General features: G+C 61.7%; 49 protein-coding genes and 1 tRNA gene (2 of these 50 only partly in view). 17 read left to right on the forward strand and 33 right to left on the reverse strand.

Going from position 1 to position 57,092, the window contains the following annotated elements; all coding sequences use genetic code 11:
* The 4 genes in view from rfaP to ACIQUS_RS07955 are tightly spaced (each overlapping or abutting the next) and all read left to right on the forward strand, a layout consistent with a single transcriptional unit that may run on beyond the window.
* Positions 1-27 carry the 3' portion of a lipopolysaccharide core heptose(I) kinase RfaP gene (gene rfaP / locus ACIQUS_RS07940; RefSeq protein ID WP_403045162.1) on the forward strand. The gene continues 780 nt to the left of window position 1, outside the view, so the window shows 27 of its 807 coding nt (coding positions 781-807); its start codon lies beyond the left edge, outside the window; its stop codon occupies positions 25-27.
* Positions 27-761: a lipopolysaccharide kinase InaA family protein gene (locus ACIQUS_RS07945; RefSeq protein WP_403045164.1), complete on the forward strand. Its 735-nt coding sequence runs from the start codon at positions 27-29 to the stop codon at positions 759-761. Before rfaP ends, ACIQUS_RS07945 begins: the two co-directional genes overlap by 1 nt.
* Positions 758-1,510, forward strand: a complete 753-nt coding sequence (locus ACIQUS_RS07950; protein ID WP_403045166.1) for a lipopolysaccharide kinase InaA family protein — start codon at positions 758-760, stop codon at positions 1,508-1,510. The genes ACIQUS_RS07945 and ACIQUS_RS07950 overlap by 4 nt, the downstream gene beginning before the upstream one ends.
* Positions 1,510-2,952, forward strand: coding sequence for a lipopolysaccharide kinase InaA family protein (locus ACIQUS_RS07955; protein ID WP_403045169.1), 1,443 nt, complete (start codon positions 1,510-1,512; stop codon positions 2,950-2,952). The genes ACIQUS_RS07950 and ACIQUS_RS07955 overlap by 1 nt, the downstream gene beginning before the upstream one ends.
* Positions 2,953-3,106: 154 nt before the next feature.
* Here the strand turns inward: ACIQUS_RS07955 and ACIQUS_RS07960 are convergent, their stop codons facing one another.
* The 7 genes from ACIQUS_RS07960 to ACIQUS_RS07990 form a co-directional block, all read right to left on the reverse strand.
* Entirely contained in the window at positions 3,107-3,280 is a 174-nt protein-coding gene (locus ACIQUS_RS07960; protein WP_403045171.1) for a hypothetical protein, read from the reverse strand.
* A complete protein-coding gene (locus ACIQUS_RS07965) occupies positions 3,277-4,410 on the reverse strand; it encodes a PepSY-associated TM helix domain-containing protein (RefSeq protein WP_403045174.1) in 1,134 nt (377 codons plus the stop codon). The genes ACIQUS_RS07960 and ACIQUS_RS07965 overlap by 4 nt, the downstream gene beginning before the upstream one ends.
* Before the next feature lie 83 nt (positions 4,411-4,493).
* Complete coding sequence (locus ACIQUS_RS07970; RefSeq protein ID WP_403045177.1) at positions 4,494-6,938, reverse strand: TonB-dependent siderophore receptor; 2,445 nt, start codon at positions 6,936-6,938, stop codon at positions 4,494-4,496.
* Between the two features lie 192 nt (positions 6,939-7,130).
* Complete coding sequence (locus ACIQUS_RS07975) at positions 7,131-8,096, reverse strand: FecR domain-containing protein (protein ID WP_403045180.1); 966 nt, start codon at positions 8,094-8,096, stop codon at positions 7,131-7,133.
* Entirely contained in the window at positions 8,093-8,611 is a 519-nt protein-coding gene (locus tag ACIQUS_RS07980) for an RNA polymerase sigma factor (RefSeq protein ID WP_403045183.1), read from the reverse strand. The genes ACIQUS_RS07975 and ACIQUS_RS07980 overlap by 4 nt, the downstream gene beginning before the upstream one ends.
* 95 nt (positions 8,612-8,706) lie before the next feature.
* Positions 8,707-9,411, reverse strand: coding sequence for a PolC-type DNA polymerase III (locus ACIQUS_RS07985; RefSeq protein ID WP_403045186.1), 705 nt, complete (start codon positions 9,409-9,411; stop codon positions 8,707-8,709).
* Positions 9,408-11,345, reverse strand: coding sequence for a DUF294 nucleotidyltransferase-like domain-containing protein (locus ACIQUS_RS07990; RefSeq protein WP_403045399.1), 1,938 nt, complete (start codon positions 11,343-11,345; stop codon positions 9,408-9,410). Before ACIQUS_RS07990 ends, ACIQUS_RS07985 begins: the two co-directional genes overlap by 4 nt.
* Positions 11,346-11,581: 236 nt before the next feature.
* On the opposite strand from ACIQUS_RS07990, the gene ACIQUS_RS07995 reads away from it, so the two are divergent.
* The gene (locus ACIQUS_RS07995; protein ID WP_403045188.1) at positions 11,582-12,025 is read left to right on the forward strand and encodes a response regulator; all 444 of its coding nucleotides are present in this window, start codon (positions 11,582-11,584) and stop codon (positions 12,023-12,025) included.
* A 22-nt stretch (positions 12,026-12,047) separates the two neighbouring features.
* Here ACIQUS_RS07995 and ACIQUS_RS08000 read toward each other — a convergent pair whose 3' ends face one another.
* The 3 genes from ACIQUS_RS08000 to ACIQUS_RS08010 all read right to left on the reverse strand — a co-directional run bounded on the left by ACIQUS_RS08000 (position 12,048) and on the right by ACIQUS_RS08010 (position 16,224).
* A complete protein-coding gene (locus tag ACIQUS_RS08000) occupies positions 12,048-12,644 on the reverse strand; it encodes a c-type cytochrome (RefSeq protein WP_403045191.1) in 597 nt (198 codons plus the stop codon).
* Positions 12,645-12,656: 12 nt separating this feature from the next.
* Positions 12,657-13,877, reverse strand: a complete 1,221-nt coding sequence (locus ACIQUS_RS08005; RefSeq protein WP_403045194.1) for a molybdopterin-dependent oxidoreductase — start codon at positions 13,875-13,877, stop codon at positions 12,657-12,659.
* 169 nt (positions 13,878-14,046) lie between these two features.
* Complete coding sequence (locus tag ACIQUS_RS08010) at positions 14,047-16,224, reverse strand: malate synthase G (protein WP_403045196.1); 2,178 nt, start codon at positions 16,222-16,224, stop codon at positions 14,047-14,049.
* Positions 16,225-16,659: 435 nt separating this feature from the next.
* On the opposite strand from ACIQUS_RS08010, the gene ACIQUS_RS08015 reads away from it, so the two are divergent.
* Positions 16,660-17,178, forward strand: coding sequence for a glycine cleavage system protein R (locus tag ACIQUS_RS08015; RefSeq protein ID WP_403045199.1), 519 nt, complete (start codon positions 16,660-16,662; stop codon positions 17,176-17,178).
* 211 nt (positions 17,179-17,389) lie between these two features.
* Here the strand turns inward: ACIQUS_RS08015 and rarD are convergent, their stop codons facing one another.
* The 5 genes from rarD to ACIQUS_RS08040 form a co-directional block, all read right to left on the reverse strand.
* Entirely contained in the window at positions 17,390-18,277 is an 888-nt protein-coding gene (gene rarD / locus ACIQUS_RS08020) for an EamA family transporter RarD (protein WP_403045202.1), read from the reverse strand.
* Positions 18,278-18,340: 63 nt separating this feature from the next.
* Positions 18,341-19,315, reverse strand: coding sequence for a serine/threonine protein kinase (locus ACIQUS_RS08025; protein WP_403045204.1), 975 nt, complete (start codon positions 19,313-19,315; stop codon positions 18,341-18,343).
* Between the two features lie 228 nt (positions 19,316-19,543).
* On the reverse strand, positions 19,544-21,445 hold the full coding sequence (locus ACIQUS_RS08030) for a PhoX family protein (protein ID WP_403045206.1): 1,902 nt from the start codon (positions 21,443-21,445) through the stop codon (positions 19,544-19,546).
* 64 nt (positions 21,446-21,509) lie between these two features.
* Complete coding sequence (locus tag ACIQUS_RS08035; RefSeq protein WP_403045208.1) at positions 21,510-22,274, reverse strand: TOBE domain-containing protein; 765 nt, start codon at positions 22,272-22,274, stop codon at positions 21,510-21,512.
* 59 nt (positions 22,275-22,333) lie between these two features.
* Positions 22,334-23,071 carry a ComF family protein gene (locus ACIQUS_RS08040; protein WP_403045211.1) on the reverse strand — a complete coding sequence of 246 codons (738 nt, stop codon included), beginning with the start codon at positions 23,069-23,071 and terminating at the stop codon, positions 22,334-22,336.
* 89 nt (positions 23,072-23,160) lie between these two features.
* Here ACIQUS_RS08040 and bioB point away from each other — a divergent pair, with 89 nt between their 5' ends.
* From bioB to ACIQUS_RS08085, 9 genes are all read left to right on the forward strand, one after another.
* Positions 23,161-24,219 carry a biotin synthase BioB gene (gene bioB / locus ACIQUS_RS08045; protein ID WP_403045214.1) on the forward strand — a complete coding sequence of 353 codons (1,059 nt, stop codon included), beginning with the start codon at positions 23,161-23,163 and terminating at the stop codon, positions 24,217-24,219.
* Between the two features lie 7 nt (positions 24,220-24,226).
* On the forward strand, positions 24,227-25,399 hold the full coding sequence (gene bioF, locus ACIQUS_RS08050) for an 8-amino-7-oxononanoate synthase (RefSeq protein WP_403045216.1): 1,173 nt from the start codon (positions 24,227-24,229) through the stop codon (positions 25,397-25,399).
* Complete coding sequence (locus ACIQUS_RS08055) at positions 25,392-26,123, forward strand: alpha/beta fold hydrolase (RefSeq protein ID WP_403045219.1); 732 nt, start codon at positions 25,392-25,394, stop codon at positions 26,121-26,123. The genes bioF and ACIQUS_RS08055 overlap by 8 nt, the downstream gene beginning before the upstream one ends.
* Entirely contained in the window at positions 26,116-26,937 is an 822-nt protein-coding gene (bioC, locus tag ACIQUS_RS08060) for a malonyl-ACP O-methyltransferase BioC (RefSeq protein ID WP_403045222.1), read from the forward strand. Before ACIQUS_RS08055 ends, bioC begins: the two co-directional genes overlap by 8 nt.
* Before the next feature lie 4 nt (positions 26,938-26,941).
* Positions 26,942-27,622, forward strand: coding sequence for a dethiobiotin synthase (gene bioD, locus ACIQUS_RS08065; protein WP_403045225.1), 681 nt, complete (start codon positions 26,942-26,944; stop codon positions 27,620-27,622).
* A gap of 108 nt (positions 27,623-27,730) precedes the next feature.
* Positions 27,731-28,027, forward strand: coding sequence for a pyrroloquinoline quinone biosynthesis protein PqqE (locus ACIQUS_RS08070; protein WP_403045228.1), 297 nt, complete (start codon positions 27,731-27,733; stop codon positions 28,025-28,027).
* A gap of 279 nt (positions 28,028-28,306) precedes the next feature.
* Complete coding sequence (locus ACIQUS_RS08075; RefSeq protein ID WP_403045231.1) at positions 28,307-30,112, forward strand: phenylacyl-CoA dehydrogenase; 1,806 nt, start codon at positions 28,307-28,309, stop codon at positions 30,110-30,112.
* 201 nt (positions 30,113-30,313) lie between these two features.
* Positions 30,314-31,597: a GGDEF domain-containing protein gene (locus ACIQUS_RS08080; protein ID WP_403045234.1), complete on the forward strand. Its 1,284-nt coding sequence runs from the start codon at positions 30,314-30,316 to the stop codon at positions 31,595-31,597.
* A gap of 125 nt (positions 31,598-31,722) precedes the next feature.
* Entirely contained in the window at positions 31,723-33,501 is a 1,779-nt protein-coding gene (locus ACIQUS_RS08085) for an acyl-CoA dehydrogenase C-terminal domain-containing protein (RefSeq protein ID WP_403045236.1), read from the forward strand.
* A 230-nt stretch (positions 33,502-33,731) separates the two neighbouring features.
* Here the strand turns inward: ACIQUS_RS08085 and ACIQUS_RS08090 are convergent, their stop codons facing one another.
* On the reverse strand, positions 33,732-34,655 hold the full coding sequence (locus ACIQUS_RS08090) for a LysR family transcriptional regulator (protein WP_403045238.1): 924 nt from the start codon (positions 34,653-34,655) through the stop codon (positions 33,732-33,734).
* Positions 34,656-34,813: 158 nt separating this feature from the next.
* Here ACIQUS_RS08090 and ACIQUS_RS08095 point away from each other — a divergent pair, with 158 nt between their 5' ends.
* Both ACIQUS_RS08095 and ACIQUS_RS08100 read left to right on the forward strand, forming a co-directional pair.
* On the forward strand, positions 34,814-36,094 hold the full coding sequence (locus ACIQUS_RS08095) for an aspartate aminotransferase family protein (RefSeq protein WP_403045241.1): 1,281 nt from the start codon (positions 34,814-34,816) through the stop codon (positions 36,092-36,094).
* A gap of 161 nt (positions 36,095-36,255) precedes the next feature.
* A complete protein-coding gene (locus ACIQUS_RS08100; protein ID WP_003177654.1) occupies positions 36,256-36,414 on the forward strand; it encodes a YqaE/Pmp3 family membrane protein in 159 nt (52 codons plus the stop codon).
* Between the two features lie 61 nt (positions 36,415-36,475).
* On the opposite strand, the gene ACIQUS_RS08105 is transcribed toward ACIQUS_RS08100, so the two are convergent.
* The 17 genes from ACIQUS_RS08105 to ACIQUS_RS08185 all read right to left on the reverse strand — a co-directional run.
* Positions 36,476-38,311 (reverse strand): S9 family peptidase, encoded by a 1,836-nt coding sequence (locus ACIQUS_RS08105; protein ID WP_403045244.1) that lies wholly within the window; start codon positions 38,309-38,311, stop codon positions 36,476-36,478.
* The gene (gene pqqE / locus ACIQUS_RS08110; protein WP_403045246.1) at positions 38,277-39,437 is read right to left on the reverse strand and encodes a pyrroloquinoline quinone biosynthesis protein PqqE; all 1,161 of its coding nucleotides are present in this window, start codon (positions 39,435-39,437) and stop codon (positions 38,277-38,279) included. Before pqqE ends, ACIQUS_RS08105 begins: the two co-directional genes overlap by 35 nt.
* Entirely contained in the window at positions 39,409-39,684 is a 276-nt protein-coding gene (gene pqqD, locus ACIQUS_RS08115; protein WP_403045248.1) for a pyrroloquinoline quinone biosynthesis peptide chaperone PqqD, read from the reverse strand. Before pqqD ends, pqqE begins: the two co-directional genes overlap by 29 nt.
* A complete protein-coding gene (gene pqqC, locus ACIQUS_RS08120; RefSeq protein ID WP_038605986.1) occupies positions 39,681-40,436 on the reverse strand; it encodes a pyrroloquinoline-quinone synthase PqqC in 756 nt (251 codons plus the stop codon). Before pqqC ends, pqqD begins: the two co-directional genes overlap by 4 nt.
* 8 nt (positions 40,437-40,444) lie before the next feature.
* Positions 40,445-41,356 carry a pyrroloquinoline quinone biosynthesis protein PqqB gene (pqqB, locus tag ACIQUS_RS08125; protein WP_403045252.1) on the reverse strand — a complete coding sequence of 304 codons (912 nt, stop codon included), beginning with the start codon at positions 41,354-41,356 and terminating at the stop codon, positions 40,445-40,447.
* Positions 41,357-41,423: 67 nt separating this feature from the next.
* Positions 41,424-41,495 carry a pyrroloquinoline quinone precursor peptide PqqA gene (gene pqqA / locus ACIQUS_RS08130; protein ID WP_008365141.1) on the reverse strand — a complete coding sequence of 24 codons (72 nt, stop codon included), beginning with the start codon at positions 41,493-41,495 and terminating at the stop codon, positions 41,424-41,426.
* Between the two features lie 159 nt (positions 41,496-41,654).
* Positions 41,655-43,997 carry a pyrroloquinoline quinone biosynthesis protein PqqF gene (gene pqqF, locus ACIQUS_RS08135; protein ID WP_403045255.1) on the reverse strand — a complete coding sequence of 781 codons (2,343 nt, stop codon included), beginning with the start codon at positions 43,995-43,997 and terminating at the stop codon, positions 41,655-41,657.
* A gap of 38 nt (positions 43,998-44,035) precedes the next feature.
* Positions 44,036-44,836, reverse strand: a complete 801-nt coding sequence (locus ACIQUS_RS08140) for a carbon-nitrogen hydrolase family protein (RefSeq protein WP_403045258.1) — start codon at positions 44,834-44,836, stop codon at positions 44,036-44,038.
* 13 nt (positions 44,837-44,849) lie between these two features.
* Entirely contained in the window at positions 44,850-46,532 is a 1,683-nt protein-coding gene (locus ACIQUS_RS08145) for a flavin monoamine oxidase family protein (protein ID WP_403045260.1), read from the reverse strand.
* A 165-nt stretch (positions 46,533-46,697) separates the two neighbouring features.
* Entirely contained in the window at positions 46,698-47,156 is a 459-nt protein-coding gene (locus ACIQUS_RS08150) for an Lrp/AsnC family transcriptional regulator (RefSeq protein WP_403045263.1), read from the reverse strand.
* Positions 47,157-47,247: 91 nt separating this feature from the next.
* Positions 47,248-48,039, reverse strand: a complete 792-nt coding sequence (locus ACIQUS_RS08155) for a lipopolysaccharide biosynthesis protein (protein ID WP_403045266.1) — start codon at positions 48,037-48,039, stop codon at positions 47,248-47,250.
* Positions 48,040-48,682: 643 nt separating this feature from the next.
* Positions 48,683-51,277: a S8 family peptidase gene (locus ACIQUS_RS08160; RefSeq protein ID WP_403045268.1), complete on the reverse strand. Its 2,595-nt coding sequence runs from the start codon at positions 51,275-51,277 to the stop codon at positions 48,683-48,685.
* 3 nt (positions 51,278-51,280) lie between these two features.
* Positions 51,281-52,282, reverse strand: a complete 1,002-nt coding sequence (locus ACIQUS_RS08165) for an AAA family ATPase (protein ID WP_403045270.1) — start codon at positions 52,280-52,282, stop codon at positions 51,281-51,283.
* A 642-nt stretch (positions 52,283-52,924) separates the two neighbouring features.
* Complete coding sequence (locus ACIQUS_RS08170) at positions 52,925-53,485, reverse strand: hypothetical protein (RefSeq protein ID WP_403045272.1); 561 nt, start codon at positions 53,483-53,485, stop codon at positions 52,925-52,927.
* A gap of 343 nt (positions 53,486-53,828) precedes the next feature.
* Positions 53,829-54,296 (reverse strand): hypothetical protein, encoded by a 468-nt coding sequence (locus ACIQUS_RS08175; RefSeq protein ID WP_403045275.1) that lies wholly within the window; start codon positions 54,294-54,296, stop codon positions 53,829-53,831.
* Between the two features lie 145 nt (positions 54,297-54,441).
* Positions 54,442-54,518: transfer RNA gene (locus tag ACIQUS_RS08180), tRNA-Ile, on the reverse strand.
* A gap of 13 nt (positions 54,519-54,531) precedes the next feature.
* Positions 54,532-57,092, reverse strand: the 3' portion of a protein-coding gene (locus tag ACIQUS_RS08185; protein WP_403045278.1) for an EAL domain-containing protein. Its footprint extends 1,183 nt past the window's final position; only the last 2,561 of its 3,744 coding nucleotides appear in the window; its start codon lies off the right edge, out of view; its stop codon occupies positions 54,532-54,534.

The raw sequence follows: 57,092 nt of genomic DNA on the forward strand, positions 1-57,092 counted from the left end.
AAACAACGATACGGGGACGCGCTCTGATGGCGGGGTGGACACTGGCGCCTGGTTACCAGGCACTGGCGGCGGACTTTGGCAGCCTCGAGGCGGTCTTCGCTCTCAAGGGCGAGCGCCTGACCCACGACCCGCTGAGTGAAGTGATCCGCGTCGAGCGCGACGGGGTCAACTATTACGTCAAACGCTACATCGGTGCCGGCAAGGGCCTGCGCCGTTACCTGGGACGCCCGCGGATCAAGGCCGAATGGCAGAACCTCAAGCAGTTCGCCAAGTGGGACATTCCCACCGCCGAGGTGGTGGCCTGGGGGCTTGAACGCCGGGGCCTGGCATTTGGCCGCGGGGCGATGATCACCCGCGAGCTGCCGCGTACCGAAGACCTCTCGGCCCTGGCCGAACGCAAGGACCCGCGCCTGGCCGATCGCGGCTGGGTCGACCACATCAGCCGCCAGCTCGCCCGGCATACCCGGATGATGCACGATCACCATTTCACCCATAACGACCTGAAGTGGCGCAACCTGCTGGTGGATGACCGGGCCATGTTGTTTTTCATCGATTGCCCGACCGGTGATTTCTGGCGCAGCTTCATGCTGCGCTACCGCATCACCAAGGACCTGGCGTGCCTGGACAAAGTGGCCAAATATCATTTGTCAGCCACCCAGCGGTTGCGCTTCTACCTGCAGTACCGCAGGCGCGAACGCCTGAATGCGTCGGACAAGCGCCGCATCCGGCATATCGTGACGTTTTTCGAGGGACGCGAATGACTGATTTTCTCGCCAGTGCCGACATGGCACTGCTTGAGCGCCATGGCCTGAATGGCTTCGACCAGCTCTGGGCGCTGCAACTCGATGCGGTGGACGAGCCCAACACCGGTCGTGGAGGCTGGAGCAGCGTCTATCGCCTGGAGCTCGAAGGCAAGGGGTACTACCTCAAGCGCCAGAGCGACTACCTGACGCGCACCTTGCACCGACCGTTCGGCGAGCCGACCTTCGCCCGCGAGTTCCGCAACATCAGTCGCTACCAGAAGCTCGGAATCCCTGCCTTGCAGGCGGTGTACTATGGCGAGCGCAAGGTCGATGGCGAACGTCGGGCCATCCTCATGACCCGTGCCCTGGATGACTGGAACGACCTGGACAGCCTGCTCGGGCAGTGGCCGGAACTCGACATCGGCCAGCGCCAGGGCATCCTGCGCGCCTGTGGCCTGCTGGCGCGTACGCTGCACCGCGCACGCCAGGTGCATGGCTGCTTTTATCCCAAGCATATTTTCCTGCGCGCGCGCAGCGATGGCTGGCAGGCGCAACTGATCGACCTGGAGAAGACCCGGCCCTTGTGGCTGGGCATGCGCGACCGGCTCAAGGACCTTGAGCCGCTGTTGCGTCGCGCACCGGTCTGGAGCGAAGCTGAAGTACGCGTGCTGCTGTCGTCCTACCTGGACCAGCCCGCCGACAGCCCGTTGGTCGATACCTGGCTGCAGCGCCTGACGCGCCGCCGCCGTGAGAAAGAGGCTCGCTGATGCGTTTGTCCGAACTCAAGGAAGCCGGGCGCAGCCCGGATCTGCCACTGAACATCAGCCTGGCCGACGCCGCCGGCAGTGCCGAGCTGCAGTTGCTCAGCCTGCTGCGGGTGCTGCCCGGGCAGCGTTATGTGGGCGCCGGGATCTGGCGCGGCAAGCCGGTGCTGGCCAAGTTGCTGGTGGGCAGCAGTGCCGCCCGGCATTTCCAGCGTGAGCTCGACGGTGCGCGGCTACTGGCGGCGCAAGGGCTGACCACGCCGTTGCTGCTGGCCGATGGCTTGCGCGAGGGCGAAGGTGGCTGGCTGCTGTTCGAGTTTCTCGAAGACGCCCAGAGCCTGGCCGACGCCTGGGCTGAGGTCGAAGCCTTGAAGCCACTGGCCGATGAACAGCAACGGGTGCTCGGCGAAGCCCTGGCGGCCGTGGCCGGGATGCACGCCAAGGGCCTGTGGCAGGAAGACCTGCACCTGGACAACCTGCTGCGTCATGGCGGCCAGCTGTACCTGATCGACGGCGCCGGCATCAAGGCCGAGACCCCGGGCAAGCCGTTGTCGCGTCCCCAGGTGCTGCAGAACCTCGGCGTGCTCTTCGCCCAGTTGCCCAAGCGCCTGGAACCCTTCATCGAGGAGCTGCTGGTGCATTACCTGCTGGCCAACGCCGAGCATGCCTTGCCGCTGGAAGCGTTGCAAAAGCAGATCGACAAGGTGCGCAGCTGGCGCCTGAAGGATTACCTGGAAAAGGCAGGACGCGAGTGCACGCTGTTCAGTGTCGAACGTGGCCCGTCCGGCCTGCGCTCGATCCGGCGCGCTGAGCTGGCGGCCATGCTGCCGGTGCTGGAGCAGGCCGATGTGCTGATCGACCAGGGCCACCTGTACAAGACCGGTGGCGCGGCCAGTGTCGCACGGGTCGAGGCGGACGGGCGGCCGCTGGTGCTCAAGCGTTACAACATCAAGAACACCGCCCACTGGTTCAAGCGCTTCTGGCGCCCGAGCCGCGCCTGGCATTCGTGGATCGAAGGGCATCGCCTGGAGTTCCTCGGCATTGCCACGCCCAGGCCGTTGGCGGTGCAGGAGCTGCGCTTCATGGGGCTGCGCAGCCGCGCCTACCTGGTCACCGAGTATGCCGACGGGCCGGACCTGCTGGAATGCTTTGCGCCCTATGTTGCGTCGGGTGAGGTGCCTGACGAACAACTGCAGGCGCTGCAGCATGTGTTGGAGCAGTTGATTCACGAGCGCATCAGCCATGGCGACATGAAGGGCCACAACCTGTTCTGGCAGGATGGCCAGTGGTCGCTGATCGACCTGGATGCGATGTGCCAGCACGCCACCCAGCTCAGTTTCGCGCCGGCCTTTGCCCGTGACCGGGCGCGCTTGCTGCGCAACTGGCCGAGTGACAGTGCGCTGCACAAGCGGCTGGATGAGTGTCTGCCGAAGCTGGCTGACTGATAGACCAAACCCGTGTAGCCGCTGCCGTGACGACTCGACTTGCCCCGCGATTGGACTCTGCGACGATTCGCGGGGCAAGTCGAGTCGTCGCACCGCCGCCCCTACAGGCAGTCGATCGCAGCCTCGTTCCTCGGCAGCGGCTACGTGGGCGGGGTTATCTGAAGAACCCCCGCAGCCCATACCAGGCCGACAGCCCCAGTCCGACCCAGGCCAGCGCATCCCAGCCACCATCGCCCAGCAACGCGGCAAACAGCCCCAGCGCTCCGAGCAGAGCGATGAGGCCGGGCATGGCGAACACCGTCCACAGGTTCGACGTCTGACGTTTCATCCCGCCACCTCCGCCCGCGCGGCCGAAACGGTCGCAACGGCGCGACGCCGTACCACCCACAGGTACACACCGCTGCCCAGCACGATGATGGTCAGCACATCCAGCACTGCCCAGAGGATCTGCATCGGCCGGCCGCCGTAGTCGCCAAAGTGCAGCGGTTGCGACAGGCCCATGGCGTCCATGTACCAGGGGCGCTCGCCGATGGCCGTGACCTTCAGGGTGCTGGCGTCGATCAGTACCGGCGTGAGCAGGTGGGCGGTCAGGTGGGTGCTGCCTTTCATGAACACTGCGTAGTGGTGCTCACTGGAGAAGCGCGTGCCGGGAAAGGCAATGAAGTCCGGTTGCATGCCCGGTGCGGCGTCGGCGGCGATCTCCAACACCCGGCTGACCGGCGCCAGCTGGGTCAAAGGCGGCGCATCACGGTAGGGCGCGACCATCGCGGCCAGGCTTTCATTACGCCACGCGGCGATCACCAGGTCCGACAGGGCGCTGATCACCCCGGTCACGCCCACCACCAGTGCCCAGGTCAGGGTGACGATGCCGATCAGGTTGTGCAGGTCGAGCCAGCGCAGTCGCGAGGACTTGTCATGGCGCACCGTCGCGAACTTGAGGCGGCGCATGAAGGGGGCATAGAGCACCACACCGGAGATGATCGCCACCACGAACAGCAAGCCCATGAACGCCAGCAGCAGCTTGCCCGGCAGGCCGGCGAACATGTCCACGTGCAGCCGCAGCATGGTCATCATGAACCCGCCGTTGGCCGAGGGCATTTCCACCACGTCACCGGTACGCGCGTCGAGCATGAAGGTGTGCGACGCGTTCGGTTCGGTGCCGGCGGTGGCCGCCATGATCGTCACCACGCCGTTACTGTCGTCCTCATCCCAGCCGAAATACTGCATCGCTTCGCCAGGACGGTGGGCCTGGGCCTTGAGTACCAGCTCCTGCAGGTCCAGCTTCGGGGTGTCGGCCGGCATATCCTTGAGCACAGGCGCATCGCCCAGCAAATGGTCGATCTCGTGGTGAAAGATCAGCGGCAAACCGGTCAGCGCCAGCATCAGCAGGAACAGGGTGCAGATCAGGCTGGTCCAGGTGTGGACCGAGGACCAGCGGCGTATGGTTGAGCTTTTCATTTCATTTTATTTCTCGGCTTTCAGAAAAACCAAAGCCGTCCCCGGTGGGACGGCCTGGTCATCACGCGTACACAGTCAGGCCATTACCACTTGTAGGTGGCGCTGGCGACAACGCTGCGCAGGTCGCCGTAGTAGCAGTAGAACCCGTCGCAGGTAGAGATGTAGTCCTTGTTGAACACGTTGTTGGCGTTGACGGCCAGCGATGCGCCTTTGAGGCTGTTGTCCAGGCGACCCAGGTCGTAGTGCACGGAGGCATCGAACACGGTGTAGGCATCGGCCTTGCCCAGTTCGGTGTTGGCCTGGTCGCCGTAGGTGTTGCCGGTGTAGCGTGCGCCAGCGCCGATACCGAAGCCGTCCAGCACACCGTCGTGCCAGGTGTAGTCAGCCCACAGCGAGGCTTGCTGGTTCGGCATCAGTTGCAGGCGGTTGCCTTTGAACTCGCCGTCCTGCACTTCGGATTTGGCCAGGGTGTAGGCGGCAATCACTTTGAGGTTCTTGGTGACGTCGGAAACGGCTTCAAGCTCAAGGCCGTGGACCTTCACTTCGCCGGTCTGGCTGGTGACGGTAACGTTGCCGACGTTGTTGGTGACCGAGACGTTTTTCTGGGTGAGGTCATACACCGCAGCCGTCAGCAGGGTGTTGGAGCCTGGCGGCTGGTACTTGATGCCCAGCTCCCATTGCTTGCCTTCGGTCGGCTTGAACGACTGCTCCGGGTCCGCGCTGGCGTTGCTGGTCGGCTGGAAGGACTCGGCGTACGACAGGTAAGGCACGAAGCCCGAGTCGAAGACATAGCTGATCGCAGCATTACCGCTGAAATTCGTGTCGCGCTCGGTGTTGGTAGCATCGCCCTTGTTGAAGAACTTGGTGCCGGTGTGCACCCAGTCTTCACGCCCGCCCAGGGTCAGGCGCCAGTTGTCGAGGGCCATCTGGTCCTGGACGTAGAGGCCGGTCTGACGGGTCTTCTGGTTGTAGTCGTAGAAGGCGTCGGAGCGTGGCGGGCGGGTGATCGGCAAGCCGTATTCAGGGTGATTGACGTTGATGTCCGGTGCAGTGCCGAAGATCGACAGGTAGTTGGTGTTGTTGCGCTGGTGGTCCAGGCCGATCAACAGGGTGTGGTTGATGTTGCCGGTGGCGAAGTCAGCCTGGAAGTTGTTGTCGACCGCGAACTGGCTGATGTCTTCGTCGACGTTGGTGGTCCCGCGGCCGGTGTTGCCCTCGTCGTCCACGACAAAGCCGAAGTCTGCAAACTCGGGAATGTAGCTGTTGACGGTAATGGTCTGGAAAGCCAGGTCCGACTTGGTGTAGCGCAGGTTCTGACGGAACTGCCAGACATCATTGATGCGATGTTCGAAGGCGTAGCCCAGCGCGTAGTAGGTACGGTCGTAGAACTCGTAGTTCGGGTCACCCAGGTTCTTGTGGTGGGAGATTTCGCCGAACGGCATGTCGATCTTGGTGCCCTGGATCGGGCGGAACTGACTGGTGACGCCGGTATCGTCGCGGGTGAACTGCGACAGGAAGGTCAGCGTGGTGTCTTCGTCGATGTTCCAGGTCAGGCTCGGGGCGATGTTGTAGCGCTTGTCGTCGACATGATCGATCTGGGTGCCGCCATCGCGCACCACGCCACTGAGGCTGTAGAGAAACTGGCCTTCATCATCGATCTTGCCGGTGCTGGCAAAGTTGATTTGCCGGTGGTTGTCGCTGCCGTACTGGAGCTGGACTTCATTACTGCTTTCGGCCTGCGGGCGACGGCTGACCATGTCCAGCAGGCCACCCGGTGGCGTCTGGCCGTAAACCGACGAAGCTGGGCCACGCAGCAGCGCGAGCCGGTCCAGGTTCCAGGTCTCGACTTTCGGGTTGGCGTACACGCCTTTGGGCAGGGGCAGGCCATCGAGGAACTGGGTCGGCTCGAAGCCGCGCACGCGCATCCAGTCAAAGCGCGTGTCGCTGCCGAAGCTGGCCGAGACGATACCCGGCATGTAGCGTACGGCGTCATCGAGACTGTGCACGCTGCGGTCGTCCATCTGCTCGCGGGTGGCGACGGAAATGGAGCGCGGTACTTCGACGAGCGCGGTATCGGTCTTGGTGCCCACCGCCGTGCGCTTGGCGACATAGCCTTCTACCGGGCCCCAGGCGCTTTCCAGGTCGCCTTCGGCACGAATATCCGTCACCGGCAATGACATCGCCCCTTCGGGTGCCGCGACCACGGTGAAGGTCCCTGCGCCACTTTGCTGCAATTGCAGGCCGGTGCCGCGCAGGGCGGCCTGCAGGGCGTCGACGCCGCTGTATTGTCCACTGACCGGTGCCGATGTGCGTCCGCTGGTTACGCTCGGGTCCAGGGCCAGGGCGATGCCGGCCTGGCTGGCAATCTGGTTCAGGGTGGTGGAAAGCGGTGCGGCGGGCAGGTTGTAGCTGCGCAGGCTGGCGGGCTGCTCGACAGCAAGCAGCGGGCTGCTCGCCAGCGGGACGGACAGGGCAATGGCCATGGCCAGCAGGCTGGGGCGCAGGAGGGTTTCAAAAGCGCGGGTCATGCAGCGGCTCCTCGACGGATAAGTGCTAACTAGCTTCCTTGCCGAGCGAGAGAGAAAAAGTGACAGGGGTTAGTGAAAATTATTTCGATTTTTATTGTAGGTAGGACTGCGTTGCAGCCATCGCCGGCTACGCCAGCTCCCACAAGGTGTGCGCTGGACCCGTGGGAGCTGGCGAAGCCTGCGATGAGGCCCTCAAGGCTTGTCGGACTTGGCCACCACCGATACCCACCAGGGCGTGTGTTGCTCGATCTGCACCGGCAATGTCGGCAGCAGCGAGGTCAGGGCCAGATCGGTGTTGTTGAGCGGGAAGCTGCCGGTAATGCGCAGGTCCGCCACTTCCGGCGCCACGCCCAGGTATCCGCTGCGGTAACGGCCAAGTTCACCGACCAGCTCGCTCAGGCGCACGTTGTCGACCACCAGCATGCCGCGGGTCCAGGCATCGATGCCCAGGGGCAGGCCGGCAATCGTGCCGAGCCGGTCGTGGTTCATCAGCACCTGCTGGCCTTCGTGAAGAATCTGCTCGTCGCCGCTGTCCTGGGGCCTGGCGGCCACGGCTGACTGCAGCACGCTCAGGCGGGTGCCTTGTTCTTCCACGCGCACCAGGAAGCGGGTGCCCAGGGCGCGCAAGCGGCCATCTTCGGTGGCGACAATGAACGGGCGATCGTCCTTGTGCCCGGTCTCGATGGAAATCTCGCCTTCGTGCAGCACGATCAGGCGTTCTTTCTCATCGAAGCGGATGTCCACCGCCGAATGGGTGTTGAGGCTGATCAGGGTGCCGTCGCTCAGGCGCAGGCTGCGTTGCTCGCCGGTGGCGGTGCGCTGGTCGGCGAGCCAGTAGCCAAGCGACTGGTAGGCACTGACCCAGCTGAGCAGGCCGGCCGCCAGCACCAGGCTGGCCAGGCCGCTGCCTACTCTGCGTACACGCTGGCGCATCTGCGCGCGCGATTGCAGCAAGGCCTGGCGCGCAGGGCCTGCGGCGGCGCTGAAGCGCTGGTCGAGCATGTGCAGTTGCATCCAGGCGCGCGCGTGTTCCTCATCGGCGGCGTGCCAGCGAGCGAATTCGGCGCGACTCTCGGCACTACCACTGCCCGAGTCCAGGCACAGTTGCCAGGCGATCGCGGCGTCCAGGACCCGGGCACTGACCGGCTTGCTGTTCATGTAGGCTCTCCGTACAGGGCGATGTAGCACTGACGCATGCCCTGGGCCAGGTACTGGCGTACCCGGGAAACGGAAACCCCCAGACGTTCGGCAATCTCGGCATGGTTCAGGCCATCGAGGCGATTGTACAGGAAGGCTGCACGGGCCTTGCTCGATAACTTGCCCAGCAGTTGGTCGATGGCCTTGAGGTCTTCGAGGATCAGGTGCTGTTCTTCAGGGGAGGGCTGTTCGGCTTCCGGGATCAGCATCAGCTCGGCCAGGTAGGCCTGCTCCAGCGCCGCGCGGCGAAAGTGGTCGAACAACAGGCCCCTGGCAATGGCCATGAGGAACGCGCGGGGTTCGCGTGGCGGCGGCAATTGGTCGCGACCGAGCAAGCGCACAAAGGTGTCCTGGCTCAGGTCTTCGGCGCGCTCGGCGCAGGCGATATTGCGCCGCAGCCAGGCAAGCAGCCAGCTGCGGTGATCGCGATAAAGGGTACCGACCAGCTCACTGTGTGGGCTTTGCACGGACGACAAGGCGTTCCCCGAAAAAGATGCGTTAACTAACGAGAATTATTCGCGATTGTTGCAGAATATACTCGCAGGACGCAATTGACGCTCATCGGATGACGCTAGAAACCGTGACTCTGTTGCCGTCGGCGCCGCCAGCGCTGCAGGTGCTGGTCGAGCAGCGCCGGGCTGTCCAGGTGCTGGCGCCGGGCATGGCTGAACAGGATCAGCGCAAGTTCGGCAGTGACCATGGCGTCGGCACTGGCGTTGTGACGCTCGATGGCCTCCAGGCCGAAACAGGCGGTCCAGTCGTCCAGCCCGGCTTCGCGCAAAGTGATCTGCGGGTTGAGCAGCGGGGCCAGTTCGGCAAGGTCGAAGAAAGGATGTTGCAGCAGGTAACCCAGGTGGTCCTTCAAGGCCCGGGCCAGCATCCGTTGATCGAAGGGGGCATGGAAGGCCAGCACCGGGCTGTCGCCAATGAAATCCATCAGGTCGAGCAAGGCCTCGACCGGATCACAGCCGGCGGCGATGGCGCTGGGGCTCAAGCCATGGAGCAGCACGCTGGAGGTGAGCTTGTGGTTGCGTTGATAGAGGGTGCGTTCGAACTGCTGGCTGAAGTCGATGGCTCCGTCTTCGATGACCACCGCGCCAATGGCCAGCACCTGGTCACGGTTGGTGTTCAGACCACTGGTTTCCAGGTCCAGCACGACCCAGCGCTGGTTGCGCAGGGTGTGTTCGCCGAGCGGCGCCGGCGGCGTCAGCCGGCTCACCCGTTGGCGCACCTGGTCGTTGATCTGCCGCGGGCGCAGCCAGGTGAACAGGCTCACAGCTGATACCTCAGGGCCAGGCTGCTCTGCAGGCGCTGGGCCTGGCGCAGGGACTCGCGCAGGATGCGGCGGTCCAGGTGGTTGAGGTTGTCCGGGTCGACGCGGTTGGAGTAGGGCAGGTTCTGTCGGCTTTGCAACTGGTGCTGCTGCATGCGGGTCTGCTGGATGAAGTGGTAGGCCTCTTCATACGCGGCGCCATCCAGAGGATCGATTACTTTACGGCTCACCAGCTCGCGCAGGCGCTCCAGGGTGTTGATGGCGCTGATGCCATTGGCCAGGGCCAACAGCCGTGCACCGTCGACGAAGGGGGTGAGGCCTTGCACCTTGAGGTCCAGGGTCGCCGCCTTGTCGTTACCCTGGCGGGTCAGCACGAATTCGCGGAAACGCCCCACCGGTGGCCGTTGGCGTAAGGCGTTCTCGGCCATCATGCGCTGGAACAGGCGATTGTCGGCCACCTGCTCGAGAATGCCCTGGCGCAGCTGCTCGCAAGCACGCTCGTCGCCCCAAACCAGCCGCAAATCGAAATAGATGCTCGAACCCAGCAGGTTTTCCGGCGTAGCCTCGCGGATGAAGGCGGCGAAGCGCCGCGCCCATTCGGCACGGGACAGGCACAGCTCGGGGTTGCCGGCCATGATGTTGCCCTTGCACAGGGTGAAGCCGCACTGGGCCAACCCCTGGTTGATGTACTGGGCCAGGGGCAGCAGGCGACCGCGGATCTCGGCGGCATGGGCGGCATCGCGGGCCTCGAAGAGGATGCCGTTGTCCTGGTCGGTGTGCAGGGTCTGCTCGCGACGGCCTTCACTGCCGAAGCATAGCCAGCTGAAAGGCACACCCGGGTCACCCTTGTCCTCTATGGCCAGCTCTATCACCCGGCATACGGTGTGGTCGTTGAGCAGGGTGATGATCTGGGTGATCTGGGTCGAGGATGCACCGTGGGCCAGCATGCGCTCGACCAGTTGGCCGATCTCGCCACGCAATGACACCAAGGTTTCGATCCGGGTGGCGTGGCGGATGGTCCGGGCCAGGTGCACCAGATCGACCCGCTGCAGGGAGAACAGGTCACGCTCGGAGACCACGCCGCACAGGCGTTTGTCTTCGACCAGGCAGACATGGGCGATGTGCCGTTCGGTCATGGCGATGGCGGCGTCGAAGGCGCTGGCCTGGGGGCTCAGGTAGAACGGCCCGGCGGTCATGTGGCCAGCGATGGAGTCGGTGAAATCGGCGCTGGCGTCGGCCACCACCTGGCGCAGGTCGCGCAGGGTGAAGATGCCGATGGGAAAGCGCTGTTCATCGACGATGACGATACTGCCGACCTGCTGCTCGTGCATCAGGCGCACGGCCTCGCGCAGGGGCGTTTGCGCTGCGCAGACCACCGGGTGACGCATGGCCAGCTCGCCCAGGCGGGTGTTCAGCGAATATTGATTGCCGAGGTTTTCCACGGCGCGACGCTGGACCTGCTGGTTGACCTGGTCGAGCAGGCTGCTCACCCCGCGCAGGGCGAAATCGCGAAAGGCCTCGCAGAGGGTGAACAGACGGATGAACGCCGCCTTGTTCAATTGCAGGCAGAAGGTGTCTTCAGCGGCCAGGTGTTCGGTGCGGGTCGCACGCTCTCCGAGCAAGGCGGCCAGGGGAAAGCATTCGCCGGTGGTGATTTCGAAGGTGGTTTCGGTGCCCGCGCCGGTGACGTGCTGGCGCTCGCCGACTACCCGGCCCTGCTTGACGATGTAGAAGTGCTCGACCGGGCCATCGGCGGGCTTGATGATGCTGTCGTTGGCAGCATAAAAGCGCAGTTGGCACTGTTCGACGAGAAACGCCAGGTGGGCGCTCTCCATCTGATTGAAGGGTGGGAAGCGTTGCAGGAATTGCAGGGTCCCCTGGATGTTCTGCATGACTGCAGTCTTTCCTGCCTGGGCGAAGGCGTCCATTTTGCTCATGAGCATTACCGCGTCTTTGTGTCGAGCTGTTTACATCGACCTTGTTGTTCTCGTCCCTCATGGTCGGTCGCCTGCCGGCCAGTGCCCATTGGACGTAAGTCTATAAATGGCGGCAGGCAGCATGAGCCAGGCGACAGGTGTCAAAGACACGACGAAAGGCAGGTTGCAAGTGGATCAAAAGCAGTCTGAACTTGATTCAAGGGACATTTTTACAAGTCATTGACGATGAGACAGCCATGTCCGAACCAGACGACTTACTGAGTGACGCCGAGCGTGAAGCGCTGGCCACGGTGACCGCACCTGCGGCTGAGCCGCAAAAAGTATTGATCGTCGATGACAACCTGGTAGCCCGTGAAGCGCTGGCCAGTTACCTGAAGGGCAAGGGTATCAAGTGCGTAACGGCGGAGAATGCCGAGCGGGCGCTGGCGTGCCTCAAAGGCGAGCGTAAAATCGGTGTGCTGATCACTGACTTGCGCATGGGGCCTGTCGATGGCCTGGAGCTGATTCGCCGGATTCGCGAATCGGAAAATGCTGCTCTGCCGATCATCATCGTTTCTGGCGATGCCGATGTACCGGACGCCATTGCGGCGATGCATTTGAGTGTCGTCGATTTTCTGCTCAAGCCGATCGATCTGGACAAGCTGGTGGGGTTGGTTCGCAAGGAACTGGGCCTCGGCTGAGTGCCGCCATGGCCCGTGTTCGTTACTGGGCAAGGATGTAGCGCGCCAGTTGTTCGCGCTCGGTTTCAGATAGCCCCGGGTAAGGTGGCATCGGTATCGCGCCCCAGCGTCCAGATCCGCCCTCGGCGATGTGTTTGGCCACGGTGGCAACCGCTTGTTTGTTTGTCTGGTAGTGTTTGGCGATGTCCTTGAATGCCGGCCCGACGATTTTCTGGTCGATACTGTGGCAGCCGATGCAGGTATTGCGGGCCAGCAGCTCATCGACATCGCTGGCTGTTTCCTTGGCGACTTGCGTGCCCGCGGGCCCGGCATAGGCAACGCTCAGGTAATGGCCGATGCTTTGTATTTCGCTGTCTTCCAGCGGCGCCTTGTAGGCATCACGCATCTTGCGCACCAGGCTGGTCCACTGTGACTGGTCCATGCCTGGGGGCTGGAACTCGACGTAGTCAGCGGAGTGGCAGATGCCGCATTTCTGAGTAGCCAGGGTGTAGCCTGGCATATCGGCGCTGCGCAGTGCGATGGTTTCGGCAGGAAGCTGGATGCTCACAGGGGAGGCGTTGGCCAGTGATGCGATGAGCAGACCGAAAAGAAGCGAGCAGGGGAATGCGGACGGCTTCATGTGTAACAGCTCCTATACAGCGATCAGGTCGAGGGCTTCAATGACATTGCGTGAGTAGCCGCTGGAGTTCCAGGTTGCCAGCGCCGGCTGTATCTCGCCGCGCTTGCTACTGGCGCGTACCAGCAGAGTGACCGGGCCGCTGGTACGGGCTCTCCAGGTAGTCTTCCACTCACGAAAGGCGAAGCGCCCCATGTCCTGCGACAGGGTGGTGGCTTGCCAGTTATTGCCGCCGTCGTCCGAGATATCGACCCTGGCAATGCCGCTGCCACCGTCAAAGGCAATGCCGCGCAGGGCGGTTGGCCCACCTGCCGAAACAGTGTCACCGGTTTTGAGGCTGGTGATGAAGGAGCGCACCTTCATTTCGCCGATAGGGCGGGTGTGCGTTGCACTTTTGCCGGGCGCAGTGCACTCGCATTCGTTGTCGGGGATGCGGTAGCGGGATTTCATGTACGCCCCGGTGAACACGTCATCGATTACTTCGATCTCGTTCAGGTGCTTGACCCAGTAAGTTGCAAAGTAGCCAGGCACGATGAGCTTGATTGGGTAGCCGTTGAGGAAGGGCAGTTCTTCTCCGTTCATGGCCCAGGCCAGCATTGGTTCCGGGCTGAGTGCCAGGTCGATGTCCAGTGCCTTGATATAGGGCGGGGTGTCGGGCAGTACCGGCCGGTCCATGCCCTGGAAGGTGACCTGACGCGCATTGGCCTTTACGCCGGCATGTTCGAGCAGTGTCCTGAGCGGCAAGCCGGTAAAGCGCGCGTTACCCATCGAGCCGTTGCCCAGTTGCGAACCAAACACCCGAGGCGAGGAGAATCCGCGACTGTTGCCGGAGCACTGCTGGACTGCAGTCAGCTCTACGGCTGGCCCCAACTGCTTGAGTTGCTCAAGGCTGATTGAAAGTGGACGTTCGACCAGGCCCTTGAGGCTCAGTCGATACTCAGAGGCATCGATGCTGGTCGGGATAGTAGCCAGGTTGTAGCGGACGAAAAAAGCATCGTTAGGGGTCAGCAGGCTTTCATTGAATACGCTGAAGGGGGTCTCCAGGTGAGGCGGACGCGTGGTGATCAGCATCATCGGACGCTTTTGCGCAAAGGTGACCAGCGGCCGCGTACCGTTGGCGAAAAGCTGTTCTTCCTGGTGTGCCAGGATTGTCCGGGGAGATAGGGCCAGGCCGGTCGAGGCCAGTCCAAGTCCCTGCAAGAACCGGCGTCGATTCAAGCTGGGCGCATCATTCATGCTTGTGTCCATCCTTGCGCGTAGAGGTGGACAGCAGCTTCAGCCATTGGCAGGGCAGATGAAATCCGATTGGGTTGAAAAACCCATGGCACATCTCGCCGTGTTATGTAGGGCAAAAAGAAAGCCTCACAACCCGAAGGGTGTGAGGCTCTTTTACTCGCGGATCGTGTTACAGGCCGTTACGTGCCTTGAACTCACGACGACGACGATGCAGCACCGGCTCGGTGTATCCATTTGGCTGCTTGGTGCCTTCTACCACCAGCTCGACCGCCGCCTGGAAGGCGATGTTGTTGTCGAAGTCCGGTGCCAGCGGGCGGTACAGCGGGTCGCTGGCGTTCTGCTTGTCCACCACCGGCGCCATGCGCTTGAGGCTTTCCAGCACCTGGGCCTCGGTGACGACACCGTGACGCAGCCAGTTGGCCAGCAGTTGGGCGGAGATACGCAGGGTTGCGCGGTCTTCCATCAGGCCGACATCGTTGATGTCCGGTACTTTCGAGCAGCCGACGCCCTGGTCGATCCAGCGCACGACATAGCCGAGGATGCCCTGGGCGTTGTTGTCCAGCTCGTTGCGAATCTCTTCGGCCGACCAGTTGGTGTCGGTCGCCAGCGGGATGGTCAGGATATCGTCCACCGAGGCAGGCGCGCGCTTGGCCAGCTCCGCCTGGCGAGCGAAGACATCGACCTTGTGGTAGTGCAGCGCGTGCAGCGCGGCGGCGGTCGGCGACGGCACCCAGGCGGTGTTGGCACCGGCCAGCGGGTGAGCGATCTTCTGCTCGAGCATGTCGGCCATCAGGTCCGGCATGGCCCACATGCCTTTGCCGATCTGGGCGCGGCCCTGAAGGCCGGTAGCCAGGCCGATGTCGACGTTGGAGTTCTCGTAGGCGCCGATCCACTTCTGGGTTTTCATGGTGCCCTTGCGCACCACGGCGCCGGCTTCCATGGAGGTGTGGATCTCGTCACCCGTACGGTCGAGGAAGCCGGTGTTGATGAACACCACGCGCTCGCTGGCGGCCTTGATGCAGGCCTTGAGGTTGACCGTGGTACGGCGCTCCTCGTCCATGATGCCGACCTTCAGGGTGTTGTGCGCCAGGCCCAGCACTTCTTCGATACGACCGAACAGCTCGTTGGTGAACGCTGCTTCTTCAGGACCGTGCATCTTCGGTTTGACGATGTACACGGAGCCGGTGCGGCTGTTCTTGCGGCTGGTGTTGCCGTTGAGGTTGTGGATCGCCGCCAGGTTGGTGACCAGGCCATCGAGGATGCCTTCGGGCACTTCGTTGCCGTCCTTGTCGAGGATGGCGTCGATGGTCATCAGGTGACCGACGTTACGCACGAACAGCAGCGAGCGACCGTGCAGGGTCACCGAGCCACCGTTGGGCGCGGTGTATTCGCGGTCCGGGTTCATGGTCCGGGTGAAGGTCTGGCCACCTTTGCTGACGCTTTCAGCCAGGTCGCCTTTCATCAGGCCGAGCCAGTTGCGGTAGACCACGACCTTGTCATCGGCGTCGACAGCGGCCACCGAGTCTTCGCAGTCCATGATGGTGGTCAGGGCGGCTTCCATCAGCACGTCCTTCAGGCCCGCAGCGTCGGTCTGGCCGACCGGGGTGCTGGCATCGACCTGGATTTCGAAGTGCAGGCCGTTGTGCTTGAGCAGGATCGCGGTCGGTGCCGAGGCATCGCCGCGATAACCGATCAGTTGAGCGTCGTCACGCAGGCCGCTATTGCTGCCACCCTTGAGGGCGACAACCAGCTTGCCGCCTTCGATGCGGTAGGCGGTGGAGTCGACATGGGAGCCGGCAGACAGAGGAGCCGATTCGTCGAGGAAGGCGCGGGCGAAGGCAATGACCTTGTCACCACGGACCTTGTTGTAGCCTTTGCCCTTTTCGGCGCCACCTTCTTCACTGATGGCGTCGGTGCCATAGAGGGCGTCGTACAGCGAACCCCAACGGGCGTTCGAAGCGTTCAGGGCAAAGCGCGCATTCATTACCGGCACGACCAGCTGCGGGCCGGCCATGCGGGCGATTTCGTCGTCGACGTTCTGGGTCGAGACCTGGAAGTCTGCAGCTTCTGGCAGCAGGTAGCCGATGTCCTGGAGGAAGGCTTTGTAAGCCACGGCATCGTGGGCCTGGCCTTTGCGCGCTTGGTGCCAGGCATCAATCTGAGCCTGGAGTGCGTCACGTTTGGCCAGCAGTGCTTTGTTCTTTGGAGCGAGGTCGTTGATGATCTTTTCCGCCCCGACCCAGAATTGCTCGACGCTTACGCCGGTTCCGGGAATGGCTTCGTTGTTCACGAAGTCGAACAGGACTTTGGCGACCTGAAGGCCACCGACTTGAACGTGTTCAGTCATTGCTTGCCTCACTCTGCTCAGCTATTCAGCTCTTCAATTTAAGCCTTGCGCGCTTCTCTAAACACGGCACCAGAACATGCCCGATGGGCGGCTGGGTGCGGCCTGCCAGGCAGGCTGGCGGGCATTGGCGTATTTTCACAGGCGCCTTGGCAGACATCGATTCGACGTTTTGTAGTCCGCGCTGCGGCATACTACATGATGCGCGGCGGTTGTGAAAATCAGACTAAATACGTCGTTCTGCGACCAATTGGTCGCAGAAGGTCACGCTGGGAGACAGTATGTTCTCAAAAAAGTGGCAGATTGTTCCAGATAAATCTTGAAACAGTACACGATTCGTTTCGCGAACCCTCTGCGGCAGGTTGCCGCGCCTTGCCTATACTTTCTGCGCGCCCTTTGATTTCAGGGGCCTAACCTTTAAAAGCAGAGGGTTACCGCGTGGATCATCTCGTACTGACAGTGATCGCTCCCGACAAGGCCGGCCAGGTCGAACGTATCGCTGAATGCATTGCCGAGCATAACGGTAACTGGTTGGAGAGCCGCATGTCGCGGATGGCTGGGCAGTTTGCCGGGATCCTCAAGGTGGCGGTGCCGGCTGAGTCCTACGATGAGCTGGTCGTAGCGCTGCAAGGCCTGGTCAAGCATGATATTCGTGTGCTGATTGCCAAGAGTGGCATCGAGCCATCCTGCACCTGGAAGCCGATCGCCATGGAGCTGGTGGGCAATGATCGCCCGGGTATCGTCCGTGAAATCACCAGCCTGTTGGCCAATCAGGGCGTCAATGTCGAGCGTCTGAATACCGATGTGAGGCCGGCCCCCATGAGCAGTGAACCGTTGTTTTATGCTGATGCCTTGCTGGCGATGCCACTGACCCTGTCCCTGGACGACTTGCAGCGCAAGCTTGAGGCGCTGGCCGACGACCTGATGGTGGAGCTGAAACTGCGTCCGGAAGACTAGTTATCCCATATTGCCGGGGACCGGCCTGTGGATAAGCTGGGGGAAGCCCTCGCCAGCCCAGGCAGGCCGCGGCTTTGCCGACTTTGAACAAAAAACCACCAATAATCAGTGGCTTGTGCACAAAGCGCGGGGATGAGGGTGTGGATAACCTTGGGAGAGCTTGCTGCAGGCCACGATATACGTGGCCTGTAGAGGTTTGTCTGTTTTTTGATCAGTCGCGTCGACGCAGACTCAGCCAGGCATCGACACTATAGATGGCAAGGCCGGCCCAGATGAACATGAAGGCGACCAGGGTACTGCTCGACAGGTGCTCGCCAAACAGCAACACGGCTTGCAGCAGCACCAGGGTTGGCGCCAGGTATTGCAGGAAGCCCAGGGTGGTGTAGGGCAGGTGCCGGGCTGCGGCGTTGAAACACACCAGCGGGATCAGCGTGACGGGCCCGGCAGCCACCAGCCAGAGTGCTTCAGTGCTGGTATAGAAGCTTGGTTGGGCACTGGCGGCCAGCGGGTTGAACAGCAGCCAGCCAACGGCCAGGGGCACCAGCATCCAGGTTTCCACCACCAGGCCGGGGAGCGCCGCCACCGGTGCCTGTTTGCGGATCAGGCCGTAGAAGCCGAAGCTCAAGGCCAGCACCAGCGACACCCAGGGCAGGCTGCCGACCTGCCACACCTGTTGCGCCACGCCCACGGTCGCCAGCCCTACCGCCAGCCATTGCAGCCGGCGCAGGCGCTCGCCGAGCAACAGCATGCCCAGCAACACGTTGATCAGCGGGTTGATGTAGTAACCCAGACTGGCTTCGAGCATGCGTCCGTTGTTCACCGACCAGACATAGGTCAGCCAGTTACCGGCAATCAACGATCCGCTCAAGGCCAGGATCGCCAGTCGTCGCGGGTTGTCGCGCAGCTCGCGCCACCAGCCCGGGTGTTTCCAGACCAGCAGCAGGAGCGAACCGAACAGCGCCGACCAGAGCACCCGGTGGACGATGATCTCCACGGCGGGCACGCTTTGCAGCGCTTTGAAGTAGAGCGGGAACAAGCCCCAGATGATGTAGGCGCTCAGGCCCAGGATGTACCCGCGGCGCGGGTTGGCGGCTTGCATGCAGAGTCCTTGCTTAGGCAGCTAACTAAAACGGTGATTATTGTAGACAGACTTGCCTGCACTTCAGAACAATTTCAGCGGTTCTTCATCCAGGGCCGCCCGCTGTTCGCGCAGGGCGAGAATCTGGTCGCCCCAATAACGCTCCTGGCCGAACCAGGGGAAACTGCGAGGGAACGCCGGGTCGTCCCAGCGCCGCGCCAGCCAGGCGCTGTAGTGCAATAGGCGCAGGCCGCGCAGCGGCTCGATCAGGGCCAGCTCGCGGGGATCGAAGTCATGGAACTCGTTGTAGCCATCCATCAGTTCGGCCAGTTGCCCCAGGCGCTCCTGGCGGCTGCCGGCGAGCATCATCCACAGGTCCTGGACCGCCGGACCCATGCGGCAGTCGTCGAGGTCGACGATATGGAACACCTCGTCGCGACACATCATGTTGCCCGGGTGGCAGTCGCCGTGCAGGCGGACGGTCTGGTGCGGAGTGTCGGCGTAGATGGCTTCGATCTGCTTGAGCAGGTCGCGGGCTACTGACTCGAATGCCGGTACCAGGCTTTTCGGTACGAAGTTGCCTTCGAGCAGGGTGTCGAGCGAGGCATGACCGAAGTTATCCACCGCCAGCGTTTCTCGGTGCTCGAAAGGGCGGGTGGCGCCGACCGCATGCAGACGACCGAGTAGCTGCCCCAGGCGATAGAGTTGGTCGAGGTTTCCAGGCTCCGGCGCCCGGCCACCACGACGGGGGAACAGGGTGAAGCGAAAGCCTTTGTGTTCGAACAGCGTTGCGTCGTTGTGGACAAGCGGCGCGACCACCGGCACTTCGCAGTCGGCAAGTTCGGCGGTGAAACGATGTTCTTCGAGAATCGCCGCATCGCTCCAGCGATCCGGGCGATAGAACTTGGCGATCAGTGGTTCGGCCCCTTCGATGCCTACCTGATAGACACGGTTCTCGTAGCTGTTGAGCGCCAGGACGCGGGCATCGCTGAGAAAGCCGATGCTTTCGACGGCGTCGAGCACCAGGTCGGGGGTGAGGGTATCGAAGGGGTGGGACATGTTCGCTCCTGCTGCGCGGCAGGTGGCCGCAAGGTTCCCTGCATGGTAACGCACATCAGGCCCCGCGACGGATATCCGCGCAACACGTAGCCGCTGCCGCCAGGCTGCGATCGACTGCAACGCAGTCGCAATCCGGTCACCTCGGTGGGTCAGGTTAATTTCTACGACCGCTTCGCGGCCGATCGCAGCCTGGCGGCAGCGGCTACAACGAGTCAGTCGCCCTACAAATCAGGTTCCGACGATGCCGCCATCCTCGCGACTGATCGCCATCACCGATGAGCGTGGTTTGCCATTGGGCAAATGCTCGGGGAAGGTCGAGCCGCCGGTTTCACCGGGATGCTGGATGCCCACGAACAGCGTGCGCTGGTCCGGAGCGAAGGCGATGCCGGTCACTTCGCAGGCCACCGGGCCGACCATGAAACGACGGATCTCACCACTGGCCGGGTCGGCACAGAGCATCTGGTTGTTACCCATGCCGGCAAAGTCGCCGCTGTTGCTGTAGTCGCCGTCGGTGAGGATCCACAGCCGGCCATCGGCATCGAAGCCCAGGCCATCGGGGCTGTTGAACATGTTCTGCGGGGTGATGTTGCTGGAGCCGCCCTTGGCGTCCCCGGCGTGCACGGCAGGGTTGCCGGCAACCACGAACAGGTCCCAGTCGAAGGTCATGGCACCATGGTCGTCACCGCCTTCACGCCAGCGCAGGATCTGCCCGTAGAGGTTCTTCTCGCGCGGGTTGGGACCGCCTGCCGGCTGGCCTTCTTCGCCACGTTTGACGTTGTTGGTCAGGGTGCAATAGACCTGGCCATCCTTGGGGCTGACCACGATCCACTCCGGGCGGTCCATGCGCGTGGCCTTGAGCTGGCTGGCGGCCAGGCGGGCATGGATCAGCACCTGGGCCTGGCTGGCAAATCCATTGGCGGCGATCAGGCCGTTCTTGCCATGGGTCAGCTCCAGCCACTGGCCTTTGCCGCGCGGATGGTCGGCGTTCTTGTCGCCATCGTCGAAGCGCGCCACGTACAGGGTGCCGTGGTCGAGCAGGTTGCGGTTGGCGCCGGGGTTCTTGTGGTCGATGCGGTCGCGGCTGATGAACTTGTAGATGAACTCGCCACGCTCGTCGTCGCCCATGTACACCACCGCGCGGCCATCACGGGTTTCGGCAAGGGCGGCGTTCTCGTGCTTGAAACGGCCCAGAGCGGTGCGTTTGACCGGTGTCGATTTCGGGTCGAACGGGTCGATCTCCACGACCCAGCCGTGGCGGTTCAGCTCGTTGGGGTTCTTCGCCAGGTCGAAGCGCGGGTCATGCTGGTGCCAGCCGACTTCCTTGCCACTGACCGAGGCGCCGTAGCGCTTTTGTCCTGCGTCGAAGGCCTGGGCCGGGTCGCTGCTGCCGAAGCAGTCGGTGAAGTTTTCTTCGCACGTCAGGTAGGTGCCCCAGGGCGTCTTGCCGTTGGCACAATTCTGGAAGGTGCCGAGTACCTTGCGGCCGCTGTTGTCTGCCGCGGTCTTGAGCAGGGCGTCGCCCGCTGCCGGGCCGCTGACACGGATGGGCGTGTTGCCATGGATGCGTCGGTTGTACGGCGAGCCCTGGACGAACTGCCACTGGCCATCCTTGCGTTTCACCTCGATCACCGAAACGCCTTCGGCGGCCTGGGCCTTGTGCACTTCCTCGGCCGAAGCGGGTTGTCCGCCATGGGCAAACAGGTAGCGGTAGTTGGTGTACTCGTTGTTGATGGCCATCAACGCCCGGTTGTCGTCGCCGGGGAAGGGGAACAGGCTCATGCCATCGTTGTTGTCGCCGAACTGCAGTTCCTGGGCCTTGGCGCTGCCATTGCCGGACGTATCGAAGGCGGGCGAATCGGTGTGCAGTGGCTGGCCCCAACTGATCAGTACCGAGGCCTTGTAGCCAGGCGGGAGGCTGATGCTGTCTGCGGTTGCGCTCGGAATGCTGGTGAAGCCGAGCAGGTTGCTGTTGGCGGCGCCGATACTGGCGGCCATGACGCTGCGGCTGAGCAGATTGCCGCCCAGGAACAGGGCGGCGCCGCACAGGGCGCCAGCGCCGATGAAGCGACGACGGCTCAGGCTGACCAAGTCTTCAAGGTCGGTGTTCTGGTGTTCTTCGAGTAGGTGCATGACAGGCTTCCTGCGAGTTTGGCAGTCACCTTAGTCAGGGCTTGTGACGGTTTTGTGTCCGTTTTTATAACGGCGTTCCGATAAGCACGTAGGACGGCTGAAATTGAACACGTAGGTCACTTCCGGCTGTGACGGCGTGAGCGCTAAGCCACACGGGGTCTGCGAAGGTGCACAGGGTTTGTCCGTTGCCCAAGGTCAGGCGCACTTCGGTTGGCCCCTGGGGATCCTCGAGCAAGGCCTCGACCCTGGCTTGCAGGCAGTTGCAGTCTGTCTGCGGCTGTTCCTGTGGCGAGAGCAAGGTCAACCAGCCGGCCTTGATCAGGGCACAGACGGCGGTACCCGGGGTCAGTTCCAGGCGCTGGGTGCTGTCGCGGGTGATCAGGGCGTCGATGTTCAAGTCCCCGGCCAGGGCCAGGCGGATGCGGTCGTAATGCCCCTCGGCCTGGATGGTGCTGACCCGGCCGTGCAACTGGTTGCGGGCACTGGTGCGCAGCATCAGGCGTCCGAGCAGGTCCAGGTCGCTAGCGTCTTCGGCAGCTTCCAGGATCTGCGCCTGCAACGCCTGCAGGCGCTGGTACAGGCGCAGCACCCGCTGGCCTTCCTGCGACAGCTTGGCGCCACCGCCGCCACGGCCCCCGACACTGCGCTCGACCAAGGGACTTGCGGCCAGGTTGTTGAGTTCATCGATGGCGTCCCAGGCGGCCTTGTAGCTCATGCCGGCGCTTTTCGCCGCGCGGGTGATCGAGCCTTGTTCGGCGATATGCTGCAACAACGCGATGCGCTGCGGACGGCGAACGATGTGTTGGGTGAGCAAGGCGGGCAAGGACATGAGCGGCACGGGGACGAGGAAAGATTCAGTCACGAAAGTGCCCGCACCCCGACGGCAAGTCAAGCGCTGCCGGGCTTGGCCGTGCGCGCCAGGCAGTAGACATCGACCCGTAGGGCGCCGGCCTTGAGTAATTGGCTGGCCAGGGCCTGGGCCGTGGCACCGGTGGTCAGTACATCGTCGATCAGGGCCAGGTGGCGGCCTTCGATAGCCTCGGCGTGTTCCACGATGAAGGCCTGGCGCAGGTTGCGCTTGCGTGCCCGTGCTGTGAGGCCTTGTTGTGCCGGGGTATCGACCAGACGTCTGAGTACCCGCTCGTTGCAGGGGATGTTGATCTGGCCGGCCAGCCAGCGTGCCAGCATGGCCGCCTGGTTGTAGCCGCGCTGGCGCAAGCGCCGGCGAGCCAGGGGTACGGGCAGCAGCGCGGCCGGCCGAGCCAGGCCTTCGTCAAAGCGGTGCATGAGCCAGCGCCCGAGCAACTGCGCCAGCAAGCGCCCCAGCGGCCATTGGCGCTGGTATTTGAAGCGGCTGATCAACGCATCCAGGGGAAAGCCGTAGTGCCAGGGCGCCTCGACCCTGTGGAAGGCCGGTGCCCGGCGACTGCACTGGCCGCAGGTCAGGCCGTTCATCGGCAAGGGCAGGGCGCATACCTGGCAGCCATCCTCAAGCCAGGGCAACTCCGCCTCGCAGGCCACGCACAGGGGGTAGCACTGTTCGGCGGGTTCACTGCAGAGCAGGCATGCATGGTTATTATTTAACCAGTTGTAAACCATGGTTTTGAGTTGTGGTTGACAGTGCATCGGGCTTCCTTAACTATGCGAGCTATCCGTGATGCGCTGGCGGGCATTCCTGTACCGGCGCCAGTCAAAGCCTAAACAAGGAACCGCCGATGAGCGCCAGCACAACTGCAACAACACGTCACGACTGGACCCTGGCCGAGGTAAAGGCGCTGTTCCAGCAACCGTTCAATGACTTGCTGTTCCAGGCGCAGACCGTGCACCGCGCGCACTTCGACGCCAACCGTGTACAGGTCTCGACCCTGCTGTCGATCAAGACCGGCGCCTGCCCGGAAGATTGCAAATATTGTCCGCAGTCCGGCCACTACAACACCGGGCTGGAAAAGCAGAAGTTGATGGAAGTGCAGAAGGTCCTCGAAGAGGCGGCCCGGGCCAAGGCCATCGGCTCGACCCGTTTCTGCATGGGTGCGGCCTGGAAGCACCCGTCGGCCAAAGACATGCCTTACGTGTTGCAGATGGTCAAAGGGGTCAAGGCCATGGGCCTGGAAACCTGCATGACCCTGGGCAAGCTCGATCAGGACCAGACCCTGGCCCTGGCCGAGGCCGGGCTGGACTACTACAACCACAACCTCGACACCTCGCCTGAGTTCTACGGCAGCATCATCACCACCCGCACCTACAGTGAGCGCCTGCAGACCCTGGCCTATGTGCGCGACGCCGGGATGAAGATCTGCTCGGGCGGCATCCTCGGCATGGGCGAGTCGCTGGACGACCGCGCCGGTCTGCTGATCCAGCTGGCCAACCTGCCGGAGCACCCTGAGTCGGTACCGATCAACATGCTGGTGAAAGTGGCCGGAACGCCGCTGGAGAACGCCGAGGAAGTCGATCCGTTCGACTTCATCCGCATGCTCGCCGTGGCCCGGATCCTCATGCCCAAATCCCATGTACGCCTGTCGGCCGGTCGTGAAGCCATGAACGAGCAGATGCAGGCCCTGGCCTTCTTCGCCGGTGCCAACTCGATCTTCTACGGCGAGAAACTGCTGACCACCGCCAACCCGCAGGCCGACAAGGACATGCAGCTGTTCGCCCGCTTAGGCATCCAGCCCGAAGCCCGCGAAGAGCACGCTGACGAAGTCCACCAGGCCGCCATCGAACAGGCACTGGTGGAACAGAAGAGCAGCGAACTGTTCTACAACGCCGCCTCGGCCTGAGGCGGTCATGGCCTTTGATCTTCGCGCGCGCCTGGAGCAACGCCGCGCCGCCGACCTGTATCGCCAGCGGCCCTTGCTGCAAAGCCCGCAAGGCCCGCAAGTGGTGGTCGACGGCCAGCCGTTGCTGGCGTTTTGCAGTAACGACTACCTGGGCCTGGCCAATCACCCCGAAGTGATTGCCGCCTGGCGTGCCGGGGCCGAGCGCTGGGGCGTTGGCGGTGGTGCTTCGCATTTGGTGATCGGCCACAGCACACCGCATCACGAGGTCGAGGAAACCCTCGCCGAACTGACCGGGCGACCGCGCGCGCTGCTGTTTTCCACTGGCTACATGGCCAACCTGGGTGCCTTGACCGCCCTGGTTGGCCAGGGCGACACGGTGCTGCAGGACCGCCTCAACCACGCCTCGCTGCTCGATGCCGGGCTGCTCAGCGGCGCACGTTTCAACCGCTACCTGCACAACGACGCAGCCAGCCTGGCCAGCCGCCTGGACAAGGCGGTAGGCAACACCCTGGTGGTCACCGACGGTGTATTCAGCATGGATGGCGACATTGCCGACCTGCCGGCCCTGGTGACGGCCGCCAAGGCCCGCGATGCCTGGCTGATGGTCGATGATGCCCACGGCCTGGGCACCCTGGGGCGCAACGGTGGCGGGATCGTCGAGCATTTCGGCTTGAGCCATGAGCAGGTGCCGGTGCTGATCGGCACCTTGGGCAAGGCCTGTGGTACCGCTGGCGCTTTTGTTGCCGGCAGCGAAGAGTTGATCGAGTGCCTGATCCAGTTCGCCCGCCCCTACATCTATACCACCAGCCAGCCACCGGCCCTGGCCTGCGCCACCTTGCGCAGCCTGCAACTGCTGCGCAGCGAGCATTGGCGCCGCGAGCACCTGGCGGCGCTGATCCAGCAGTTTCGCAGCGGCGCCGAACAGATCGGCCTGCAGTTGATGGACAGCTTCACCCCGATCCAGCCGATCCTGATCGGTGACAGCGCCCGTGCCTTGCGGCTCTCGCAGATGCTGCGCGAACGCGGCTTGCTGGTCACGGCGATTCGTCCGCCGACGGTGCCAACCGGCAGCGCGCGCCTGCGGGTGACCTTGAGCGCGGCGCACAGCGCGGCGCAGGTGCAGCTATTGTTGGATGCATTGGCCGACTGTTACCCGTTGCTGGAGCCTGCTGATGCGTAACCGACTCATTCTGCTGCCAGGCTGGGGCCTGGGCATTGCGTCACTGCAACCGCTGGCGGCAAGCCTGCGAGCCCAGGATGCCAAGCTGCAGGTTGAACTGGCACCGCTGCCGGAGCTTGCCGAAGGCAGCCTGGAGCACTGGCTGGACTACCTCGACCGGCGTTTGCCTACCGATGCCTGGCTGGGTGGCTGGTCCCTGGGCGGCATGCTCGCTGCCGAGCTGGCGGCGCGCCGGGGCGATCATTGCTGTGGCCTGCTGACCCTGGCCAGCAACCCGAGTTTCGTCGCCCGCAAGGACTGGCCCCATGCGATGCCTGCCGATACCTTCGAGACCTTTCTCGACGGTTGTCGCAGCCACACTCAGGTCACCCTCAAGCGCTTCAGGTCACTGTGCAGCGAAGGTGCTGCCGAGCCACGCAGCCTGCTCCGCCAGTTGGGCGTTGGCATCCCCGATACCGATCCGGTGTTTCTGGCCAAGGGCCTGGAAGTGCTGGCCGAACTGGACACCCGCGAGGCACTGCAAGGCTATACCGGGCCGCAGTTGCATCTGTTCGCTGGTCGCGATGCGCTGGTGCCTGCCGAGGCCGCGCAAGGCCTTATCGAGTTGCTACCCGACGTGGAGGTGGGCCTGGTGGAAGACTGTTCCCATGCCTTCCTCCTCGAGTATCCCCAGGAGCTGGCTGCCAGCATCAAGAGTTTCCTGCATGAGAGCGGCGATGACTGATCTTTCCCAACCGGGCCTGCCCGGCGCGTTGCCCGACAAGCGTCAGGTGGCGGCTTCGTTTTCCCGTGCAGCGGCCAGCTACGACAGCGTCGCCGAGTTGCAGCGCGCCGTCGGCACGGCCTTGATCGAACAACTGCCTGCAGACCTGCAACCGCAGCGCTGGCTGGATCTTGGCAGCGGTACCGGCTATTTCAGCCGGGCACTGGCCGCCCGCTTCGCCGAAGCGCCCGGTATTGCCGTGGATATCGCCCAGGGCATGCTCGAACACGCTCGCCAGCAGGGTGGTGCCCGTGACTATGTCGCCGGGGATGCCGAGCGTTTGCCGCTGCGCGAAGCCAGCGTGGGTCTGGTGTTCAGCAGCCTGGCGGTGCAGTGGTGCGGCAATTTTGCCGCCGTGCTGGAGGAAGCCCGGCGGGTCTTGCAGCCAGGCGGCGTGCTGGCGTTCTCCAGTCTGTGCGTTGGCACCCTGCATGAGCTGCGCGAGAGCTGGCAGGCGGTCGACGGGCTGGTACACGTCAACCGCTTCCGGCGCCTGGAGGACTACCAGCGCCTGTGTGGCGCCAGCGAGATGCAGGTGCTGAGCCTGCAGACGCGCCCCCATGTGCTGCATTACCCCGACGTGCGCAGCCTGACCCACGAGCTCAAGGCCCTGGGCGCACACAATCTCAACCCCGGCCGCCCCTCAGGCCTTACCGGACGGGCGCGGATGCAGGGTTTGTTGCAGGCCTACGAACAGTTCCGGGACGCCCAGGGACTGCCGGCGACCTATCAAGTGGTCTACGGTGTATTGCGAAAGCCGCTGCCAGGAGGTTAATCAGATGAGCCCGGCCTATTTCATCGCGGGAACCGACACCGACGTCGGCAAGACCACTATCGCTGCCGGACTCCTGCATGCGGCGCATCAGGCTGGCTTGAGCACCCTGGGCGCAAAGCCGGTGGCTTCCGGCTGCGTGGCCAGCCCCAGAGGGTTGCGCAATGACGACGCCTTGGCACTGATGGCGCAGAGCTCGCTCAAGCTGCCCTACGAGCAGGTCAACCCGTTCGCTTTCGAACCCGCCATCGCCCCGCACCTGGCCGCCCGCGAGGCGGGGGTGACGCTGAGCGTGCCGGCGCTGCTGGCGCCCATGCGTCATGTTCTTGCCCAAGGCGCCGACTTCACCCTGATCGAAGGGGCCGGCGGCTGGCGCGTGCCGCTGTCCGACCAGGCCAACCTGTCGGACCTGGCCATGGCCCTGCAACTACCGGTCATCCTGGTGGTGGGTGTGCGCCTGGGTTGTATCAGCCATGCGTTATTGAGTGCCGAAGCCATCGCCGGCGATGGCCTGCCCCTGGCGGGCTGGGTGGCCAACATCATCGATCCGCGCACCTCGCGCCTGGAAGAGAACCTCGCGACCCTCGCCGAGCGCTTGCCGGCCCCTTGCCTGGGGCGGGTACCCAAGCTCAAGCAGGCTTCGGCGCAGCAGGTTGCCGAATACTTGCAGCTGGATTTGCTGGACTAGCCCGTTTCTATCGAATGGCAACATGCCATTACTGATTTCAACGGGCATATTACCTTCAGGTCTGCTTCAATAGAGGCTGTTCGCCTTCAGCGTCAGGGAGTTTTTGACATGGAAATCTCGGGCAACTCGGTATTTTATGCAGGCCTGGGCGCCATCCAGGCCGGCCAGCAGCGCGTCGATCAGGCTGCCAGCCAGATCGCCACTACCAGCGTCGAGCGCAGCGCCACCAGCCAGTCCAGTGACTTCCAGGTCGAACGCCTGCGCGCGGTCGATCGCAGCCAGCAGATGGACCTGGCCACCAGCACGGTGGAAATGGCCCTGGGCAAGCACCAGGTCGAGCTCGGTGTCAAAGTGGCCAAAGCATCGGACGAAATGCTCGGCACCCTCATCGACACTTACGCCTGAAACGTCCTGCCGTGCCTTTAGCGCGGCTTCAACTAATCTTTAAGTATCAGCAACCTGGCCTTGCCGGTCGGCGTTCGGCTGCGCGTTCGTGCGCGTTCGTGCAAGTTTTTGTGCAGATCTTCGCGCAGTGTGCCATGGCGGAACTGCCCTCTGGTTGATGCTTGACAAGCTTTCGGCGTAAACGTATGTTTCAAACAACTGTTTGACCGAAAGCCGCCAAGAGCTGGTCGGTCTGTCGCGGTCTCCCTATCCAGGATTCATCAGCAGAGGTTCATCGCTATGCCTGATTACAAAGCCCCCTTGCGTGATATTCGCTTCGTTCGTGACGAGCTGCTCGGCTACGAAGCGCATTATCAGAGCCTGCCGGCTTGCCAGGACGCTACTCCAGACATGGTTAACGCCATCCTCGAAGAAGGCGCCAAGTTTTGTGAACAGGTACTGGCCCCGCTGAACCGTGTGGGTGACCTGGAAGGCTGCACCTGGAGCGAGTCGGGCGTGAAGACGCCGACCGGTTTCAAGGAAGCCTACAACCAGTTCGTCGAAGGCGGCTGGCCGAGCCTGGCCCATGACGTCGACCACGGTGGCCAGGGCCTGCCCGAGTCGCTGGGTCTGGCGATCAGCGAGATGGTCGGCGAGTCCAACTGGTCCTGGGGCATGTACCCGGGCCTGTCCCATGGCGCGATGAACACCATCTCCGAGCACGGCACCGCCGAGCAGCAGGAGACCTACCTGACCAAGCTGGTGTCCGGCGAATGGACCGGCACCATGTGCCTGACCGAGCCTCATTGCGGTACCGACCTGGGCATGCTGCGCACCAAGGCCGAGCCTCAGGCTGATGGTTCCTACAAAGTCTCCGGCACCAAGATCTTCATCTCGGCCGGTGAACACGACATGGCCGACAACATCGTTCATATCGTTCTGGCTCGCCTGCCCGATGCACCGGCCGGCACCAAAGGCATTTCCCTGTTCATCGTTCCGAAGTTCCTGCCGACCGCCGAAGGCACCGTCGGTGAGCGCAACAAGGTCAGCTGTGGTTCCATCGAGCACAAGATGGGCATCCACGGCAACGCCACCTGCGTGATGAACTTCGATGAGGCCACCGGCTACCTGATCGGCCCGGCCAACAAAGGCCTGAACTGCATGTTCACCTTCATGAACACCGCTCGCCTGGGTACCGCGCTGCAAGGCCTGGCCCACGCCGAAGTGGCGTTCCAGGGTGGCCTGAAATACGCGCGCGACCGCCTGCAAATGCGTTCGCTGACCGGCCCGAAAGCACCGGACAAGGCGGCTGACCCGATCATCGTCCACCCGGACGTGCGTCGCATGCTGCTGACCATGAAAGCCTTCGCCGAAGGCAACCGTGCGATGGTGTACTTCACCGCCAAGCAGGTCGACATCGTCAAGTACAGCCAGGACGAAGAAGAGCGCAAGAAAGCCGACGCACTGCTGGCCTTCATGACGCCGATCGCCAAGGCCTTCATGACCGAAGTCGGCTTCGAAGCGGCCAACCACGGCGTTCAGATCTATGGCGGCCACGGCTTCATCGCCGAGTGGGGCATGGAGCAGAACGTGCGCGACAGCCGTATCTCCATGCTGTACGAAGGCACCACTGGCATCCAGGCGCTGGACCTGCTCGGCCGCAAGGTACTGATGACCCAGGGCGAAGCGCTCAAGGGCTTCACCAAGATCGTGCACAAGTTCTGCCAGTCCCAGGAAGGCAACGACGCCGTCAAGGAATTCGTCGAGCCACTGGCCCAGCTGAACAAGGAGTGGGGCGAGCTGACCATGAAGGTCGGTATGGCCGCGATGAAAGACCGCGAGGAAGTCGGCGCGGCGTCGGTGGACTACCTGATGTACTCCGGCTATGCCTGCCTGGCCTACTTCTGGGCCGACATGGCACGCCTGGCTGCCGAGAAACTGGCTGCCGGCACCAGCGAAGAGGCGTTCTACACCGCCAAGCTGCAGACTGCGCGCTTCTACTTCCAGCGCATCCTGCCGCGTACCCGCACCCACGTTGCGACCATGCTGTCGGGCGCCAACAACCTGATGGACATGAACGAAGAGCACTTCGGCCTTTCGTACTGAGTCCTGCGCTGTAACCAGAACGCCTGCCCTCACCGGCAGGCGTTTTTGTTTGTTCTGTAGAAGCTGCGGGGCGACGACTCCTGCAGGTCATTTCGTCGGCTGCCAGTAAAAGAGACCGACCTCGGGTTCATCTATTCATGTGCGTTGCCGATACATTGACGGCACAATGCCATTATTGATCTGCCGGGTCGGAGATTACCCTTGTTTCGTTTATCCGCTGTACGCCTGAGCCACTTTCTGCCATCAGCCTGCCTGCTGGTGTCAGGGCTCGCGGCTGCCTATGTCAGGGACCTCAGCGTCTTCTTCACGTCGCTGTTCAATGTCCTGCCTACCCTGGTGCTGTTGTTGGGCGGTGCCTACTGTGCTGTTTATCGCCGACAGCGCGAACTGTTTCTGATGGTCACGGTGTACATCGCCTACTTCCTGCTCGACACCCAGACCGATTTCTACCGTGACAACGGTCGCGTTCGCGAGGATGCGGCGGTGGTCTTTCATCTGGTCTGCCTGTTATTGCCGTTGATGTTCGCGTTGTACGGTGCCTGGCAGGAACGCACCCACCTGTTCCAGGACATGGTGGCGCGCTTCGCCGTATTGCTGGCGGTGGGCAGTGTTGCCCTGGGGTTGGAACAAAGTTTTCCCCAGGCGTTGCTGGGCTGGCTGGCGGAGATTCGCTGGCCATCGCTGCACGGCCAGTGGATGAGCCTGATCCAGCTGGCCTATCCGGTGTTCCTCATTGCCTTCGTCCTGCTGGTGGTGCAGTACCTGCGCCAGCCACGCCCCTTGCATGCCGCGCAGATCATCGGTCTGATCGGTATCTTCTGGATGTTGCCCAAGACGTTCATCCTGCCCTTCACCCTGAACATCATGTGCAGCCAGGTGATGCTGATGATTGCCGCGGCGGTCTCACACGAGGCCTACCAGATGGCCTTTCGCGATGAACTGACCGGGCTGCCGGGACGCCGCGCCCTCAACGAGCGCATGCAGCGCCTGGGGCGCAACTATGTGCTGGCGATGACCGACGTCGATCACTTCAAGAAATTCAACGACACCCATGGCCATGACGTCGGCGACCAGGTGCTGCGGCTGGTGGCGAGCAAACTGTCCAGGGTGACCGGCGGTGGCCGGGCCTACCGCTATGGTGGCGAGGAGTTCGCCCTGGTGTTCGCCGGCAAGACGGTCGAGGAATGTCTGCCGCACCTGGAAGCGGTGCGTGAGGTGATCGCCAACTACAACATCCAGTTGCGCAACCAGGACAGCCGGCCCCAGGACGATCAGCAAGGTCGCCAGCGGCGCGGAGTGTCAGGCGCTTCCAGTGTGTCGGTGACCATCAGCATCGGTGTGAGCGAGCGCCTGGTCGATCACCGATCGCCCGATGAGGTGCTCAAATCGGCGGACCAGGCCTTGTACAGTGCCAAGGGCGCGGGGCGTAACTGCGTCATGGCCTATGGGGTTCAAGCCAGGCGTGGAGCGGTGCGCATGGCGTGACCGGATGTGACTATATGGTCGCTAGATGACCCTATGTCTCGCAAAAGTTGTTCGGTTACACTGCCGGCATAACAGTGAAACGGTCCTTCGGGGGCCGTCCCCCGACTCAAGTGTGAGAGGTTGCCATGGCTGACTATAAAGCGCCCCTGCGCGATATGCGCTTCGTCCTCAATGAAGTCTTCGAAGTGGCCAAGCTCTGGGCGCAACTGCCCGGGCTGGCCGAAGCCGTCGACGAAGAGACCGCCCTGGCGGTGCTGGAGGAGGCCGGCAAGGTCACTGGCAAGAGCATCGCCCCGCTCAGCCGCAGTGGCGACGAAGAAGGTTGCCACTGGGACAACGGTGCAGTGCGCACTCCGGCGGGCTTCATCGACGCTTACAAGACCTACGCCGAAGGCGGCTGGGTAGGCGTGGGTGGTGATCCGGCCTATGGCGGCATGGGCATGCCCAAGGTGATCTCGGCCCAGGTCGAGGAAATGGTCAACGCTTCGAGCCTGGCCTTCGGCCTGTACCCGATGCTGACCGCCGGCGCCTGCCTGTCGATCAACGCCCATGCCAGCGACGAGCTCAAGGACAAATACCTGCCGAACATGTATGCCGGCACCTGGGCCGGTTCCATGTGCCTGACCGAGCCGCACGCCGGTACCGACCTGGGCATCATCCGCACCCGCGCCGAGCCCCAGGCCGACGGCAGCTACAAAGTCAGCGGCACCAAGATCTTCATCACCGGTGGCGAACACGACCTGACCGAAAACATCATCCACCTGGTGCTGGCCAAGCTGCCGGACGCACCGGCCGGGCCGAAGGGCATTTCCCTGTTCCTGGTGCCCAAGTTCCTGGTCAACGCCGATGGCAGCCTGGGTGCGCGCAACCCGGCCAACTGCGGCTCGATCGAGCACAAGATGGGTATCCAGGCATCGGCCACCTGCGTGATGAACTTCGACGGCGCCGTGGGCTACCTGGTCGGCGAACCGAACAAGGGTCTGGCGGCGATGTTCACCATGATGAACTACGAGCGTCTGGGCGTCGGCATCCAGGGCCTGGCGACTGCTGAACGCTCCTACCAGAACGCCGTCGAATACGCCCGTGACCGCCTGCAAAGCCGTGCGCCAACGGGTCCGCAGGCCAAGGACAAGGTGGCCGACCCGATCATCGTCCACCCTGACGTGCGCCGCATGCTGCTGACCATGAAGGCGCTGAACGAGGGTGGCCGGGCCTTCTCCACCTACGTGGCGATGCAACTGGACACTGCCAAGTTCAGCGAGGACGCTGGCACCCGCAAACGTGCCGAAGACCTGGTGGCGCTGCTGACGCCGGTGTCGAAGGCGTTCCTCACCGACCTGGGCCTTGAGTCGGCGGTCCATGGCCAGCAAGTGTTCGGCGGCCATGGCTACATTCGCGAGTGGGGCCAGGAGCAACTGGTGCGTGATGTGCGCATCACCCAGATCTACGAAGGTACCAACGGCATCCAGGCACTGGACCTGATGGGACGCAAGGTGGTGGGCAGCGGTGGCGCACTGTACAAACTGTTCGCCGACGAGATCCGCCAGTTCACCGCCAGTGCCGGCACTGAGTTGGACGAGTTCGCCAAACCGCTGAATGCCGCCCTGGACAACCTCGACGAGCTGACCGCCTGGGTCCTGGACCGGACCAGGAGCAACCCGAACGAAATCGGCGCCGCGTCGGTGGAATACCTGCAGGTATTCGGCTATACCGCATATGCCTACATGTGGGCGCTGATGGCACGCACGGCACTGGCCAAGCAGGGCGAAGACGATTTCTACGCCGCCAAGCTGGGCACTGCGCGCTTCTATTTCGCTCGCCTGTTGCCACGTATCCATTCGCTCAGCGCTTCGGTCAAGGCCGGTAGTGAGTCGCTGTACCTGCTCGATGCAGCTCAATTTTGACGGTATGGCGTGCTTGTAAGCATTCTCTTACGTGACGTGGTGACTTTTCGCCTCTATCGGAAGATTGGATCCACAGCTAATCTTCTCACATGGACGTAGCGCAGGAAGCGCAAAGTACAGAACACGGACACGAAGGATTCCTGCCAGGATGGTGGGGCGAAATGGATGTCAGGGAAACAGTCTGCAAAGCCCCGCCTAGGCGGGGTTTTCTTTTGCCTGAAGAAAAGTCTTCAGCCCAGCACATCCAGCGGTGAGACACCCATCTGCCGTGGATCGGCTTCCTCCTCCAGCAGCGTGTGCAGCAACTCGACCGAGGCTTGCTGGCGCTGTGCGTCGCGAAACACCAGGCCTATCTTCAGCGGCACCCGTGGCTCGCTCAGTGGCTTCCACAGCAGTTCCTGGTCGTCTTCGACCACTTCCTTGGCACGGCCGGGCAGCACCGTTGCCAGCGAGGTATGCGCCAGGCTGTCGAGAATCCCGCCCATGTTGTTCATTTCGGCCTGCACCTGCGGACGTCGACCGAGGTTCGCCAGTTGCGTCTGCCAGATCTGCCGCACCTGAAACTCTTCGCCCAGCAGCAGCATGGGCAGTTCCGCGGCCTGCTTGAGCGAGACCTTCTTGAATTCGCGCAATGGGTGCGTGTTGGGGATGACCAGCTGTAGTTCATCTTCGTACAGCATCAGGCCATGCAACCCCGGCTGACGCGGCGGCAGGTAGCTGATGCCGATGTCGAGGCTGCCATTAAGCAGGCGCCGTTCGATCTCAAGCCCCGACAGCTCATAGATCTGCACCACCAGGTGGGGTTGGGCCTTGCGTACCCGGTCGAGTAATTGCGGCACCAGGCTCGGGCGCACGGTCTGCAGCACACCGATGGCCAGGGTGCGCAGTGCCTGGCCCTTGAAGTTGCGCAGGGCCTCGCGGGCCCGTTGTAAACCGTCGAGCAGGGGCAGGGCATGGTTGTACAGGGTATGCGCCGCCAGGGTCGGCAACAGGCGCTTGTTGCCCCGTTCGAACAGGCTGACGTCGAGGCTGTGTTCGAGCTGGCGGATCTGTTGCGACAGTGCCGGTTGCGACAAAGACAGGCGCTCGGCGGCCCGGCCCACATGGCCTTCTTCATAGACCGCGACGAAATAACGCAGTTGGCGAAAATCCATAAGAATTACTTATCAAAAATGCTCGAAAAACCAAATGGCCGTTGACCGCCAATACGCCTAGTCTATCCCGTATTCACAAGGCTTGCAGGGCCACAAGGCGCGATGAACACCGTGTATCAAGATGTTGTTTGCATAGGCATGGCAAAAGGTTTGAAAACATGAATCTATTCAGTTTTCGACGTCCTGCGCCCGTCGTGACCGAGCGCAAGCCTGTGCCGGTTGTCGCGACCTCCACTGATGCACTGTCACGCGATTGCCTGATGCCAGCTATCGAACGTGCGCCGCAGGTGTTCGTCCGCGGTCAGGGGTCCTGGCTGTGGGACAGCGAAGGCCACGCCTATCTCGATTTCACCCAGGGCTGTGCGGTCAATAGCCTCGGTCATAGCCCCAGCGTGCTGGTCAAGGCCTTGGGCAGCCAGGCCCAGGCGCTGATCAATCCGGGTGCCGGTTTTCATAGCCGTGGCTTGCTGGCGCTGGTCAACCTGCTCTGCCAGAGCACCGAAAGCGATCAGGCCTACTTGCTCAACAGTGGCGCCGAGGCCTGCGAAGGGGCGATCAAGCTGGCGCGCAAATGGGGCCAGCTGCATCGCAATGGCGCCTATCACATCATCACCGCCAGCCAGAGTTGCCACGGGCGCAGCCTGGGCGCGCTGTCGGCCTCCGATCCGTCGCCGTGCAACCGTTGCGAACCGGGCCTGCCAGGTTTCAGCAAGGTGCCGTTCAACGACCTGGAGGCGCTGCATGCCGCGGTCGATTCGCGCACCGTGGCCATCATGCTCGAACCGATCCAGGGTGAGGCCGGGGTGATTCCGGCCACGGCTGAATACCTCAAGGGCGTCGAGCGCCTGTGTCGCGAGCTGGGCATCCTGCTGATCCTCGACGAGGTGCAGACCGGCGTAGGTCGCTGTGGCGCCTTGCTGGCCGAGCAGACCTACGGCGTACGTGCCGACATCATCACCCTGGGCAAAGGCCTGGGCGGCGGCGTGCCGCTGGCGGCCTTGCTGGCCCGTGGCAGTGCCTGCTGCGCCGAGGCGGGTGAGCTTGAAGGCAGCCACCATGGCAATGCGCTGATGAGCGCAGCCGGGCTTGCGGTGCTGGAAACCGTGCTGGAACCGGGCTTTTTCGAGCAGGTCGAAGAGGCCGGTCGGCACATGCGTGATGGCCTGAGCCGCCTGGCCGGCCGTTATGGCCAGCGCGAGGTTCGCGGCCAGGGGTTGCTCTGGGCGCTGCAATTGGGTGAGGACATTGCCGCCGAGCTGGTGGCGGCGGCCCTGCACGAAGGGTTGCTGCTCAACGCCCCGCAGCCCGATGTGCTGCGTTTCTCGCCGGCCCTGACAGTGAGCAAGGGCAATATCGACGAAATGCTCCTGCGTCTGGCCCGGGCCTTTGCCCGCGTGCATTCGGCACAACAGCACCAGCGGCGCGAAGCCACGGCCTGATTGCCAGGCGCTTAAGAATCCTACGAACCGTCTCGCGTTCCTGCGCATCGCCCCGGGCCTGCAGTTTTTGGCTTGGGGCGTTTTTTTGTCTGCAGTTTGCCGGTTGAACCCTGATGCAGCGCTAGAGTCAGTTCTAGAACATCACTGAAGGGAGCTGCGCCATGGACTTTATCCGCATCATCATCGCCATTCTCCTGCCGCCGCTGGGCGTGTTCCTGCAGGTCGGCTTCGGCGGCGCCTTCTGGCTGAATATCCTGTTGACCTTGCTTGGGTACATTCCGGGGATCGTGCATGCGGTGTACATCATCGCCAAGCGCTAAGGCCTGTCCCTGATTCCGGGTCTTGGTCCCGCCTTGTTCCTTGGTAGCGGCTACAGGGGCATCAATCTCCTAGCACCTGGCGGTAGAACCTCCACTCTTCCTCCAGCGCATGGGCCAGGTTGGCCGCAGTCCGAAACCCGTGGCGCTCGGAAGGGTAGAAATAGCCTTCTGCCCTGATGCCATTGGCCTTGAGCGCGGCGAGCATCGAGCGGGTCTGTTCGGGGACCACCACGGCGTCCAGTTCACCCTGGAAGAAAATCACCGGCACCTCGATCTGCGCGGCATGCAGCAACGGGGTGCGCTGACGGTAGCGTTCGGCATCGGCCACGGGATCGCCGATCAGCCAGTCCAGGTAGTCACCTTCGAACTTGTGCGTGGCGCGGGCCAGAGCCTGGGGATCGCTGACGCCATACAGGCTGGCACCGGCGCGAAACACATTGCGGAAGGCGAGTGCGCACAGTGTGGTGTAGCCGCCGGCACTGCCGCCGCGGATAAAGGCCTGGTCCGGATCGATCAACCCGCGCCCGGCCAGGTGCCCGACTACTGCGCAGGCATCCTCCACATCGAGCTCACCCCAACGCAGGTGCAGGGCCTGGCGATAGGCGCGGCCATAGCCACTGCTGCCGCGGTAGTTGAGGTCGGCCACGGCAAAGCCGCGCTGGGTCCAGTACTGGATACGCGGATCGAGCGCCGGGTAGCAGGCCGAGGTCGGGCCGCCGTGGATGAAGACGATCAAGGGAGGGCGTCTGGCCCCGTTCATGGCCGGGTAGAAGAAACCATGCGCGGTGCCTTCGCCGCTGGGGTAGCGCAAGGGCTGTGGTCGGCTGATACGTTCGGCCGGCAAGGGCGGTACGCCACCGGCCAGTACCCTGACCGCGTGATCGCGGCGGTTGATGGCGATCACTGCAGGAGGCTGTGTCGCCGAAGCAGCGATGGCATAGAGGTGGTCCTGATCCAGGTCCAGGCAACGCAGGCGGCTGTAGTCGGTATCGACCTGTTCCACCGTGCCATCGGCATCGCATAGCCCCAGGCGGCTGAAGCCGTTTTCGAACCAGGTGGCCAGGTACTGTTGTTCACCCAGCGGCAGCCAGGTACTGGCGCCCAGTTGCCAGGGGGCTGCGGCATGATCGGCGAGGGCGGCGGGCAGCGCAGCCCAGCCACGGTCCGTTTCACCCCAGGGTTGCCAGAAGCCATTGCAGTCGGACAGGCAGTACAGGCGGCCAGCGGCATCGAAGCGTGGCTGCTGCAGGGATTGCACCGGACCTTCGTCACCGGCAATGCAGTGCGGCTCACCGAAGTGACCGTCTGCCAGGCGCTCGCGACAGATCAGGCGGGTGGCGGTCCAGGGCTGCTCGGGGCGGCTCCATTCGATCCAGGCCAGGCGTGAGCCATCGCAGCTCAGGGTCGGCGAAGCGTAGAAATCGGCGCCCTCGGCCAGCACCTCTCGTCGCTGCGCACTGATCGCTACCAGACGATGCTCGACCTGCTCGGCGCCGTGGGTTTCTTCCACCGCCAGCACCTGTCCGTCGGCCCAGCGCAGGTCACCGTGGCGACGTTCGCCCTCGGTCAGCGCCTGGGGGGCGCTGCCGGCCAGGTCCTGGGTATAGAGCTGCTGGTCGGCCTCGTTGACGAACACCAGGCCATCGTCACTCAGGCAAAAGCTGCCGCCGCCGTACTCATAGACCCGGCTGCGCACGCTGAAGCCATCGGGCGTCAGGCAGCGGGCCTGGCCATCACGCCAGTGCCAGATCCGGCAGGCGCCGTCGCGTGGGCGGAATTCGTTCCAGAACAGGCCCCGGGGGCCAACCCGCAGTTCGGCGAAGTCAGTGCCGGCGGCTACCGCCTGCTCGGCACTGAAGCGCTCAGCCACGGGCGATGACACGGGAGTTTCGCTCATTGCGGAAGGTCAGCTGGTCGATGTTCAAGTGGGCGTGCTCGGCTTCTTCGCGGGCCTTGAGAATGATGCCGTGCTCGGCGGACTTGGCGCACACCGGGTCGGCGTTGCTGGCGTCGCCCGTGAGCATGAAGGCCTGGCAGCGGCAGCCGCCGAAGTCCTTCTCCTTTTCGTCGCAGGAGCGGCACGGCTCTGGCATCCAGTCATAGCCGCGAAAGCGGTTGAAGCCGAACGAGTCGTACCAGATGTGCTGCATGCTGTGGTCGCGTACGTTGGGGAACTGCACCGGCAACTGACGCGCGCCATGGCACGGCAGCGCGGTGCCATCCGGGGTGACGGTGAGGAACACGCTGCCCCAGCCGTTCATGCAGGCCTTGGGGCGCTCTTCATAGTAGTCGGGGGTGACGAAGATCAGCTTGCACGGGTTGCCGGCTGCCGCCAGTTTTTCCCGGTACTGGTTGGTGATGCGCTCGGCGCGTTCCAGCTGTGCGCGAGTCGGCAGCAGGCCGACCCGGTTCAAGTGCGCCCAGCCGTAGAACTGACAGGTGGCCAGCTCGACGAAGTCCGCTTCCAGGGCAATGCACAGCTCGATGATGCGGTCGATCTTGTCGATGTTGTGCCGGTGGGTGACGAAGTTCAGCACCATGGGATAGCCGTGGGCCTTGACTGCCCGGGCCATCTCCAGCTTCTGCGCGAAGGCCTTTTTCGAACCGGCCAGCAGGTTGTTCACCTGCTCGTCGCTGGCCTGGAAGCTGATCTGGATGTGGTCCAGGCCAGCCTCCTTGAACGCGGCGATCTTCTGTTCGGTCAGGCCGATGCCCGAGGTGATCAGGTTGGTGTAGTAGCCCAGGCGCCGACCTTCACCGATCAGTTCTGCAAGGTCCTGGCGCACCAGCGGCTCGCCACCGGAAAAGCCCAGTTGTGCGGCGCCCATCTCCCGCGCCTCGGCCATCACCCGGAACCATTGCTCGGTGCTCAGCTCCTGGCCCTGGGCGGCGAAGTCCAGGGGGTTGGAGCAGTAGGGGCACTGCAGCGGGCAGCGGTAGGTCAGCTCGGCGAGCAGCCACAGCGGCAGGCCGACCGGCGGCGTTGCCGGCACCTTACTTGAGTGCGATCCAGTGTTCGGCACGGGCCACCTCCATGAACTGCTCGATGTCGTCAGCGAGCTCGGGTACACCGGGGAACTGCTTGTCCAGCGCGGCAATGATCGCCGCGACGTCGCGCTTGCCATCGATCAGCCCGCCGATCAGCGCCGCGCTCTCGTTGAGCTTTATCATGCCCTCGGGGTAGAGCAGCACATGTGCCTTTTGTGCTGGCTCGTACTGGAAACGGTAGCCCGGGCGCCATGCCGGGACCTGTGCGCGATCGAAACTCATAGGGCGATTCCTTTGTGCCAGACCCGTTCGCTGGTGACGCTGTGATAGGGCGGGCGGTTCAGTTCGTAGGCCATGCTCATGGCGTCGAGCATGCTCCAGAGAATGTCCAGCTTGAACTGCAGGATCTCCAGCATGCGCTGCTGGCCCTCAACTGTAGTGTAGTGCTGCAGGGTGATTGCCAGCCCATGCTCGACATCGCGGCGGGCCTGGCCCAGGCGGGTACGGAAGTATTCGTAGCCGGCCGGGTCGATCCAGGGGTAGTGCTGCGGCCAGCTGTCCAGGCGCGACTGGTGGATCTGCGGGGCGAACAGTTCGGTCAGCGAGCTGCTGGCCGCTTCCTGCCAGCTGGCGCGGCGGGCGAAGTTGACGTAGGCATCGACGGCAAAGCGCACCCCGGGCAGCACCAGCTCCTGGGAACGCAGTTGGTCAGGGTCCAGGCCGACCGCCTGGCCCAGGCGCAGCCAGGCCTCGATGCCGCCGTCTTCGCCGGGGGCACCGTCATGGTCGAGCAGACGTTGAATCCACTCGCGGCGAATCTCGCGGTCAGGGCAGTTGGCCAGGATCGCGGCATCCTTGAGCGGGATGTTCACCTGGTAGTAGAAGCGGTTGGCGACCCAGCCCTGGATCTGCTCGCGGCTGGCGCGGCCTTCATACATCGCCACGTGGTAGGGGTGATGGATGTGGTAGTAGGCACCCTTGGCGCGCAGGGCCTGTTCGAATTCGGCGGGGGACAGTGCTTTGGCGTCGCTCATGTCGGCTCCTAGAGGGTGATGCTCATGCCGTCGAAGGCCACTTCGACGCCGCGCCGATCCAGTTCTGCGCGTTCGGCCGAGTCTTCATCGAGGATCGGGTTGGTGTTGTTGATGTGGATAAGTACCTTGCGTTGCGCGGGGAAACCTTCGAGCACCTCGAGCATGCCGCCCGGGCCGTTCTGCGCCAGGTGGCCCATCTCCCGCCCGGTGCGCGTGCCGACGCCACGGCGCTGCATTTCATCATCCTCCCACAAGGTGCCGTCGACCAGCAGGCAGTCGGCCTCACCCATCATGCGCAGCAGCTTGTCGTCGACCTGGCCCAGGCCCGGGGCATAGAAGAGTTTGCCGCCGCTGCGCAGGTCTTCGACCATCAGCCCGAGGTTGTCGCCCGGGTGCGGGTCGAAACGGTGGGGTGAGTAGGGTGGCGCGGCGCTGCGCAGCGGGAAGGGGGTGAAGCGCAGGTTCGGGCAGGCTTCGATCACAAAACTGCCTTCCAGCTCGATCCGGTTCCACTGCAAGCCGCCGTTCCAGTGGCTGAGCATGGTGAACAACGGGAAGCCGGTGCTCAGGTCCTGGTGGACCATTTCGGTGCACCAGACCTGGTGCGGGCAGCCTTCGCGCAGGCTCAACAGGCCCGTGGTGTGGTCGATCTGGCTGTCGAGCAGGACGATGGCGTCGATGCCGGTGTCGCGCAGGGCGCGTGCCGGCTGCAGGGGCGCGAAGGATTGCAGTTGCGCCCGGATGTCCGGCGAGGCATTGCACAGCACCCAGTGCACGCCGTCGTCAGACAGCGCGATCGACGACTGGGTGCGCGCCGTGGCCCGCAAGGTGCCGTCGCGAAAGCCCTTGCAGTTCTCGCAGTTGCAGTTCCACTGTGGAAACCCGCCACCGGCGGCGGAACCTAGGATCTGGATGTACATGGCGTCTCCTGCCGCGTCTTGAAATAAAAACGCCCCGGCGGACCGAGGCGTTGTACCGCAAGCAGGTTCAGCGGCTTGCGAAATACATGGTCACTTCAAAGCCGATACGCAGGTCAGTGTAAGCAGGTTTGGTCCACATGGGTTTACTCCTTCCGGATAGGTCCTGGGGTTGGCAGCTACTTATTTAGTCCACCCTCCGGTCGAGGGGTTCCAATAGCCGAGATTGCGCTATCTTACTAAAAAACTACCTGCTGAATGGTTAAATCTAAGATAAATGCCGTTACATTCCCGGTAAGAATCAGGTAGTGGCCTGCCAGTCGTCGGAAGGGGCGGGGCCGTTGGCCAGGCATAGCCAACCCTGCCTGGCCTGCAGCAGGTCTTCGGCGCACTGTCGCAGGCGGGCTTGATCGACAGTGAGGACAGTGGCCTGCAACCTCTCCAGGCTGGCTTGCGGCCGCCCCGACAGTTGCGCCTGCCAGGCCCATTCGGCGACTTCGGCGTTGCTCATGCTGGCTTCGTCCAGTTGCTCGGCCAGGGCTTGGCGGATATCAGCGTTACCGTCCAGGGTGTGAGGCAACGCAGCCAGGAACTCGCGGATGTGAGTGAGGATCTGTGCAGGGGTGGCACTCGGCGACTGCACGCCGAACAGCAAGCCACTGCAGCCCTGAAGCTGACGAAAGGCACTGAAGACGGCGTAACCCAGTTGCAGCTCGACGCGCAGGCGCTGGTAGAACGGTCCCTGGATGTGGTGTGCCAGCAAGCGGGCACAGGCCTCATCGGCAAGCGGGCAGAACAACAGCACGGCGTGTTCGCTGGCCGGTGGCAGCAGCGTTTGCCAGCGTCGTACCGGCTCGACCGCTACCGGGCGCTGCGCTTGCGGGTGTCCGGGCACGGCCTGCAGGGCACGGTTGAGTGCCTGTTGGGTGGGTTCATCGAAACCTGTGGCCAAGCCCTGCCAATGGGCATGTGCCCACAGGGCATCCACATCGCTCTGGTTCAGGGTACCGGTGGGCAAGGTTGGCTTGCTCTGGCCGACCAGCTGTTCAGGCAATTGCCCGAGCAAGGCGCGGATCGGCATCGGCTCCGGCTCGCTTGCGGTCTTCGGCGTCCAGCTGGCTGGAGACGGACGGCGCAACGTTTCCAGCGCCTCCATCACCACCATGACCACGGCTGACGGTATGCCGCTGCAGCGCAGTTGCCAGAAGGGGCCGGTGGCTTCGAACCGCAGCTCGATGGCAGCCCTGCCTGCACGCTCACGCAAGGGTCGCAAGGCCTGGTCGAGTACCTGCCAGAGCGGGTTACGCAAGGCTGAGGCCAGTTGCCAGCGCAGGTAGACGACACCGTGCTGGCGCTGCGCGGGGAGCAGGGGACTCACCACCAGTCCGGCAGGGGCAGGCGTGAACGTCAGCTCGCTGCGTGGCACATCGAGCAGCGGCTGCGCAGGCGGCAGGCACCAGGGGTGCTCGTGGGCAGGCGGGCTGTGTTCCAGCACGTCGTCGAGCAAGGTACGCAGCGCTGCCTCGGCTTCTGCGCCCAGGGCCAGGTACGGCTGAGCGCTACTGTCGCGGCGGGCCAGGTCCAGGGCGGTGGCAGTCTGTTCGCGGCGTTGCTGCACGCGTGCGTATTCCTGGTTCAGGAGGCGCCAGTCGGCATCGCGGAAGAACCTCAACCAGTCGAACAGCAAGGCCTGGACCTGACCGGCGTTGCTGGCATCGCTGAGGGTTGCCCGCACATGCAGCAGTGCCTGCCCGGCAAAGCTGTACAGCGGCGAGCATTCGAATGCCTCCAGCCATCCGCGCTGACGCAGGGCTGCCTGCAGTCCGCCGGCATGTGTGTCGGTCAGCCAGGTAACGAGGAACTCGATGGCCTGGTCCAGACCGGCAGGCTGCCGCTCGACGGCCAGCAGCAGGTCAAGTTGCTGGCCGTTCAACGTCGGCGCCAGCGGCTGGTCGACAAGCGCCGGTGGTGTTGCCTGGGCAATGCTTGTACCGCTGGCGATGCTGCTCCCGGCGTGTTGCGCCAGTGCTTGCAGGTCATCGAGGCTTTGCGGGCCGCTCAGGCTCAAGCGCATCTGCCCGCCCTGGTAGTAGCGCTGGTGGAAGTGCTGCAAGGCCGTCTGAAAGTCGTGGCTATGCACCGGCAGGCTGAAGCGGTTGCCCGCCTGGAAGGCACTCAGCGGATGTCGAACTGACGCCTGCTGCAACAAGGCGAAGTGCGCCTGGGCCTGGGCATTGCGGGACCAGGCGATGAACTCGGCGTGAATCACCTCCCGCTCGCGCAACTGGCGCGGGATATCGAACGAGGGCCGGGCGAGCAGTTCGCACAGGCGTTCAAGCGCACCGGCACATGCTGCCTGCGGCACTTCGAAGAAGTACTCGGTGGTGCGCTCGCGGGTGCTGGCATTGACCTGCCCGCCATGGCGTTGCACATAGCGCATCAGGGCATCGTCGAGAGGGAAGCGCTCATTGCCGAGGAACAGCAGGTGTTCGAGGAAGTGGGCAAGCCCGGCATAGCGGCGCGGGGTGTCGTGGCTGCCGGCCATGACCCGCACCGCTGCCGCACAGCGTTTGAGCTGCGGGGCGTGGCGCAGGGTGACCTGCAGGCCATTGTCGAGGGTGAGGTGTCGCAGGGTGGAGGGCATGACGGTTCCCGTGCAGCGCGAACCGTCATGCTAGCGGATTATTGCTGACGCGGCGCGCCGTAGAGCTCCGGACGCAGGTCGTGCAGGTAAGGCGTGTTGGCCCGTCCTTCGTGGACCCGGTGCAGTTCGAGGTCGGCCTGCAACAGCAGGCTGTCGCGGCCGGCCATGGCCAGGATGCTGCCGTCCGGTCCGACAATGCTGCTTTGTCCGCAGTAATGGATTTCATCCTCGGCGCCGCAGTAGTTGGCGTAGGCCAGGTAGCACTGGTTCTCGTAGGCACGGGCGCGCACGGTGACCTGGGCAACGAAATCGTAGGGCACCATGTTCGCCGTTGGCACCAGGATCAGTTCGGCCCCGGCCAGGGCCAGGCGCCGGGCGTTTTCCGGGAACTCGATGTCGTAGCAGATCAAGACGCCCAGACGCCAGCCGTTCAACTCAACCACCGGGAAGTGGTCGGGCCCCGGGCTGAACATCGCCCGGTCCAGGCCACCGAACAGGTGGGTCTTGCGGTAGTTGCACAGGCTGCTGCCATGGGCGTCGATCAACTGCACGGCGTTGTACACCTGGCCATCGTCGGCCAGCTCCGGATAACCGTAGGCAATGGCAATGCGGTTGCTCTGGGCGATCTCCACCACGGCCATGGCCGACGGGCCATCCTCGGCTTCGGCCAGGCGCATCACCGCGTCGCTGCCGATGTTGTAGCCGGTCAGGAACATCTCCGGGCATACCAGCAGATCGACGCCGCGGGCGGCGGCCAGTTGCGCCTGCTGGTGCAGGCGCTCGAGGTTGCCGGGCACATCCAGTGGCTGTGGAACACCTTGATACAGCGCGATGCGCATGGCGAATCTCCCGTCAGTCGGCCAGGGCGATCGGTCCGATCTCGTGGAACACATCGCCTGGGCCTGGGTTTTCCGGATGGGTATGGCCCCCGAAGTGATTCATGATACCCCACACCGCGTTGAGCGAGGTCTGCACCGCGCCTTCGACCCAGGCCGGAGTCCAGGACACGTCGTCACCGGCGATGAAAATGCCGCGTTGTTCGGCTGGCATGTCCTGCTGCATGAAGTGCGCGTACATGCGCTGGTTGTAGCGGTAGTGGCCGGGCAGGGCACCTTTGAAGGCCCCGAGGAAGTGCGGGTCGGCTTCCCAGGACACCGTGATCGGATCGCCGATGATGTGCGAGGCGATGTCCACTTTCGGGTAGATCTTCTTCAGCGCATCGAGGGCCAGCTTCACGCGCTTTTCCACCGGATGCGGGAGCATCTTCAGGGCGTCGCTCATCCACGAGTACGACAGGCAGATCACCCCTGGCTTGTCGTCGCCGTTGTCGAACAGGTAGGTGCCGCGGGTCAGGCGGTCGGTCAGGGTCATGCTCATCAGGTCGCGGCCGGTTTCCGGATCCTTGTCCTTCCAGAACGGCCGGTCGACCATCACGAAGGTCTTCGACGACTGCATGTAGCGGGTGCGGTCCAGGGCCATCCACATCTTCTGCGAGAACAGCGATTCTTCACATTCGATCTGAGTGGTCAGCAGCCAGCTCTGGCAGGTGGTGAGCACGGCGGCGTAATGGCGGGTGTCGCCCCAGTTGTCGGTCACGGCCAGGCGTCCGTCGGCATCGCGGCTGATGCTCTTGACCCCCGGGCGCGCCGCGCCACGGTGCAGCGAGCTCAGGCTGGTGCCCGCCGGCCAGTGGGCGCAGCGTTCCGGCACATGGCGCCAGATGCCCAGTGGTACCTGTTCGACGCCGCCGACCACCAGGTGCTGGTGATCGTCGCAGTTGGTCATGACCACGCGGAAGATTTCCAGCATCGAGTTGGGGAAGTCCGAATCCCAGCCGCCTGTGCCGAAACCGACCTGGCCGAACACTTCCCGGTGCAGGAAGCTGAGCTTGGCAAAGGCCTTGGAGGTGGCGACGAAGTCGTAGAAGGTGCGGTCGTCCCACAGCGGCACCAGGGTGTTCCACAGCTCCTTGAGGCGCGGCACGTCGCGGTCGCGGATGGCCTGCTGGATATCGCCGAAGCGGGCGCCATCCTCCAGGGCATCGGCCCAGGCGTCGGCGACTTCCTGGAACAGCTTGGGCAGGTCGGAGAGCTTCTCGGCGTAGTGCGTCTGGCCTTCCAGATCGATCACCGTGCTGCCCGACGCCGGGGTCAGCGGGTTGGGGAAGGGTTTGGTCTCAAGCCCGAGCTTGTCCACATAGTGGTAGAAGGCCGTCGAAGATACCGGAAAGCGCATGCCACCGAGCTCGGCGATGATGCCGTCGGTGCCTTCGAAGGCTTGCGAGCGCAGACGGCCGCCCATTTTCGAGGCTTCGTACACCACAGGCTTGAGGCCCAGCTTCATCAACTCGTAGGCCGCTACCAGGCCTGCGATACCGGCACCGACAATCGCCACTTCTTCACCGTGACGCTCGGCCGGGATGCTGCCCAGGCCCGCCGGATGCTCGATCCAGTCGTCGAAGGCGAACGGGAAGTCCGGGCCGAAGATGGTGATGGGTTTCTTGCCGTCGGCGGGGTGGCGATTGTTCTTGTTCATGGTCTGACCTGGCCAGGGCTGCGCGGAATGCGGAGCTTGAGTATAGGAAAAGCTGGCGGTCAGTTTAGGGGCAGTGGGTTACGTAATTAAGATGCAGAGTGTCGTCTATTTGCATGTCGAATGATCATTATGACCAGGCTTCAATGCATTTCGACTGAAGGCCAATCAAGCCGGTCCACGGTCCACCTTGCTGCTGAGGATGATCGAGGTGGTGGTCTTCTCCACCCCTTCGACACTGCCGATCTGGTCAAGCAACTGGTCCAGCTGCTCCGGCGACTCGCTGCGCAGCCAGGCCACGTAGTCGAACTCGCCGCTCACGGCGCACAGTTGCTGGACCTGGCCCATGGCGCTCAGACGGCGCACCACGTCCTTGCCCGAACGCGGCTGCACGGTGATGCCCACGTAGGCTTGCAGTCCGCCATCGACCAGGCGCTGGCCCAGGCGCACGCCATAACCGCTGATGACCTTGGTCTTCTCCAGGCGTGCCAGGCGCGAAGTGACCGTGGTGCGGGCGATGCCCAGTTGCCGGGCGAGGGTGGCGACACTTTCACGGGCGTTGATCTGTAGAAGGGCAATCAGTTGGCGGTCGATTTCGTCGAGGGCGACGGAGCGGCTGTCGGACATGAGGACTCTCTGTAGACGCCGTACTGCGCGGCGCAGGGAATGAACGCACTAGCCTATCCATTCCACTTGCCGCCCAGCAAGTTCCCGGCACTCAGCTTCGAACCAGCGCCTGCACTTCGTCGAGGCTCCTGTAGGGGACGACCGTACGTGGAAGGCGAGAGGTGGGCGACAGGTTGTAGACGGCGAAGTCGTCGCCGATGACCGATTCGGCCATCAGCTGGAAGGAAGGCAGGATTCGCTCTTCGTAATGTTGATCCAGGCCGCAGGGTGAAAGCCTGGAATGCTCGTGCTCATAGAATCTGCCGATGTTCTGGTCCAGGTCCAGGCCCACCAGGAATACCTTGTTGAACCCTGCATGGTAGGCGATCTGCAAGGCCACATAAGCCACGGTGCGGGCGTCGAAAAAACCGCGTTGCAGGTTCTTGCTAAAGCCCAGCGGCTTCTTGCGGCTGCAGGGGTACACGCGGTTGCGCACGAGTTCAGGATCGTTGCGCAGCAGGTCCGCCAGTGAGGCCTTGGGCGCCTTGCGCAAGAAGTACAGCTCGCCTGTGGGCGAAGCCTGGCTGGACTGGTAGTGGTCTTCCCACAGCGCAACGCGTTCACTGCGGCGCATGGCTTCGGCAAACAATTCCGGTTGCTGGTTGGAAAAGTCGCGGTCGGTGCAGACGTGGAAGAACGGTTTAACCGGGGTATCGATGAACATGGAGATCGAACCATTCATCGTGATCATCGGAATGTCGGCGAATGCCTGAAACGGGAAGTCCTTTGCCGAACGCCCTGATGCGATCAGGAAAACCGCACCTGATGCAATCTGCCGGCAGTGCTCGAAACCGTTTGCGCGAATCGGGGCCTCAGCGATCGATCGTGCATTGGTGATGTCCATTTCAATTCCCCTTGCGACTGGCAGGTGGAAGCACGCACCTGAAAAACTTGATAGCTAGCCAGCTATTAAAGTCGAATTGTAAATAACTGTAAATAATTTTGACCGGATGTAATGGCTTGAGTTCAACCGCCAATAACGATCGATAGGGAATGAGAAGCGTTAAGCTCGGGGCTTGGGAGGAGTGACGTCAGGCGCCGGGAAAGCGGCCTTCGAGGATGGGGTGTAAAGTTTATTGGGGCGGGACGCTGAAAACGAAAAAGCCGCGCATTGCGCGGCTTTCTGTTTGGTGGGCCCACACGGACTTGAACCGTGGACCAAAGGATTATGAGTTCGCCAATGACACCGCTGCGTTAGGTTTCATTGGGTTACGCGAGAAAACGGTACAGTACGTGAAAGTACAAGGCAATCAGTACGTTAGCGAACGGTACGTTACAGGCGAGAACCTTCGTGCTGTACCGATAGTGTACTTGGGGAAGTGGCCTGGTAGCCACCGCGGATCCGGAGTTCTTGCCGGCGCTGGAGTCCATGCTGCGGGTAAGTACCGCCCAAGATCTGGCTCGGCGTCCATGCCAAACCAGCTCGACCTATCACAAGCCACTCTGTAGGAGCAGCGCCGAAATTAGAGACTCGATTTCGATGCCAGTCACTGCCTAACTTGTACAGCAGGTTGGATACGAATCTTTTCGCTAATCTCTTGATAGATTGGTAACTGAACTCCTTCTCGAACTTCGAATGAAACAATTATTCCATAGGGAATAGGAGCGTCTATAGCAGAGGCGTCCTTTCGGCAATTGATCTTTAATGACAAATTGTCACCGTCGACGAATGGCTGGGCCCAGTCGCCTTCGAATATTTCATGCTGAAGGGTACCTCTCCTCACAGCCTGCCATCCGGAGTTTCCGCTAGCGGCTTCTCGCCGCTGATTTGCAATAGGATTACTTGCTTCAAACCACATGCTGGCACTCCTGTACTTCTGATTGCTTGGCTGCACTGGAGAGAACCAAGCAAGAGTTACAGTAAGTCTGCGCCACTGCTGAATCGAACTAAGTGATGGCGGTAATGGCATTTTGAAAACGTGAGCCTGCTCGTCGGAGAGTTCTCCATAACCCAAGATGGTTGCACGTTGGTCAGTGCATTCAAGTACCCGATTTATGTCGGGGACGCCATATCCTATCCACCGGCTTGCAAAGTTTACAGGGTTTTTGATATGTTGTTGCTGGCTGATGATATCTACTAAGCGTTGTCCCATACTGCCCCAGTTACAGCCGTGCGTAATCATGGCTTTGATCAGCGGAGCAGTATATTTGTCCTCATAACCGTCAGTTGTGAAGCGCTCAGTTATTTGGGAAAGTGTTTCATAGCAGTATACGGCGGCACGACTAATTAACGCTGTAGCATTGCTTGTGCCGCGCGTATAGCCTGTAGAGTCGGTGGATGCGGCTTGTCCTGGGATAGCAACCTTATGCCCTGGCGGAGCCATCGATCCACTAACATTCAAATCGACTGTGTGACGACCAATATACGGCTTTGCATACCACTGTCTTCCACCATGGAAAACGATATCTGGTTTTATCGCACGCCTGTACCCACTTCCGAATGGAGAGATCGGGCTAGGGAGAGTGTTATGGAATGGGTCGAATCGATTGGCTAGCGCTGCGTTGTTCGCAGCGTCAAAATGTATAGCTCCCACAGTTATGCCATTGATACTCTCAGATGGCGAAAGTATGGAGCGTGACCTTGCATTCATTAAGATGGCAGTGATTGCAGCTTGTTCAATCGCATCTGGAGCGAGCTGTTCAAACTCATCTAGAGTAATTCCAAGTGGGATGGATTCTAACTGGTTTCCTGCGCTAATTATGAATAAAACGTTGTACTTGGAACTTAGCCAGTCTAAAAGCCTTGCCAGTGGGCTCATGCTCTGCATGAATGCTCGGCTGTAATCTCCGACAGACAAGTTAATGATTTTTACCGAAGGGGCGGACGCTGGGTGCTCGCCTTCACCTTCAAACATGCGCTTTACAGCGCGGTGTATGAGGTCAACGGGAAGTGCATCTGTTGGTATTACTTCTAGACGAGGGCGGCGGAAATCTCTGGCGTCCGGACGCATTATTGGGCGCATATAGATTGGGCGCGAGAGTGATTCAGCTCCTTCACTCAAATCGCCATGTATTGCTAGAGATGCCATGGTGGTTCCGTGCATTCGCTCGGATGCAGAGTAGTCTTCTGCCCAACCATCGGGATCCTCAACAATTATCCTGCCTTCCAGGCATTGATGGTTTGCATAGGGCAAACCATCAAGTATAGCTAATACAGGGGGGCCCATAGGGAGCTCATTGTTTTCGATGGCTACGGTTTCGGCGTAATCGTTTGATGGGGTTTCGCCGGATGTCATCTGTCCCACTGGACGGAAGAACATGATGTTGTCACATTTAACCAGCTCAGTTTCGGGAGCGTCGATAATTTCTTGAATGCGATTTGCTGGCAGTTCTGCAAGTATCGCGTGATAACGTATTCCGGGAACGGTTCCCACGGTTATCACCTGCCCTTCTAGGGCATTAACAAGATCCCGAACCGTATTTTCACTTTCAGCTCTTTTGTCAGCTGATTCTCGGTACCAAAGCTCAGCTTCAAATCGTACCGGGCGATTTTGAAGATTCGGATCGTTAAGTTCTTCCCGCCAAATGTCCAGTACGCCAGTTTCAACGAGTCGGTCAGCAGGTCCCCAGCGTCTGATGTCCCAAAGATGGCAGAAGACATCTCTGAACTTTGTGAGTCCAGTATCAAACTTCATCTTTGGATCATCTTGCTCTTTGTATCGGCGCCAGAGTGATAGTAGCTCGGTTAGCGCTTGTTGGTTAGTTAGTACTAGATAAAGTCTGCCTTTTAAGGGCTTTTCTGGATGCTCTAGGTTGTGGAAATCTTCGTCAGGTGACAGATTGTCAATTTCAATCTCACCTAACCACTCCAGCCCTTCGATTTTTTTAACTGCCTTGGAAAAATCTTCAACTGCCCCTACGGTTTCGATAACTAAAACCTGCTCAGGATCAACTCCCGCAGCGTTCCTGACTAATTCGGCCCGGCGTGCTTCAAACGCTTGTTGAAGCTGAGTTAGCTTAAGAGCAACACGCTCTCCCTGCCGCTCGTGTGAAGGTTTGCTCGTTTTACCGGGAACAGCGGTCAGCTTTGTGCGCGAAGCAGGTTCCGGCTGCGGAAACCATAATAGTGGGCGGTCGGTCATCCTTTACTCCTGGTCGTCCTGATGCCTAGTTTTTACTGTTTGAGTGGACCAAAGCTGTAGTTCTTTAGTTACTATGGCTTTGACGTTCTGGTCGGGAAGCTCCAGAACATGCTTTCTTAATATATTGATGCAAAATTGCTCGGCCTCTGAAAAATTACAACCATACAGACGCTTGGCTAAAGCAGATGAGGAATACCCAAAGTCAACTTTGTGTTTTCGTTGAAAACGCTCGAACCATTCGGTTAATCGCTCTCTGGTTGGCTGTGGTATTTCGACTCGAACTTGGAATCTCCTCCATACGGCCCTATCTAAAAGCTCCGCATGATTGGTCGCTCCGATCACAACGACATGGCTAGGTAGATTGTCAATTTGTAATAATAAAGAGCTAACGACGCGCTTTATTTCCCCAGTTTCGTGAGTATCTCCGCGCTCTTTGCCTAATGTCTCAAATTCGTCGAAAAAAAGAACGCACTTTCTTGTGGTGGCATACTCGAATAGCTTTTTCAGGCGGACAGCTGTCTCACCGAGATAGGTGCCAACTATGCTTTCATACCTCACCACTAAAAGAGGAACCATCAGAGCCTCTGCTATCCCCTCAGCTAGTGAGGTTTTACCGTTGCCCGGTGGTCCAATCAAAAGCAGCCTATTTCGGGGTTCTAAGTTGTAAGATCGCAACAGGTCCGCTCTGTGATGCTCCTGAACTATTTCACTAACTATTTCTTGGATCTGATTTGGGAGAATAATGTCTTGTATTCTTTTTTGAGGTGAAGAAATCTCTGTTAAGAGATCGCGTGCCGTCGATGAATTTGAGACAGTATTTGTGCTAAAGTTTTGTACGGGTGGTTCAAAAGATCTGGCTAAGGCTGAATCAAGACGGTCCGCCAAAACCTTGTGTTGTTTCGATCTTTCTTCAACGATAATGGCTTCAGTGATTTTTCTGAATTTCGCCTTATCGCCTTTCATTCCTGATTGTACTAGGCTAACAAGCAAGTCGGCTCTAGCCATAATTATCTCCTGATGGGCGCCTGCTTGGGCGACGTCTCGTTAGGCTGTTACGCTATCCGGTTTTCTGAAGCGGACAGGCATATCCTGTAGGTTGCATGATATAGCATTAGTGTACCGTACCTCTCAGGAGTGAGTCTTCGCCTAGCTGATAATCATGGCTATTTGCCATGATGCACGATTGATGATCGAAAATCACGCTAAAAGGTGCTGCTTGCGCGCAGTGAAGCGGTCAAGATCTTAGAGAATTACCCTTGACTGGAGGGGGCCGTGTATTGAGTGCCGGACTGGCGGCCTTGCTAAGGCTGCTCCCAACCTGGCCTAGCAGTTCGCTAGGACTGAAACCACTTACATACCGTTGATTACAGACCAAAACGTCCTAGATTATCGCGCCTCGACACCCGAGCAAAGCGCCTAGAACGAAGCCAACGAGCATGCGGGGGCCGGCAGTGGAGTGTCTCCAGCGATGGGTTGCTTTGTCAGATGAGCAACCACAGTCAAGCTCTCATCCGACAGCTCGTGACGCCTGCGGTAACAGAAAAACCCTCGATAGCTGAGCTGGAGGCTCTACACAATCTCAGGTTCGGAGGGGCCCCGGTTGAGTGTCTCAGGATTTCGGACTTACAGTCGGGAAAGAATCAGAATTCAAAGATTCATGAAGGCGTCTCCCGAGAATTTATGCTCTTCTCCGTATAGTGAGGTGTAGTGCAGCTCAATTGAGATATCTCGGCGTGCCAGAAAACTCATCAGGGCGATCTCGCAGCCCGGTTGTGATTTTTTAGAGAGGCCTAATATTTCTATCTCTGCGCCTGGTCTCAGGGCCGCGAGCTTTGCGGGCCATGCAATAGAGAAACAGTGTGGATCCAGCCCCATGTCTCGCAGAATTATCGGCCATTTATTCATGCCTAAGCCGGAGTAGTTTTTTTCGGAAACTGAAACACTCAGCGAGGTAATTAATCCAAGGCCGACGCCTTCATTGGTTATGTATAAACCATTCCTACCTCCTACTCCGGCTAAGTGAGGGGTAACCATAATGAATGGCCGTACGGAAAGAATATTGTGTTGCTTGCCTATATTGAGTTGCCATAAAGACACGCATAAGGCACCACTGGCTACGGTAAGTGCGGCTAAAGAAATTAACCGCTCCGGATGGTTGAAAGCTTGCGAACAGAATGAAGATATAGATTTTAATAATGAAGGTGGCATATTATAAATTCTCAAATACAAAAGCAAATTTATGGTGTAATAAAGTCATTCGAGTATTGTGGCTGCTGCCAAGCGAGCTAGGAAGATTTAAATAGACTGTTCTACGTCCTAGGAATAATACTCCATCGTTCTAAGCTAGCTCGAATCGCATTGCTCACAACTTTAGTATGGCTTTCTATTAAGCGACTGAGAGCATCTATCCGTTCCGCTGTGATCCCACTCATTTATAGTTAGCTAGTACACCTTTCGGTCCGCACACTGCCGTTGGTGAGTACCAGCGTTTGGCGTTGGGCGGGCCTAAGCCTAGCTTGCATTGAGTGTCACCCCAACCTGAAACGCCAGCCTACTCATCCGTGTAGCGGATTGCTGTGCCGCTGAAGGTAATCTTTTCCCAGCCCATCGAAGAGCTGACGGTGGTGGCGTAAGCGTTGGCATTGAAGCCAGTAGACGTCACGGAACCGTACGCCGCGCCGGTGCTGTTCCCGACCATTACTTGACCGTAAGGCTGGGTGCCCTTACCGGTTAGCACAATGGCGTTGGCGCCAATCCTGGCAGCCTCTTCCTTCATGGCCGTGATCGCAGCGGCTTCAGTCTTTGCTTTCGTGAAGTAGTCGTCTGTTGCCGCGACGCCCTCAACCAGTGCAATGACCGTGTGCTTTTTCTGCGGTGGCGCCAGGAGCAGCGAGACCGAGCCAGGGTCTGTGGGTGGAAGCGCACCACCTTCACCGATCAAAATCGATGTGCCGCTGGTTGAGCATGCAGTAACGCCGACCAGAATTGCGAGAAGAAGTGCAGCTTTGCTCTTAAACATGATGATCCCTGAGTGGTGTCCGCAACCAGAAAAAAGCCTCGCAAGGCTTTTTATGTCCTTATGTTCTATAGGCTTTATACAGGTACGAAAACCACCCGGCCAACAAAAAAGGCCTACGCCGTTAAGCGTAAGCCTTTGATTTGTCTGGTGGGCCCACACGGACTTGAACCGTGGACCAAAGGATTATGAGTCCTCTGCTCTAACCAACTGAGCTATAGGCCCCAGTGGTCGCGGATTATAACGAGGGTTTCCAGGCTGTGCCATCCGAAAGATCCGAAACTGCTATACGAAGAAAGGTCGCGGCGAACTCATCGGCGGGCAGCGGCAGGCTGACGATGTAGCCCTGGATCTGCTCGCAGCCTTCGGCGGCGAGGAATTGTTGCTGGGCCTGGTTTTCCACGCCTTCGGCAATGATCGTCAGTTGCATGCTGCGGCCCAGGGCAATGATCGCCCGGGCAATGGCGGCGTCATGGGGGTCGTCCGGCAGGCCGCGTATGAACGACTGGTCGATCTTGAGGATATCCAGCGGCAGGCGCTTGAGGTAGCTCAGCGAGGAATAGCCGGTACCGAAGTCGTCGATGGCCAACTGCACACCCAGTTGCTTGAGCTGGTGGAGGATGGCCAGGGCTTCTTCGGCCTGGCTCATGATGAAGTTCTCGGTGATTTCCAGTTGCAGGTCGCCGGCCTTGAGCTGGTGGGTCTTGAGCAACTGGTCGATGCGCTTGACCAGGCTGGGCTGGCGCAGCTGGGCGCCAGCCAGGTTGATCGACAGCGGGCCGAAGGCCAGGTAGTGCTTCTTCCAGGCCTGCATTTGCCGGCAAGCCCGCTCCAGCACCCAGTCGCCCAGTTGCAGGATCATGCCGTTCTCTTCGGCCAGGGTGATGAAGTGTTCCGGTGGCACATCGCCGAACAATGGATGGGTCCAGCGGATCAGGGCTTCGGCCCCCACCAGGCTCTGGGTTTTCAGGCTGAACTTGGGCTGGTAGCTCAGGCTCAGCTCATTACGCTCTATGGCCCGACGCAGTTCGTGCTCCAGGGCAATGCGCTCACTGGCCTGGGCGGTAAGGTCGCGGGTGTAGGATTCGACCCGGTTGCGGCCCTTGGCCTTTGAGCGATACATCGCAGCGTCGGCGTTGCGGATCAGCGAGGCAACGTCGGTGCCGTCCTGTGGGTACAGGCTGGTGCCGATGCTGGCGCTGGTGAAGAACTCGTGCTCGCCCGCCTGGAAGGGGGCGCTGAAGCAGGCCAACAGTTTATTGGCGATGTGTTCGGCATCGCTTGGCTGTTGCAGGCCGGGTAAGAGGATGATGAATTCGTCGCCGCCCAGGCGCGCCACTGTGTCGATATCGCGCACCTGTTCCTTCAGGCGCTGGGCAATGCCCTTGAGCAGCAGGTCGCCGACCGGATGGCCGAGGCTGTCGTTGATGTGCTTGAAGCGATCCAGGTCCAGGAACAGCACCGCTCCCTGGCGCTTGGAGGCCTGCGCACAGGTGAGGGCAGCCTGCAGGCGGTTCTCGAACAGGGTGCGGTTGGGCAGCCCGGTCAATGGATCGTGGTGGGCCTGGTAGTCCAGCTTGGCCTGGGCATGCTTGAGGCTGGAGATGTCGGCGAACACCGCGACGAAGTGGGTGATGACCCGGTCGCTGTTGCGCACCGCGCTGATGGTCAGCCAGCTGGGGTACAGCTCGCCATTCTTGCGCCGGTTCTGTATTTCGCCCTGCCAGTGGCCTTCGGCAGTCAGTTGATGCCACATGGCTGCGTAGAAGGCGCTGTCGTGCTGGCCGGAGGCGAGCAGGCGCGGGGTCTGGCCGAGGGTTTCGAATTCGCTGTAGCCGGTAATCTCGCTGAAGGCCCGGTTGACCGCGCTGATGCGCTGGTCGGTGTCGGTAATCAACACGCCCTCGGCCGTGTTTTCGAACACGGTGGCGGCCAGTTGCAGTTTTTCCTGCATCAGATGGCGCTCGGTGATGTCCCGGGCGATGGTCAACATGCAATCGACACCGGCGATCGGTAGCGGACGGGCGGAGAGTTCGCACAGGCGGATCTGCCCGTCGCGGCGACGGATGTGGCAGCTGAAATCGCGGACGAAGCCGTCGCGCTTGAGCATGGCCAGCAGGCGCCGACGCTCGTTCAGGTCAACCCAGATGCCCAGGTCCAGGGTGGTGTGATCCAGGGAGGTGTGGTTGTCGAAGCCGGTCAGGCGGCAGAAGCCCTCGTTGACCTCCAGCAGCAAGCCGTCGCTCTGGCGCGACAGCAGCAGGCCGTCGGGGGAGGCGTGAAACGCCTTGGCGAACTTTTCTTCCGAGGTTTGCAGTTGCTCCTGGGTTTCCTTGAGCTGGCTGATGTCGCGCACGGCCACCACCAGGGCCGGGGTGCTGTCCAGTTCGAAGGTCTCGGCCGAAATCAGACCGGTAAACAACTGCCCGTTGCTGCGTCGGAACAGCGTTTCCAGGTTGCGGATGCTCCCCGACTGCAGGCGCTGGAGCAGACTCGGCCCGACGCCTTCGATGCCCCAGATATTCAGCTCGGTGGCCGTGCGGCCAACGACCTGTACCGGGCTCAGGCCGATCTGTTCTTCGAAGGCCTCGTTGACTTCCAGCAGGCAGCCGTCGCTCAGGCGGGCGATGAGCAGGATGTCGGGGCATTGCTGGAACACCGAGGCGAACTTCTGCTCGGACAGGCGCAGGGCATCCTCGGTATGCTTGGTTTCACTGATATCGATCATCAGTCCGCGCATCACCGGTTTATGCCCGTGCTCGATCAGGCTGACGATGTCACGCACCCACAGGCTGCGTC

The organism is Pseudomonas sp. NPDC090755, assembly GCF_044769005.1.
Lineage (GTDB): Bacteria > Pseudomonadota > Gammaproteobacteria > Pseudomonadales > Pseudomonadaceae > Aquipseudomonas.

What these genes read in the sequence shown, in the direction of transcription:
- ACIQUS_RS07990 (WP_403045399.1), bottom strand. Translation starts at nt 11,345, where the DNA reads ATGAGCAAAATGGACGCCTTCGCCCAGGCAGGAAAGACTGCAGTCATG.
- ACIQUS_RS08140 (WP_403045258.1), bottom strand. Translation starts at nt 44,836, where the DNA reads ATGCGCATCGCGCTGTATCAAGGTGTTCCACAGCCACTGGATGTGCCC.
- ACIQUS_RS08150 (WP_403045263.1), bottom strand. Translation starts at nt 47,156, where the DNA reads ATGTCCGACAGCCGCTCCGTCGCCCTCGACGAAATCGACCGCCAACTG.
- ACIQUS_RS07950 (WP_403045166.1), top strand. Translation starts at nt 758, where the DNA reads ATGACTGATTTTCTCGCCAGTGCCGACATGGCACTGCTTGAGCGCCAT.
- rarD (WP_403045202.1), bottom strand. Translation starts at nt 18,277, where the DNA reads ATGCAAGCCGCCAACCCGCGCCGCGGGTACATCCTGGGCCTGAGCGCC.
- ACIQUS_RS07960 (WP_403045171.1), bottom strand. Translation starts at nt 3,280, where the DNA reads ATGAAACGTCAGACGTCGAACCTGTGGACGGTGTTCGCCATGCCCGGC.
- ACIQUS_RS08160 (WP_403045268.1), bottom strand. Translation starts at nt 51,277, where the DNA reads ATGACCGACCGCCCACTATTATGGTTTCCGCAGCCGGAACCTGCTTCG.
- pqqF (WP_403045255.1), bottom strand. Translation starts at nt 43,997, where the DNA reads ATGCCCTCCACCCTGCGACACCTCACCCTCGACAATGGCCTGCAGGTC.
- ACIQUS_RS08175 (WP_403045275.1), bottom strand. Translation starts at nt 54,296, where the DNA reads ATGTTTAAGAGCAAAGCTGCACTTCTTCTCGCAATTCTGGTCGGCGTT.
- bioF (WP_403045216.1), top strand. Translation starts at nt 24,227, where the DNA reads ATGGCCTTTGATCTTCGCGCGCGCCTGGAGCAACGCCGCGCCGCCGAC.
- pqqD (WP_403045248.1), bottom strand. Translation starts at nt 39,684, where the DNA reads ATGAGTTTCGATCGCGCACAGGTCCCGGCATGGCGCCCGGGCTACCGT.
- ACIQUS_RS08000 (WP_403045191.1), bottom strand. Translation starts at nt 12,644, where the DNA reads ATGAAGCCGTCCGCATTCCCCTGCTCGCTTCTTTTCGGTCTGCTCATC.
- ACIQUS_RS08025 (WP_403045204.1), bottom strand. Translation starts at nt 19,315, where the DNA reads ATGTCCCACCCCTTCGATACCCTCACCCCCGACCTGGTGCTCGACGCC.
- ACIQUS_RS08155 (WP_403045266.1), bottom strand. Translation starts at nt 48,039, where the DNA reads ATGGACATCACCAATGCACGATCGATCGCTGAGGCCCCGATTCGCGCA.
- ACIQUS_RS08055 (WP_403045219.1), top strand. Translation starts at nt 25,392, where the DNA reads ATGCGTAACCGACTCATTCTGCTGCCAGGCTGGGGCCTGGGCATTGCG.
- bioC (WP_403045222.1), top strand. Translation starts at nt 26,116, where the DNA reads ATGACTGATCTTTCCCAACCGGGCCTGCCCGGCGCGTTGCCCGACAAG.
- ACIQUS_RS07945 (WP_403045164.1), top strand. Translation starts at nt 27, where the DNA reads ATGGCGGGGTGGACACTGGCGCCTGGTTACCAGGCACTGGCGGCGGAC.
- ACIQUS_RS08090 (WP_403045238.1), bottom strand. Translation starts at nt 34,655, where the DNA reads ATGGATTTTCGCCAACTGCGTTATTTCGTCGCGGTCTATGAAGAAGGC.
- pqqB (WP_403045252.1), bottom strand. Translation starts at nt 41,356, where the DNA reads ATGTACATCCAGATCCTAGGTTCCGCCGCCGGTGGCGGGTTTCCACAG.
- ACIQUS_RS08145 (WP_403045260.1), bottom strand. Translation starts at nt 46,532, where the DNA reads ATGAACAAGAACAATCGCCACCCCGCCGACGGCAAGAAACCCATCACC.
- ACIQUS_RS08035 (WP_403045208.1), bottom strand. Translation starts at nt 22,274, where the DNA reads ATGTCCTTGCCCGCCTTGCTCACCCAACACATCGTTCGCCGTCCGCAG.
- ACIQUS_RS08165 (WP_403045270.1), bottom strand. Translation starts at nt 52,282, where the DNA reads ATGGCTAGAGCCGACTTGCTTGTTAGCCTAGTACAATCAGGAATGAAA.
- pqqC (WP_038605986.1), bottom strand. Translation starts at nt 40,436, where the DNA reads ATGAGCGACGCCAAAGCACTGTCCCCCGCCGAATTCGAACAGGCCCTG.
- ACIQUS_RS07965 (WP_403045174.1), bottom strand. Translation starts at nt 4,410, where the DNA reads ATGAAAAGCTCAACCATACGCCGCTGGTCCTCGGTCCACACCTGGACC.
- ACIQUS_RS08085 (WP_403045236.1), top strand. Translation starts at nt 31,723, where the DNA reads ATGGCTGACTATAAAGCGCCCCTGCGCGATATGCGCTTCGTCCTCAAT.
- ACIQUS_RS08095 (WP_403045241.1), top strand. Translation starts at nt 34,814, where the DNA reads ATGAATCTATTCAGTTTTCGACGTCCTGCGCCCGTCGTGACCGAGCGC.
- ACIQUS_RS08030 (WP_403045206.1), bottom strand. Translation starts at nt 21,445, where the DNA reads ATGCACCTACTCGAAGAACACCAGAACACCGACCTTGAAGACTTGGTC.
- ACIQUS_RS08070 (WP_403045228.1), top strand. Translation starts at nt 27,731, where the DNA reads ATGGAAATCTCGGGCAACTCGGTATTTTATGCAGGCCTGGGCGCCATC.
- ACIQUS_RS07955 (WP_403045169.1), top strand. Translation starts at nt 1,510, where the DNA reads ATGCGTTTGTCCGAACTCAAGGAAGCCGGGCGCAGCCCGGATCTGCCA.
- bioD (WP_403045225.1), top strand. Translation starts at nt 26,942, where the DNA reads ATGAGCCCGGCCTATTTCATCGCGGGAACCGACACCGACGTCGGCAAG.
- ACIQUS_RS07970 (WP_403045177.1), bottom strand. Translation starts at nt 6,938, where the DNA reads ATGACCCGCGCTTTTGAAACCCTCCTGCGCCCCAGCCTGCTGGCCATG.
- ACIQUS_RS08010 (WP_403045196.1), bottom strand. Translation starts at nt 16,224, where the DNA reads ATGACTGAACACGTTCAAGTCGGTGGCCTTCAGGTCGCCAAAGTCCTG.
- ACIQUS_RS08075 (WP_403045231.1), top strand. Translation starts at nt 28,307, where the DNA reads ATGCCTGATTACAAAGCCCCCTTGCGTGATATTCGCTTCGTTCGTGAC.
- ACIQUS_RS08100 (WP_003177654.1), top strand. Translation starts at nt 36,256, where the DNA reads ATGGACTTTATCCGCATCATCATCGCCATTCTCCTGCCGCCGCTGGGC.
- bioB (WP_403045214.1), top strand. Translation starts at nt 23,161, where the DNA reads ATGAGCGCCAGCACAACTGCAACAACACGTCACGACTGGACCCTGGCC.
- ACIQUS_RS08170 (WP_403045272.1), bottom strand. Translation starts at nt 53,485, where the DNA reads ATGCCACCTTCATTATTAAAATCTATATCTTCATTCTGTTCGCAAGCT.
- ACIQUS_RS08005 (WP_403045194.1), bottom strand. Translation starts at nt 13,877, where the DNA reads ATGAATGATGCGCCCAGCTTGAATCGACGCCGGTTCTTGCAGGGACTT.
- ACIQUS_RS08040 (WP_403045211.1), bottom strand. Translation starts at nt 23,071, where the DNA reads ATGCACTGTCAACCACAACTCAAAACCATGGTTTACAACTGGTTAAAT.
- ACIQUS_RS07995 (WP_403045188.1), top strand. Translation starts at nt 11,582, where the DNA reads ATGTCCGAACCAGACGACTTACTGAGTGACGCCGAGCGTGAAGCGCTG.
- ACIQUS_RS07975 (WP_403045180.1), bottom strand. Translation starts at nt 8,096, where the DNA reads ATGAACAGCAAGCCGGTCAGTGCCCGGGTCCTGGACGCCGCGATCGCC.
- ACIQUS_RS08105 (WP_403045244.1), bottom strand. Translation starts at nt 38,311, where the DNA reads ATGAGCGAAACTCCCGTGTCATCGCCCGTGGCTGAGCGCTTCAGTGCC.